Source organism: Burkholderia anthina (assembly GCF_902498995.1).
Lineage (GTDB): Bacteria > Pseudomonadota > Gammaproteobacteria > Burkholderiales > Burkholderiaceae > Burkholderia > Burkholderia anthina.
In genome coordinates, this window is record NZ_CABVLY010000010.1 from 55,025 (window position 1) to 111,552 (window position 56,528).

Sequence of the window (56,528 nt, forward strand, 5' to 3'; positions counted from 1 at the left end):
GGGCGAGCGCGACGGCGGCGCGTGCGGCGTTGCCGCCTCTGCCGCCGCCCGGGTGGCCGCTTGCATCGATGCATGCGCAGGCCGAGGGCGCGCCGCTGCCGGCAGGCGGTGTGCCCGGCGGCGAGGCCGACGCCGCTTCCGTGCAGGCTGACCGGCCGCCGTTCAGCGACGCGGTGCGCGCGGCGGCTCAGGCAGAACCCGTCGTGCCGGCACCGCTGCTGGAGGGGCCGCCGATTCCATTGCCGCCGCCGGTGCGCATGAGCGATGCCGCGGCACGGCATCCCGGCGATGCCGACGATGCGCGCCGGATCTCGCTGAACCTGCAGGGTGCCGGGCTCGCGGCCGCATTCGATGCGCTCGCGCGGTTCACCGGACTGAACATCATCGTCGGCGAGCAGGTGCGCGGTAGCGTGACGTTACGTCTGAACAATGTCCGCTGGCGCGATGCATTCGATACGTTGCTCGACACGCACGGCCTCGCGATGTCCCGGCGCGGCAACGTGATCTGGGTTACGCCGGCGGCCGAGCTGGCCGCGCGGGAGCGCGAGCGCTTCGAAATGCACGCGCGGGCGGCCGAACTGGAGCCGCTCGCGAGCCGGACCTTCGCGTTGCACTATCCGCGTGCGCAGGACGTACAGCGGCTGCTCGCCGGTGCGACCGGCCAGCGCCTGCTGTCGAAACGCGGCGCGGCGGCGGCCGATCCGCGCACGAACCTGCTGTTCGTCACCGATCTCGCGCCGCGCATCGCGCAGATCGCGGGCCTGATCGACGCGATCGACCGGCCGTCGCGGCAGGTCCGGATCGAGGCGCGTATCGTCGAGGGCGAGCAGGGTTTCTCGCGCAACCTCGGCGCACGCGTCGCATTGCGCGCGCAGGGGCGGTCGCCCGCGGCCGACGGTGCAGCGTTCGCGGCGGATGCGCGCAATGCATTCGATCTTGCCGCGCGGCCGCTGGGCGGCTTCGAGGCGGCGACGGCCGGTTTCACGCTGTTCGCCGCGCCGCTCAGCCGTGTACTCGACGTCGAGCTGAGCGCGCTCGAGGCGCAAGGGCGGGGCCAGATCGTCTCCGGGCCGCGCGTGGTCACGGCCGACCGCGTGAAGGCGATCGTCGAGCAGGGCTCGGAGCTGCCGTATCAGGCTAAGGTGGGCAACGGCGTGAGCGGCGTGCAGTTCCGCCGCGCGACGCTGAAGCTCGAGGTCGAGCCGCAGATCACGCCGGACGGGCGCGTCGTGCTTGATCTGGACGTGACGAAGGACAGCATCGGCGAGCCGACGGCGGCCGGGCCGGCCATTCATACCAAGCACGTGCAGACGCGCGTCGAGGTCGAGGACGGCGGGACGGTCGCGATCGGCGGGATTTACGAGCAGTTGAACCGGGACGATGTGACGCGCGTGCCGCTCTTGGGCAAAATACCGGTACTGGGCGCGCTTTTCCGGCATCGCGCACGGCGCGACCAGCGCAACGAACTGGTCGTCTTCATCACGCCGACGGTCGTGGGCGCGCGTTGCGAGACGGCCGGCGCAGGTGGCGCGGATGCGGAAAAATCGGGGCCGGAAGGCGGCGGAGCAGGCTCGACAAGGCAGCCGCTTTGCCAGTAAGCTGCGCCACACACCAGCAAGATTCAAGCAGAGGAAGCCGTTGCAAGCGCGGGACCCACATGCAAACGTATTTTTCGTCGGCCTTATGGGAGCGGGTAAGACCACCGTGGGCCGTGCGGTCGCGCGCCGGCTCGACAGGACGTTCTTCGACTCCGACCACGAAATCGAAGCCCGCACGGGTGCGCGCATTCCGGTGATTTTCGAGATGGAGGGCGAGGCCGGGTTTCGCGACCGCGAATCGCAGGTGATCGCCGATCTCACGCAGCGCGAGAACATCGTGCTCGCGACGGGCGGCGGCGCGGTGCTGCGGCCCGAAAATCGCGATTGCCTGAAAAGCAGCGGCATCGTCATCTATCTGCGCGCCAATCCGCACGATCTCTGGCTGCGCACGCGCAAGGACAAGAACCGCCCGCTGTTGCAGACCGAAGATCCGAAGGCGCGTCTCGAGGCACTCTACGAAGTGCGCGACCCGTTGTACCGCGAATGCGCGGACTTCGTCATCGAGACCGGCCGTCCGTCGGTCAACGGTCTCGTCAACATGGTGCTGATGCAACTCGAACTGGCAGGCGTCATCGCCAAGCCGCTACAAGCATGATTACCGTCAACGTCGATCTGGGCGAGCGCGCCTACCCGATTCACATTGGTGCCGGCCTGATCGGCCGCACCGAGCTGTTCGCCCCTCACATCACCGGTTCGTCGGTCACGATCGTCACGAACACGACTGTCGATCCGCTGTACGGCGACGCGCTGCGCGCGGCGCTCGCGCCGCTCGGCAAGCGTGTGTCGACGGTCGTGCTGCCGGACGGCGAGGCATACAAGAACTGGGAAACGCTGAACCTGATCTTCGACGGCCTGCTGACCGACCGCGCGGATCGCAAGACGACGCTCGTCGCGCTCGGCGGCGGCGTGATCGGCGACATGACGGGCTTTGCCGCCGCATGCTACATGCGCGGCGTGCCGTTCATCCAGGTGCCGACGACGCTGCTGTCGCAAGTCGATTCATCGGTCGGCGGCAAGACGGGCATCAACCACCCGCTCGGCAAGAACATGATCGGCGCGTTCTACCAGCCGCAGGCCGTGATCGCCGATATCGGCGCGTTGACGACGCTGCCCGATCGCGAACTGGCGGCGGGCGTCGCCGAAGTCATCAAGACGGGCGCGATCGCCGATGCCGAATTCTTCGACTGGATCGAGGCGAACGTCGACGCGCTGAACCGACGCGAGCCGGCCGCGCTCGCGCATGCAGTGAAGCGCTCGTGCGAAATCAAGGCGAGCGTGGTCGCGGCCGACGAACGCGAAGGCGGCTTGCGCGCGATCCTGAACTTCGGCCATACGTTCGGCCATGCGATCGAGGCCGGGCTCGGCTACGGCGAATGGCTGCACGGCGAAGCGGTCGGCTGCGGGATGGTGATGGCAGGCGACCTGTCGGTGCGGCTCGGCCTCTTCGACGAAGCGTCGCGGCAGCGGCTCGATGCGGTGATTGCCGCCGCGCACCTGCCGACTCGCGGGCCCGCGCTCGGCGACGCGCGCTACATGGATCTCATGCGCGTCGACAAGAAAGCCGAAGCCGGTGCGATCAAGTTCATCCTGCTGAAGCGATTCGGCGATACGCTGATCACGCAGGCGCCCGACGAAGCCGTGTTCGCCACACTGGCGCAGACGACCCGGTAACGGCGGCCCGGATGCCCCGGCGCCCCTGACATGGAGGAGACGTGAGCGAGACATCCAGCAGCACACTGCCCGAGTCCGGCCGCGCATCCGTCGCGGTGCTGGCCGAGCCGCCGACGCTGGCGGCGCTGGAAGCCCATCTCGCTCCGTATGCCGCGCACGCGTCGCAGTCGCGCGGCCGCCGCCATCCGGAAACGCCGCCGGCCGCGCGCACCGAATTCCAGCGCGACCGCGACCGCATCGTTCATTCGACCGCGTTCCGCCGGCTCGAATACAAGACGCAGGTCTTCGTCAATCACGAAGGCGACCTGTTCCGCACCCGCCTCACGCACAGCCTCGAAGTCGCGCAGATCGCGCGTTCGATCGCACGCAACCTGCGGCTCAACGAGGATCTCGTCGAGGCGATTTCGCTCGCGCACGATCTCGGCCATACGCCGTTCGGCCATGCCGGGCAGGATGCGCTGAACGCATGCATGCGCGAGCACGGCGGCTTCGAGCACAACCTGCAGAGCCTGGCCGTCGTCGACGAACTCGAGGAGCACTACGGCGCGTTCAACGGCCTGAACCTGTGCTTCGAGACGCGAGAAGGGATCCTCAAGCACTGCTCGCGCGAGAACGCGCGCAAGCTCGGCGCGCTCGGCGAGCGCTTCCTGCAGGGCCGCCAGCCGTCGCTCGAAGCGCAGCTCGCGAACATCGCGGACGAAATCGCGTACAACAACCATGACGTCGACGACGGGCTGCGCTCCGGCCTGATCACGATCGAGCAGCTCGCCGAAGTCGAGCTGTGGCAACGCCACTACGACGCGGCGCTCGCCGAGTTTCCGCATCTCGAAGGCCGCCGCCTCGTGCACGAGACGGTGCGCCGCATCATCAACACGCTGATCGTCGACCTGATCGACGAGACCACGCGCAATCTCGTGCGCGTCGCACCCGCGTCGCTCGACGACGTGCGTGCCGCGCCGCCGCTCGTGGCACACAGCGCGACGGTCGCCGCGCAGGCGGCCGCGCTCAAGCGCTTCCTGTTCAAGAACCTGTACCGCCACTACAAGGTGATGCGCATGGCGAACAAGGCGCAGCGCGTCGTCACGGGGCTGTTCGACGCGTTCATCGACGATCCGCGCCTCTTGCCGCCGCCATACCAGTCGGACGACGCAGCGCAGCAGCCGCGCCTCGTCGCGCACTACATCGCCGGCATGACCGACCGCTTCGCGCTGAAGGAATACCAGCGCCTGTTCGTCATCAACGACAACTGACTGTCACAAACGATCACTAGACTTCGCCGGTTCAATGGCGACGGGAATGTTGCACACGCTGTTGGTAACGTTTTCATAGGAGAAAGGTCGATGAAGAAGAAGCCTGCGGGGACCCTGGTTCGTTCGATCGCGCTCGGCGGCGCGCTGATGTTCGGTGTGCAGCACGCGGCGTTCGCCGTGACGGAGATCCAGTTCTGGCATGCGATGGAGTCGGCGCTTGGCGACCGCGTCAACGAGATCGCCGCGCAGTTCAACGCATCGCAGAGCGACTACAAGATCGTGCCGGTCTTCAAGGGCACTTACGACCAGGCGCTCGCGGCGGGCATCGCCGCGTATCGCAGCGGCAACGCGCCGGCGATCCTGCAGGTCTATGAAGTCGGCACCGCGACGATGATGCAGGCGAAGAAGGCCGTCGTGCCCGTCTACGACGTGTTCAAGCAGGCCGGCGTGCCGCTCGACGAAAAGGCGTTCGTGCCGACCATCGCGAGCTACTACAGCGATGCGAAGACGGGCCATCTGGTATCGATGCCGTTCAACAGCTCGACGCCGGTGCTGTACTACAACAAGGATGCCTTCAAGAAGGCCGGGCTCGACCCGAACCAGCCGCCGAAGACGTGGGCCGACGTGAAGGCCGACGCGGAGAAGCTGCGCAAGTCCGGGATGGCCTGCGGCTTCACGACCGGCTGGCAGGGCTGGATCCAGCTCGAGAACTACAGCGCGTGGCATGCGCTGCCGTTCGCGAGCCGTAACAACGGCTTCGACGGCACCGACGCGGTGCTCGAATTCAACAAGCCGCAGCAGATCGCGCACATCGCGTTCCTGCAGCAGATGGTGAAGGACGGCACGTTCACGTACGCGGGCCGCAAGGATGAGGCGTCGGCGAAGTTCTACAGCGGCGATTGCGGGATCCTGACGACGTCGTCGGGCGCGCTCGCCAACGTGCAGAAGTTCGCGAAGTTCAGCTACGGCACCGGGATGATGCCGTACGACGCGAACGTGAAGGGCGCACCGCAGAACGCGATCATCGGCGGCGCGAGCCTGTGGGTGCTGGCGGGCAAGGATCCGGCCACCTACAAGGGCGTCGCGAAATTCCTCGCGTTCCTGGCCTCGCCGGCCGTGGCCGCGAAGTGGCACCAGGACACGGGCTACCTGCCGGTCACGACGGCCGCGTATGACCTCACGCGCCAGCAGGGCTTCTACGCGAAGAACCCGAGCGCGGAAACCGCGATCAAGCAGATGATGAACAAGCCGCCGCTGCCTTATACGAAGGGGCTGCGTCTGGGCAACATGCCGCAGATCCGCACGGTGGTCGACGAAGAGCTGGAGCAGGTCTGGGCGCAGAAGAAGTCGCCGAAGGACGCGCTCGATTCGGCCGCGTCGCGCGGCAACGAACTGCTGCGCCGCTTCGAGAAGTCGGGTAGCTGAGCGCACATCGCGTTCGTGCCGCCGGCCGCCGCGTCGCACATGCGGGCGGGCCGGCGGCGCGGTTCCCTTTCCGTTTCGCCTGACCGGATGCCCGCGATGCAATCCCGTTCCCGTTTCGGCGCGAGCCTGCTGCCGTACCTGCTGATCGCGCCGCAGCTCGCGATCACCGCCGTGTTCTTCCTGTGGCCGGCCGGCGTCGCGCTGTGGCAGTCGACGCAGATGCAGGACGCGTTCGGCACGTCGAGCGAATTCGTCGGCCTCGCGAACTTCACGCACCTGTTCGCCGATCCGCTGTATCTCGACTCGTTCCGCACGACGCTGGTGTTCAGTTCGCTCGTCACGGTGAGCGGGCTCGTCGTGTCGCTGCTGCTCGCCGCGTGCGCCGATCGCGTGATCCGCGGGGCGCGCGCGTATCGCACGCTGCTGATCTGGCCGTACGCGGTCGCGCCGACGATCGCGGCCGTGCTGTGGGCGTTCCTGTTCAACCCGAGCATTGGTCTGGTCACCTATGCGCTCGCGAAGAGCGGCATCGTGTGGAACCACGCGCTGAACGGCGGCCAGGCGATGTTCCTCGTCGTGCTCGCGTCGGTGTGGAAGCAGGTGAGCTACAACTTCCTGTTCTTCTACGCGGGCCTGCAGGCGATTCCGCGCTCGCTGATCGAAGCGGCGGCGATCGACGGTGCGGGCCCGGTGCGGCGCTTCTTCAACATCGTGCTGCCGCTGCTGTCGCCGACGAGCTTCTTCCTGCTGGTCGTGAACCTCGTGTACGCGTTCTTCGACACGTTCCCGGTGATCGACGCGGCCACCGCGGGCGGCCCCGCGCAAAGCACCAAGACGCTGATCTACAAGATCTTCACGGAAGGCTTCCAGGGGCTCGACATCGGCAGTTCGGGCGCACAGTCGGTCGTCCTGATGATCATCGTCGTCGGGCTCACGGTGATCCAGTTCCGCTTCGTCGAACGCAGGGTGCAATACGCATGATCGAAAATCGCAAGGGCTTCGACCTGTTCTGCCACGCGGTGCTGATCGCGGGCGTCGTGGTGATCGTGTTCCCGGTCTACGTCGCGTTCTGCGCGGCGACGATGAACGCGCAGGAAGTGTTCACGATCCCGCTGTCGCTGGTGCCGAGCACGCACCTGCTGGAGAACATCGCGTACATCTGGGGGCACGGCAGCGGCGGCACGACGGCGCCGTTCGGCCGGCTGCTCGTCAACAGCTTCGTGATGGCGCTCGGCATCGCGGTCGGCAAGATCGCGATGTCGATCCTGTCCGCGTACGCGATCGTCTACTTCCGCTTCCCGTTCCGCAACACGGCGTTCTGGCTGATCTTCATCACGCTGATGCTGCCGGTCGAGGTGCGGATCTTCCCGACGGTGCAGGTCGTGTCGACGCTGCATCTGACGAACACCTACGCAGGGCTCACGCTGCCGCTGATCGCGTCGGCGACCGCGACGTTCCTGTTCCGCCAGTTCTTCATGACGCTGCCCGACGAGCTGATGGATGCCGCGCGCATCGACGGCGCGGGGCCGCTGCGCTTCTTCTGGGACGTCGTGCTGCCGCTGTCGAAGACGAGCATCGCGGCGCTGTTCGTGATCACGTTCATCTATGGCTGGAACCAGTATCTGTGGCCGATCCTGATCACGACGGAAGCGTCGCTGTCGACGGCGGTGGTGGGCATCAAGACGATGATCGCGAGCGGCGACGCCGCGACCGAATGGCAATACGTGATGGCGGCGACGCTGCTGGCGATGATTCCGCCGCTCGTCGTCGTGCTGGCGATGCAGCGCTGGTTCGTGCGCGGCCTCGTCGATTCCGAGAAATAGGCAACGGACGGCAACCGGGAGAAGGGACCAAGTATGGCTGCGCTGAGCTTGAAGGGCGTCAGGAAATCCTACGACGGCAAGCAGCACGTGCTGCACGGCATCGACGTGGAGATCGCCGACGGTGAATTCATCGTGCTGGTCGGCCCGTCGGGCTGCGGCAAGTCGACGTTGCTGCGGATGATCGCGGGGCTGGAGACGGTGACGGACGGCGAGATCGCGATCGGCGATCGCGTGGTCAACGCGCTGGAGCCGAAGGATCGCGACATCGCGATGGTGTTCCAGAACTACGCGCTGTATCCGCACATGACGGTCGCGCAGAACATGGGCTACGGCCTGAAGATCCGGGGCCTCGAGCGCGCGACGATCGACGCGCGGGTGGCCGCGGCCGCGAAGATCCTCGAGCTGGAGCCGCTGCTCGCGCGGCGGCCGCGCGAGCTGTCGGGCGGTCAGCGGCAGCGCGTCGCGATGGGGCGCGCGATCGTGCGCGAGCCGTCGGTGTTCCTGTTCGACGAACCGCTGTCGAACCTCGACGCGAAGTTGCGCGTGCAGATGCGGCTCGAGATCCAGCGGCTGCATGCGCGGCTCGCGACGACGAGCGTGTACGTGACGCACGACCAGATCGAGGCGATGACGCTCGCGCAGCGCGTGATCGTGATGAACCGCGGCTACGCCGAGCAGATCGGCGCGCCGGTGGACGTGTACGAGAAGCCGGCGACGGTGTTCGTCGCGGGCTTCATCGGATCGCCGGCGATGAACCTGATGCACGGCCGGCTGTCCGAGGATGGCGCGACGTTCACGGTCGCGGGCGGCGGCCCGGCGCTGCCGGTCGCCGGCGCGCCCGGCATCGGCGCCGAGATCGCCACCGGGCGCGACTGGGTGCTCGGCGTGCGGCCCGAGCACATGACGCCGCAGCCAGGCGTTGCGCAGGCGGCGCTGCCGGTCGATTCCTGCGAACTGCTCGGCGCGGACAATCTCGCGCACGGCCGCTGGGGCAATCACGATATCGCGGTGCGGCTGCCGCATGCGGATCGTCCCGCGCGCGGCACGGCGCTGGCTGCCGCGCTGCCGGCGCACCGGCTGCATTTCTTCGATCCCGAGACCGGCCGGCGTGCCGGCTGACCCGACGAACCTGTTGCGAGGCTGACGATGACTTCCCGTACCGACTGGCCCTATCCGCGCGTCGTCGCCCATCGCGGCGGCGGCACGCTCGCGCCGGAGAACACGCTCGCCGCGTTCGACGAGGGCGCGCGGCGCGGTCACCGGATGGTCGAGTTCGACGCGAAACTGTCGGCCGACGGCGTGACGTTCCTGCTGCACGACGACACGGTCGACCGCACGTCGAACGGTAGCGGAGCCGCGGCGGGCATGCGTTATGCGGCGCTCGCCGCGCTCGATGCGGGCGCGTGGCGGGATGCGCGCTTTGCCGGCGAGCGGATGCCGACGCTCGAGGCGGCGGCGGCGCGCTGCCTCGCGCACGGGCTGGCCGCGAACGTCGAGATCAAGCCGTGCCCGGGACGCGAGCGCGAGACGGGGCAGCGGGTGGCCGCCGATGCGGCCGCGTACTGGCGCGACGCGGCGGTGCCGCCGCTGCTGTCGTCGTTCTCGTTCGATGCGCTGCAGCAGGCGCGCGCGAGCGCGCCGCAGCTGCCGCGCGGAATGTTGTACGAGGCGGTGCCGGACGACTGGCACGCGCAGGTCGTCGGCGCGCTCGGTTGCGTATCGTTGCATGCAGACCACAATCGGCTGAACGAATCGCTCGTGCACGCGATCAAGGCGGCCGGGCTGCGCATCCTCGTCTACACGGTCAACGACCTCGAACGGGCGCGCGAACTGGTGCGCTGGGGCGTGGATGCGGTCTGCACCGACCGGATCGACCTGATCGGCCCCACGGCGCTCGACGACATCGTGTAACGCCGCCGGCTCGCCAAAACCCGGCACGGGAACGTGCCTGACGCGAAAAAACGACGCCCCGGCGGGATTCCGACCGGGGCGTTTCGCATGGCGGGGCCGTTACGCAAGGAAAATTCCGCTACAAATTGCAGCAGGATTAACCATTCCCCAAATATTCGACTACGCTTAGAAGCGGTAACCGACGTTCAGGTACGTGACGATCGGGTTGAGCGAGATGTGCGCCTTCGACGTCTCGGTCAGCGTGCCGACCTGGGTGCGCTTGGCCGTCGTGAAGGTCGCGGTGACGCTGACCGGGATGTACGACAGCGACAGGCCGGCGAACCAGTGCTTGTCGAAGTTGTACGTGAAGCCGGCGTTGAAGACAGGCGCCCACTGGTTGCTGGTGGTCGCGCTGGTCGGCCCGCCGAGCACGCCGTTCTCGAACGCGCTGTTGGTGATCTTCGCGCCGGTAAACCAGACATACGTCGCGCCGACGCCCAGGTACGGACGGAATTTCGCGTTCGCGTCGTTGAAGTAATACTTGAGGAGCAGCGCAGGGCTCCACTGGTATGCACGACCGAGCGTGCCGAAACTTGAGAACTGGCCTTTGCCTGTGATGTCGAACTTCGGCGGAATGCCTGCGATGAACTCGGTGGCGATATGGTCGGTCACGAAGTAACCGGTCGCCAGTGCGAGCGTGTCGGCATCGCTGATGCCGGCGCCCGTGTTGGGAACCGACTGGTTGATGGGCGTGCCGCCGACGCCGTACAGAAACAACGGGTCGCTGCTGTCTTGCGGCGAAAGGTGCAGCCAGCCGGTGCTGACGTAAAAGCTACCTGCGGATTGTGCGTGTGCCGTACCGCCCGCGAATGCGAATGCGAGCGCTGCGGCCCCCGTAATGGCCAGTTTTCGTTTCATTGTGTCTCCTCCGATCAAAGGCGTGCTCATTATGACGACTGCGTTTAAAACCAAACAAGCTCGCAAGTTAGAGCTTTTTCACTAGGATTCGCACGACCGTACGCTTCCGCGCCCCGTAGGGACAGGCATTCTACGCAGGTGCGCACTTTCGGACCTCCGGGTATTTCCTAACGCGTTCAAACGGACATTCAGCATGGCACGGTTAGCACGACTCTACGTTCCCGACCAGCCGCAGCACGTGATACTGCGCGGCCTGGATCAGCAACCCGCGTTCGTCGACGACCAGGACTACGAACTCTTCATCGATTGTCTGAAGGCCGCGGCACGCGATCACCATCTTTCGGTGCATGCCTATGTGCTGCTCCCGCGTCAGGTGCAGCTCCTGGTGACGCCGAGCGACGAGGCGAGCCTGCCGAAGGCGATGCAGGCGGTCGGCCGCCGCTACGTCGCGCATTTCAACCGGCGTTATTCCCGGCGCGGCACCCTGTGGGAAGGCCGCTATCGCGCGACGGTGATCGAAGGCGAGCGCTATTTCCTGCTCGCGAGCCGGGTGGTCGAGATGAGCCCGGTGCGCTCGCAGCTCGTCGCGACGCCCGAGGCGTATCGCTGGTCGAGCTACCGGCATCACGTCGGGCTCACCGTCGACAGCCTGATCACCGACCATCCGCTCTACTGGGCGCTCGGCAACACGCCGTTCGACCGGCAGCGCGCGTACAAGGAGCTCTGCGAGCAGCCGCTCGACGAACGGCAGGCCGATCAGCTCCAGCAGGCGACGTTGAAGGGCTGGGTGCTCGGCGGCGAGCACTACCGCGAGTGGGCGGCGCGCACGGCGAACCGGCGCGTGTCGCCGCTGCCGCGCGGACGCCCCAGAAAGGTGCGTGAAAACACGCCGCCGATCCAGCAGTAGCACGGGAAAGGCGGGCCACGAGGCGGCGCTGCGGGTGCCGCCTCTTTTTGCACCAAAATGATACGACCCCAGTAAATCAGCACCACATCGGGGCGCGCCTTTAATTGGGGTTCGATCAAGCGGTTTTTGTTGCTATTCCTTTGATTCGTCGCGTATATTCCGAATTCCGGTGGCCCGGGCAGAGCTTGCCCAACCACTGTCGGCCGTGCCGTCTCCCGTCGGGAGCGGGAGCGACGGCAACAAAAAAATGGTTCAACGGCCCTCGAGGCCCCCTTTACGACGGTGTCCCCATGAACGACCACCAGCAGCCGCTCGCCGCGGTGCCCGCCGCACAAGGTCTGTACGACCCGCAAAACGAACACGACGCCTGTGGCGTCGGCTTCGTCGCTCACATCAAGGGCAAGAAGAGCCACGAGATCATCCAGCAGGGTCTGAAGATCCTCGAAAACCTCGATCACCGCGGCGCGGTCGGCGCCGATCCGCTGATGGGCGACGGCGCGGGCATCCTGATCCAGATTCCGGACGCGTTCTATCGCGAGGAAATGGCGAAGCAGGGCGTGAATCTGCCGCCCGCCGGCGAATACGGGGTCGGGATGATCTTCCTGCCGAAGGAAAACGCGTCGCGTCTCGCGTGCGAGCAGGAGCTCGAGCGCACGGTGAAGGCCGAGGGGCAGGTCGTGCTCGGCTGGCGCGACGTGCCGGTCGATCATGCAATGCCGATTTCGCCGACCGTGAAGGCGAGCGAGCCGCTGATCCGCCAGATCTTCATCGGCCGCGGCAAGGACATCATGGTGACGGACGCGCTCGAGCGGAAGCTGTACGTGATCCGCAAGACGGCGAGCCACCGCATCCAGGCGCTCAAGCTCAAGCACGGCAAGGAATACTTCGTGCCGTCGATGTCGGCGCGCACGGTCGTCTACAAGGGGCTGCTGCTGGCGGGCCAGGTCGGCGTGTACTACCGCGACCTGCAGGACTCGCGCGTCGTGTCGGCGCTCGCGCTCGTGCACCAGCGCTTCTCGACCAACACGTTCCCGGCCTGGGAACTGGCTCACCCGTACCGGATGATCGCGCACAACGGCGAGATCAACACCGTGAAGGGCAACGTGAACTGGCTGAACGCGCGTACCGGCGCGATCGCGTCGCACGTGCTCGCCGACGACCTGCCGAAGCTGTGGCCGCTGATCTACCCGGGCCAGTCCGACACCGCATCGTTCGACAACTGTCTCGAACTGCTGGTGATGGCCGGCTATCCGCTCGTGCACGCGGTGATGATGATGATCCCGGAAGCGTGGGAACAGCACACGCTGATGGACGAGAACCGCCGCGCGTTCTACGAATACCACGCTGCCATGATGGAGCCGTGGGACGGCCCGGCCGCGATCGCGTTCACCGACGGCCGCCAGATCGGCGCGACGCTCGACCGTAACGGCCTGCGTCCGGCGCGCTACCTCGTGACCGACGACGACCTCGTCATCATGGCGTCGGAAGCCGGCACGCTGCCGATCCCCGAATCGAAGATCGTCAAGAAGTGGCGCCTGCAGCCGGGCAAGATGTTCCTGATCGACATGGAACACGGCCGCATCATCGACGACAAGGAACTCAAGGACAACCTCGCGAACGCGAAGCCGTACAAGAGCTGGATCGACGCCGTGCGCATCAAGCTCGACGAGATCGAGCCGAAGGCCGAGCAAGTCGCGGCCGGCCGCACGGCGGGCGCCGCGCTGCTCGACCGCCAGCAGGCGTTCGGCTATACGCAGGAAGACCTGAAGTTCCTGATGGCGCCGATGGCGCAGCAGGGCGAAGAGGCCGTCGGTTCGATGGGCAACGACTCGCCGCTCGCGGTGATGTCGAACAAGAACAAGACGCTCTATCACTACTTCAAGCAGCTGTTCGCGCAGGTCACGAACCCGCCGATCGACCCGATCCGCGAGAACATGGTGATGTCGCTCGTGTCGTTCATCGGCCCGAAGCCGAACCTGCTCGACACGAACAACATCAACCCGCCGATGCGGCTCGAAGTGTCGCAGCCGGTGCTCGACTTCAAGGACATCGCGAAGATCCGCGCGATCGACCAGTACACAGGCGGCAAGTTCAGCGCATACGAGCTGAACATCTGCTATCCGGTCGCATGGGGCAAGGAGGGCATCGAGGCACGCCTCGCGTCGCTGTGCGCGGAAGCCGTTGACGCGGTGAAGTCCGGCTACAACATGCTGATCGTGTCGGACCGCAAGACGGACGCCGAGCACGTCGCGATTCCGGCGCTGCTCGCCACGTCGGCGATCCACACGCACCTCGTCCAGCAAGGGCTGCGCACGAGCACGGGCCTCGTCGTCGAGACGGGCTCCGCGCGTGAGACGCACCACTTCGCGCTGCTCGCGGGCTACGGCGCGGAAGCCGTGCACCCGTACCTCGCGATGGAAACGCTCGCGAAGATGGCCGAAGGCCTGTCGGGCGACCTGTCGCCGGAGAAGGCCGTCTACAACTTCACGAAGGCGGTCGGCAAGGGCCTGCAGAAGGTGATGTCGAAGATGGGCATCTCGACGTACATGTCGTACACGGGCGCGCAGATCTTCGAAGCGCTCGGCCTGTCGAGCGATCTCGTCGAGAAGTATTTCAAGGGCACGGCATCGAAGGTCGGCGGCATCGGCCTGTTCGAAGTCGCTGAAGAAGCGATCCGCCTGCACCGCGACGCATTCGGCGACAACCCGGTCCTGCGCGACATGCTCGACGCGGGCGGCGAGTACGCGTACCGCGTGCGTGGCGAAGACCACATGTGGACGCCGGATTCGATCGCGAAGCTCCAGCACGCGACGCGCAGCAACTCGTACCAGACGTACAAGGAATACGCGCACCTGATCAACGACCAGACCAAGCGTCACATGACGTTCCGCGGCCTGTTCGAGTTCAAGGTCGAGCCGACCAAGGCGATCCCGATCGACGACGTCGAATCGGCGAAGGACATCGTGAAGCGCTTTGCGACGGGCGCGATGTCGCTCGGCTCGATCAGCACCGAAGCGCACGCGACGCTCGCGGTCGCGATGAACCGGATCGGCGGCAAGTCGAACACCGGCGAAGGCGGCGAGGACCAGAAGCGTTATCGCAACGAGCTGCGCGGCATTCCGATCAAGGCGGGCGAGACGCTGAAGTCGGTGATCGGCGACGAGATCGTCACCGACATTCCGCTGAAGGACGGCGATTCGCTGCGCTCGAAGATCAAGCAGGTCGCGTCGGGCCGCTTCGGCGTCACCGCCGAGTACCTGGCATCGGCCGACCAGATCCAGATCAAGATGGCGCAGGGCGCGAAGCCGGGCGAAGGCGGCCAGCTGCCGGGCCACAAGGTGTCCGAATACATCGGCAAGCTGCGTTACTCGGTGCCGGGCGTCGGCCTGATCTCGCCGCCGCCGCACCACGACATCTACTCGATCGAGGATCTGGCGCAGCTGATCCACGACCTGAAGAACGTGAACCCGAGCTCGAGCATCTCGGTGAAGCTGGTGTCGGAAGTGGGCGTCGGCACGGTCGCGGCCGGTGTCGCGAAGGCGAAGGCCGATCACGTCGTGATCGCGGGCCACGATGGCGGCACGGGCGCTTCACCGCTGTCGTCGGTCAAGCATGCGGGCACGCCGTGGGAGCTCGGCCTTGCCGAAACGCAGCAGACGCTGGTGCTGAACCGCCTGCGCGGCCGGATCCGCGTGCAGGCCGACGGCCAGATGAAGACGGGCCGCGACGTCGTGATCGGCGCGCTGCTCGGCGCGGACGAATTCGGCTTTGCGACGGCGCCGCTCGTCGTCGAGGGCTGCATCATGATGCGCAAGTGCCATCTGAACACGTGCCCGGTCGGCGTCGCGACGCAGGATCCGGTGCTGCGTGCGAAGTTCAAGGGCCAGCCCGAGCACGTCGTGAACTACTTCTTCTTCGTCGCCGAGGAAGTGCGTGAAATCATGGCGCAGCTCGGCATCGCGAAGTTCGACGACCTGATCGGCCGCGCCGACCTGCTCGACACGCGCAAGGGCGTCGAGCACTGGAAGGCGAAGGGCCTCGACTTCTCGCGCGTGTTCTACCAGCCGGAAGAGTGTGAGGACGTCGCGCCGCGTCACGTCGACGTGCAGGATCACGGCCTCGAGCGTGCGCTCGACCACGTGCTGATCGAGAAGGCGAAGGCCGCGATCGAGAGCGGCGAGCATGTGTCGTTCATCCAGCCGGTGCGCAACGTGAACCGTACCGTCGGCGCGATGCTGTCGGGCGTGATCGCGAAGAAGCACGGCCATGACGGCCTGGCCGACGACGCGGTGCACATCCAGCTGAAGGGCACGGCCGGCCAGAGCTTCGGCGCGTTCCTCGCGAAGGGCGTGACGCTCGACCTCGTCGGCGACGGCAACGACTACGTCGGCAAGGGCCTGTCGGGCGGCCGGATCATCATCCGTCCGACCAACGACTTCCGCGGCAAGTCCGAGGAAAACATCATCTGCGGCAACACGGTGATGTACGGCGCGATCGAAGGCGAAGCCTTCTTCCGCGGCGTGGCGGGCGAGCGCTTCTGCGTGCGCAACTCGGGTGCGACGGCGGTCGTCGAAGGCACGGGCGACCACGGTTGCGAATACATGACGGGCGGCACGGTCGTCGTGCTCGGCGAAACCGGGCGCAACTTCGCGGCCGGCATGTCGGGCGGTCTCGCGTACATCTACGATCCGGAAGGCATGTTCGCGGCGAAGTGCAACAAGTCGATGGTCGCGCTGGATCCGGTGCTGCAGCAGGCCGAACAGGAGCGCACGGTCGATCGCGCACTCTGGCACGCGGGCACGACGGACGAAGCGCTGCTCAAGGGGCTCGTCGAGCGTCATTTCCAGTTCACGGGTTCGCCGCGCGCGAAGTCGCTGCTGGAAAACTGGGACGCGGCGCGCCGCCAGTTCGTGAAGGTGTTCCCGAACGAATACAAGCGCGCGCTGGGCGAGATCGGTGCGAAGAAGGCGGCGAAGGAAGTGCTGGCCGCCTGAGCGACGAACGACATAGCGAATGCCGCGCGCGCATGATTGCCGCGCGCGGCTCCCCCACCCGATACACCGAACAGAAGAGCACCTTATGGGCAAGGCAACCGGTTTTCTGGAGTTCGAACGCCGCCACGAGGCGTACGAAGCACCGCTCACGCGCGTGAAGCATTACAAGGAATTCGTCGCGGCACTGGCCGACGCGGACGCGAAGGTCCAGGGCGCCCGCTGCATGGATTGCGGCATCCCGTTCTGCAACAACGGCTGCCCGGTCAACAACGTCATTCCGGACTTCAACGATCTCGTCTACCGCCAGGACTGGCAGCAGGCGATCGAAGTCCTGCATTCGACCAACAACTTCCCCGAGTTCACGGGCCGCATCTGCCCGGCGCCGTGCGAGGCGGCGTGCACGCTCGGGATCAACGACGATCCGGTCGGCATCAAGTCGATCGAGCACGCGATCATCGACAAGGCGTGGGCGGAAGGCTGGGTGAAGCCGCTGCCGGCCGAGCACAAGACCGGCAAGAAGGTCGCCGTGGTCGGTTCGGGCCCCGCGGGGCTCGCCGTCGCGCAGCAACTCGCGCGCGCCGGTCACGACGTGACGGTGTTCGAGAAGAACGATCGCGTCGGCGGCCTGCTGCGCTACGGGATCCCCGACTTCAAGCTCGAGAAGTGGCTGATCGATCGCCGCATGCGCCAGATGGAAGCGGAAGGCGTGACGTTCCGTACCAGCGTGTTCATCGGCAAGGATCCGCTGCCCGAGTCGATCGGCAACCTCGCGAAGGAAACCATTTCGCCGGAGACGCTGAAGGAAGCGTTCGACGCGGTCGTGATCGCGGGCGGCTCGGAAACGCCGCGCGATCTGCCGGTGCCGGGCCGCGAGCTCGCCGGCGTGCATTTCGCGATGGACTTCCTGCCGCAGCAGAACCGCGTGAACGCGGGCGACAAGCTGGTCGACCAGCTCGTCGCGAAGGGCAAGCACGTGATCGTGATCGGCGGCGGCGATACGGGTTCGGACTGCGTCGGCACGTCCAATCGCCACGGCGCGAAGCACGTCACGCAGTTCGAGCTGCTGCCGCAGCCGCCGGAAGAGGAAAACAAGGCGCTCGTGTGGCCGTACTGGCCGATCAAGCTGCGCACGTCGTCGTCGCACGAAGAAGGCTGCGAGCGCGACTGGGCGGTCGCGACGAAGCGTCTCGAAGGCAAGAACGGCAAGGTCGAGAAGCTGATCGCCGTGCGCGTCGAGTGGAAGGACGGCAAGATGCAGGAAGTGCCGGGCTCCGAATTCGAGCTGAAGGCCGACCTCGTGCTGCTCGCGATGGGCTTCACGCAACCGGCCGCCACCGTGCTCGAGGCATTCGGCGTCGCGAAGGATGCGCGCGGCAATGCGCGTGCGGCGACCGAAGGCGATCGCTCGTACTACACGTCGGTGGACAAGGTGTTCGCCGCAGGCGACATGCGTCGCGGCCAGTCGCTCGTCGTCTGGGCGATCCGCGAAGGCCGCCAGTGCGCGCGTTCGGTCGATGCATACCTGATGGGGCATTCGGAACTGCCGCGCTAAGCTGCATCGCGCGAGCGGGTTTCGACGAAAGCCGGGCGTCCGAAAGGGCGCCCGGTTTTTTTATGCCAGGGGCTGCCGCCTGCTGCCGCAGACCCTCGTCATTTCCGCCGAGCGTCGCCTAACCTGATCACATCAGGTGTTGATTTTCCGTGATCCCGTTTCCTTTCGTTTTGTAATGATCCTTGGAAACTGTCATATCATGTCACCCCTCCGGCCGCGTTCGCGCGGCGGCTGCATATGACTGACCCCACTACAAGGACTCTGGATGGAAGCATTCGTGCATGGGCTGATCGACGCCGTCAACGGCGTGCTGTGGAACTACGTGCTGATCGCGCTGCTGCTCGGCGCCGGCGCGTGGTTCACGTTGCGGTTCCGGATGATCCAGCTGAAGGCGCTGTTCCTCAGCATGAAACTGGTCGGCAGCAAGGGCGAGCCGGGTAGCATCTCGTCGTTCCAGGCGTTCGCGACGGGTCTCGCGAGCCGCGTCGGCACCGGCAACATCGCCGGCGTCGCGGTCGCGCTGACGGTCGGCGGCCCGGGCGCGATCTTCTGGATGTGGATGACGGCGCTCGTCGGAATGTCGTCCGCATTCGTCGAGGCGACGCTCGCGCAGATCTTCAAGGTGTCGCACCCGGACGGCAGCTATCGCGGCGGCCCCGCGTACTACATCCAGACGGGCCTGCGTTCGCGCGCGTTCGGCGTGCTGTTCTCGCTGTCGCTGATCCTCGCGTTCGGCTTCGTGTTCAACGCGGTGCAGGCCAATGCGATCGCCGACGCGTTCCACACGTCGTTCGGCTGGCGCCGCGAGACGGTCGGCCTCGGGCTCGTGCTGCTGAGCGCGCCGATCATCTTCGGCGGCATCCGCCGGATCGCGACGGTCGCGCAGGTGATCGTGCCGCTGATGGCGATCGGCTATCTCGCGCTTGCGGTCTATGCGGTCGCGACGCACATCGCCCTGGTGCCGGACGTGATCGCGCTGATCGTGAAGAGCGCGTTCGGCGTCGAGCAGGCGGCCGGCGGCCTGACCGGCTATGCGGTCAGCCAGGCGATCGCGATCGGCGTGAAGCGCGGGCTGTTCTCGAACGAAGCGGGGATGGGCAGCGCGCCGAACGCGGCCGCGACCGCGAGCACGCGGCACCCGGTTACGCAGGGGCTGATCCAGATGCTCGGCGTGTTCGTCGACACGATCGTGATCTGCAGCGCGACCGCGTTCGTGATCCTGCTGTCGGGCCAGTACGAACTCGGCACCGGCATGGAAGGCGCGGCGCTCACGCAGCGCGCGATCTCGAGCCACGTCGGCGACTGGGGCGGCATCTACATGGCCGTCGCGATCTTCTTCCTCGCGTTTTCGTCGGTGATCGGCAACTACGCGTATGCGGAAGGCAACGTCGAGTTCATCACGAAGCGGCGCGGCGTGCTGCCGCTGTTCCGTATCGCGGTGCTCGGCATGGTGATGTTCGGCAGCGTCGGGCAACTGCCGCTCGTGTGGGCGATGGCCGATACGAGCATGGGGCTGATGGCGATCATCAACCTGATCGCGATCCTCGCGCTCGGCAAGTATGCGCATGCGGCATGGTGCGACTATCGTCGCCAGCGTGCGGAAGGTGTTGCCGATCCGGTGTTTACGCGCAACACGATTCCCGAGCTTGCCCGCGTGCTGCCTGCCGACGTGTGGGGCGAGCACGGTCCGCTGCCGCGGCGTCCGGTGCCTGCCGAGGCCGTGCGCGCAACACCCGTGGCGGTGCGCGGGTCATGAACGGCGACCGGCTCCGTGCGTTCGTCGCGCTGATGCCCGACACGGCATCGCGCGACGCGCTGCACGCGTTGCCGGTCACCCGCGGCGCGCGGCGCACGCAGCCCGCCCAGTTGCACGTGACGCTCGCGTTCATCGGCGCGATCGAACGCGCACGGTGCGATGCGCTGGCCGGGCGGCTGCCGGCGCTCGCGGCCGGGCACGCGCTGCCGTTGCAGCCGGTCGAGCGGATCGCGTGGTGGCCGAGCCTGCCGCGCGCGAGGCTGATCGTCGCGGAGCTCGCGGCCGATCCGGCCTGTGCGGCGTTGAATGCCGATATGTGCGCGCTGCTGCGCGAACTGGGCGTGCCGGCCGACCGCCGGCCGTTCCGGCCGCACGTGACGCTCGCGCGGTTGCCGCGCGATGCGCACGGGCAGCCCGCGCACGGCGGCGCGACGGGCCGGCCCGTCGCGTTGCGTTTCGTCGCGCTGACGCTGTTCGAAAGCCGGTTGTCGCGCGAAGGCGTGTCGCACCTGCCGATCGTATCGGTGCCGGTCGTGCCGGCGCCGGGCGACGTCGGCGCCTAGCGGCCGTAGCGCGCGAGCGTCAGGCCCGACAGGTCGATCTCCGGCGCGCGCCCCGTGACGAGATCGGCCAGCACCTTTCCCGAACCCATCGACATCGCCCATCCCGTCGAGCCGTGCCCGACGTTCAGCCACAAGCCGTCGATCCCGCTCGCGCCGAGGAGCGGCGGCCCGTCGGGCGTCATCGGCCGGCGGCCGACCCAGAAGCGCGCGGATGCGCGATCGGCCGCGTGCGGGAACCAGTCGTCGAGCACCTTCATCAGCGTATCGAGCGCCTGCTGGCGCAGCGCCGCATGCCGGTTGCCGAGCTCGGCGGTGCCCGCGACGCGCAGCGTCGGGCCGAAGCGCGTGATCGCCGTCTTTAGCGATTCGTCCATCAGCGCCGCGCGGGGCGCCTTTTCATCGTCGACGACGGCGAGCGTCGCCGAATAGCCCTTCACCGGATACAGCGGCACGCCGATGCCGTGCGGCTGAAGCAGGCCGGCACTGTCGACGCCGAGTGCGACGACGATCGCGTCGGCGGCGAGCGCCGTATCGCGTGCGGTGCCGTCGCTTCCGGCTCGCTCGTTCGTCGCGGCAATCCGCACGCCATGTACCTTGCCGCCCGCGACTTCGAGTGCGCGAATCTCGGTGCGAAAGCGGAACGTCACGCCGTTCGCTTCGCACAGTGCCCGCAATTCGCGCGCGAAGCGTGCGCAGTCGCCGGCTTCGTCGTCGGGCAGGTAGATGCCGCCGACGGGCGCCTGCCGTGCCCAGCGCAGGCCCGGTTCGATCGCGGTGCAGCCGGCCGCGTCGAGTTCGCGGAACGCGATGCCGGCATCGCGCAGCACCTTCAGCGCGGGCTGCACCATCTCGACGTCGAACGCGCCGCGCAGCAACTGCAGATAGCCGCGGCTCGCGCCATAGTCGAACGGATGGCGCTCGCGAAACGCATGCAGGCACGCGCGGCTGTAGTACGCGATGCGCTGCATCCGCTGCTTGTTCACGCGGAACCGTTCGAACTCGCATTCGCGCAGCCAGCGCGCGATCCAGCGCCACTGCGCGGCATCGAGCGTCGGCCGGAAAATCAGCGGCGACGCGGGCTTGAACAGATACTTGAGGATCTTGCCGGGCATCCCGGGCGCGGCCCACGGCGTCACGTAGCCGGGCGCGATCACGCCGGCGTTGCCGAGGCTCGTCGCCTGCGCGACATCGGCCTCGCGTTCGATCACGGTGACGTCGCAGCCTGCTTCGCGCAGGTGCCAGGCAGTGGCGACGCCGATCACGCCGGCGCCGAGAACGATCGCATGCATGCGGTTTCCGGTGCGAGTGCGTTTACGACGCGACGGCCGGATCGTCGGCGAGCGACTTGCCGCGCGTTTCCGGCAGCACGAGCGCGGCGACGATCACGAGCAGATAGCCGGCGCCCGCGACGAGGCCGATCGCCTTCACGAGCGACATCGTCTGCGACAGCGAGCCGACGAGGATCGGGAAGAACGACCCGAGCCCGCGGCCGAGGTTGTAGCAGAAGCCCTGGCCCGAGCCGCGGATCGCGCCCGGATACAGCTCGGACAGGTACGCGCCGACGCCCGCGAAGATGCCTTGCACGACGATGCCGAGCGGGAAGCCGAGGATCAGCATCGCGGTGTCGGTGATCGGCAGCATCGTGTACGCCATGCCGAGCGCGAACGAGCCGACCGCGAACAGGACGAACGACGCGCGGCGGCCGAGCCGGTCGGACAGGATCGCACCGACCACGTAGCCGACGAACGAGCCGACGATCAGCACGACCAGATAGCCGCTCGTATTGAACACGGACAGGTGGCGGACGGTTTTCAGGTAGGTGGGCAGCCACGTCGTGATCGCGTAGTAGCCGCCGAGCATGCCGGTGCACAGCACGCTGCCGAACAGCGTCGCGCGCAGGTGGGGCGGCGAGAAGATCTCGAGGAAGTGGCCCGTTACGCGGCCTTCGTCGCGGGCGCGGCGCGTGGCCGTATAGATGTCGGGATCGCTCACGTTGCGGCGGATGTAGAGGATCCACAGCGCGGGCACGATGCCGATCCAGAAGCACGCGCGCCACGCGAGCGGCTCGGGCAGCAGCGCGAAGAACGCCCAGTAGAGGATGGCGGCCGCGGCCCAGCCGAACGACCAGCTGCTCTGCACGGTGCCGACCGCCTTCGCGCGGTGCTCGGGCGAGCGGATCGTCTCGGCCATCATGATCGTCACGACCGACCACTCGCCGCCGAAGCCGAAGCCTTGCAAGGTGCGCGTCGCGAGCAACTGCCAGAACGAATGCGTGAAGCCGGACAGGCACGTGAACAGCGCGAACGTCGCGATCGTCCACTGCAGCACGCGCACGCGGCCGTAGCGATCGGCCAAGATGCCGGCGACCCAGCCGCCGATCGCCGACGAGATCAGCGAGCTCGTCGCGATCATCCCGGCCTCGCTCTTCGTCATCCCCCACGACGCGATCAGTGTGGGGATCAGGAACGAGTAGATCATGAAGTCGAACGCATCGACCGCATAGCCGCCGAAGCCCGCATACAGCGTCCTGCGCTCGCGCGTCGACAGTTCGTGAAACCACTGGATTGCCTGCATCTCGCCGTCTCCGTGTCGATTCGTGGCGTGCTGCCTGTCGTGCCGCCCGTTGTGCGGCAGTGTGGCGGCTATTTTACGGGCGCGATACGGGATGCCAAAAAGGTCGACGCGGGCTCGGGCGGCGGAGGGCGGTGCTCGACGACGGCGGTGCGTCGCGATGTGGACGGCGGCGCCGCCGCGGGAAGGGCGTGTTGCCGCGTCAGAGCATCAGGCCGCCGTCGACATGCACGACCTGGCCGGTGATCTGCCGCGCCGCGTCCGACAGCAGGAACGCGATCAGCGCGGCGACGTCGTCGGGTTCGGCGATCCGTCCGAGCGGCGTCGCCTGTTCGGCCCGCGCCCACGCGGCGGCATTGCCCGCGCTCGGGCCGTGGTCCTTGCGCGTGAAGCCCGGCGCGACCGCGTTGACGGTGATGCCGTGCGCGGCGAATTCGGCCGCGGCGGTGCGCACGAGCGATTCGAGCGCGGCCTTCGCGGCGGCGGTTGCCGCGAACGGCGCATCGGCGCGGTAACGGTGCGCGACGAACGAGCTGACTGCGACGATGCGCGGTGCGGCCGACGCCTCGAGCAGCGGCCGCGCGCGACCCACGAGCGCGGAGAACGCGCCGGGCATCGCCGCGAAGGCGGCCGCGAGCGCGTCCGGCGAGAGATCGGAAAATGCCTGCCGCGCGGCGAAACCGGCGTTCGCGACCAGCTGATCGAGCCCGCCGAAACGCGCGACGGTCGCATCGACGAGCGCCGTTGCGACGCCCGGCTCGGCGAGATCGCCGGTGAGCGTCGCGCATTCGGCGCCCGCCGCGGTGCAGCCTGCAGCGACTTCGGCAAGCCGTGCACGCGCTGCTTCGTCGGCGCCGCACGCATGCAGCGCGAGCGCGATGCCCGGCGCCGCGAGCCGCCGCGCCAGTGCCGCGCCGATCCCCGAACCGGCGCCGGTGATCAGCGCGATCCGGGCGAGGTGCGCGGCGCGTGCGCTCATGCAGCGACCTTGTCGTCGTCGTTCAGGCGCTCGACGTTGATCGTGCCGGCGTGGAACGCGGCCAGCGACTCGCGGTGCGCGATGCTGACGATCGCGGCCTTCGGCAACTGCTCGGCGAACAGGTGATAGAGCCGCGCTTCGTTGTCGGCGTCGAGCGCGCTCGTGGCTTCGTCGAGGAACAGGAAGTCCGGCTTGTGCAGCAGCACGCGCGCGCCGGCCAGACGCTGCTGTTCGCCCGGCGACAGCACGCGCGTCCAGTGCCCGCTTTCGTCGAGGCGCTCGGCGTAGTCTTCCAGGCGGCACGCGCGCAGCGCGTCGCGGCATGCGTCGTCGGTGAACGCGTCGGGCGCGGACGGATACGTGAGCGCGGCCTTCAGCGTGCCGATCGGCAGGTAGCTGGTTTGCGGCACGAACATCATTCGCGCGCCGACCGGCGCGTCGATCGCGCCGTCGCCGAACGGCCACAGGCCCGCGATCGCGCGCATGAACGTGCTCTTGCCGGAACCCGACTTGCCGATCACGAGCCAGCGCGAGCCGGGCTCGATCGTCACGTTGCCGATGTTCGCGAGCGCGTTGCCGTTCGGCAGCGCGAGCTTCAGCGACGACGTCGACAGCTTCGCGGCATCGACGTAGTGCAGGTTGATGCCGCCGTGTTCGGTCGCGGGCGACAGGCTTTCCTTCAGGTGCGACGTGCCCATCACGCGCTTGAATTCACGCAGACGGTTGACGGTGGCACGCCATTCGACGAGGGTCGAGTAACTGTTGATGAACCACGAGAACGAATCGCTGACGGTGCCGAACGCGGACGAGATCTGCATCAGCACGCCGAACGAGAACGCGCCCGCGAAATAGCGCGGCGCGGCGACGACGAGCGGGAAGATGATCGCGATCTGCCCGTAGAAGCTCAGCACGAACGTGAGGCGCTTCGTGTACTTCATCACGCGCCACCAGTTGTCTCGGATGCGCATGAAGAGGCTTTGCGCATTGCTCGTCTCGGTTTTCTCGCCGTCGTAGAACGCGATCTGCTCGGCGTTTTCGCGCACGCGAATCAGCCCGAAGCGGAAGTCGGCTTCGACGCGCTGCTGCTGGTAGTTGATCGACACGAGCGGATGGCCGACCTTCTGGATGATCAGCGAACCGATCACCGCGTACAGCGCGGCCGCCCACACCATGTAGCCGGGAATCGTGATCGGCGTCGCGCCGAGCGAGAGCGTCAGCGCGCCGGCGAGCGACCACAGGATCGTGATGAACGACACCAGCGTGACGACAGTCGACAGCAGGTCGAGCGACAGCGCGAGCGTCGTCGTCGCGAACGACTGGAGGTCGTCGGTGATCCGCTGGTCGGGGTTGTCGGCGAGGCGGTCGCGTTCGATCCGGTAGAACGCGCGATCGCCGAGCCACTGGCCGAGGAAGCGATCGGTGAGCCACTGGCGCCAGCGGAAGCCCAGCATCTGCCGCAGGTAGCGGCCGTACACCGCGAGGATGATGAAGCCGAACGCGAGCGCCGAGAACTGCATCAGCAGGTTCGGGAAGTCGTGGACGTCCTTCGACTGCAGCGCGTTGTAGAACTGCGCGTTCCACTTGTTCAGCTTGACGTTGATCCAGACCACGCAGAGGTTGATCGCGATGATCGTGATCAGCAAGCCCCACGCGATTTTCCATTCGGATGACACCCAGTAGGGCTTGATGAGGCTCCACGCGGATATCGGGCGCTCGTCCTGCGGCGCGTCGGAGGCGGAGCGGACGGGATCGATCGATTGGGTCATGTGCTTCCTGATGAGTAGCCGGCGCGCGGGCCGGGCGAAGCCGGGCGCGCGCCGCGATACGGCATGCCGGACGAGATGCCGACTGACGGCGGGCGCCCGGATGTTCGCCCGCGCGTCTTAAACGGCACTTAAGGCCGGCGGTGACGCGGCAACCGGCCGCTTGCGCGGCCGGCCTGCAGGCATTGTGCCAGAGCGGCCCGGCACGACGGCGAATTTGCCGCAAGGGGGACAGTTTGCGGCGCTTTCCGCTTTTATGGTCTAATGACCGACGACGAAACAGGGGTGCTTCGAGCGCGGCCGACGGGTAGTTCCGGGCAACGCGGCGAGGCTGAGAAAGACCCTTCGCACCCGATCCGGGTAATACCGGCGAGGGAAGTTTCTGATCCCGCCGGGCCGCGCTGGCCGCCATCCCACATGGTCAGCGCCCGAGTCCCGCCCGGCCGGCCTTTGCTGCCGGTTTCGTCCTTTTGGGTAGCGCATCGCGCGTTACGGAAGGAATGATGACCGCTCAATCTTCAGTCTTTTGCGCTGTTCCTGATTCACCGTCGTGTGCGTTGGCACGGGACGGTGCGTGTGCATTGGCGCTCGTTTCGCGCACCCGCGCGGAGGGCGCACGATGAACACCGGCGCTTCGAACGTTCACGATCGCCGGCCGGATTTCGCCGTGCTCGGCGGCGGCCTGGTCGGCCGCCTGATCGCATGGCGGCTCGCGGGCGACGGGCATCGCGTCGCGCTGTACGAGCGCGGCGGCCCGGACGGCGAGCAGTCGGCCGCGTGGATCGCGGCCGCGATGCTTGCGCCACTCGCCGAGGCGGCGAGCGCCGAACTGCTGATCACCGAGCTCGGCGCCGCGTCGCTCGCCCGCTGGCCGCGGTGGCTCGCGGAACTGCCCGAACCCGTGTTCTTCCAGCATCACGGCACGCTCGTCGTCTGGCACCACGCGGATCGCGCGGAGGCGCCGCTGTTCGAACGGCGCGTGCGCGCGAATGCGCCGGCCGAACTGTTCGACGGCGGCTTCGTCGCGCTGGCGGGGGCGCAGGTGGACGCGGCCGAACCCGCGCTGGCGGGCCGCTTCGCGCGCGGGCTGATGCTGCCGCGCGAAGGGCAGCTCGACAACCGGCAGGCGCTGCGCGCGCTGGCGGGGGGCCTCGCGCAGCGCGGCGTCGAGCTGCACTGGTACGCCGCGATTGACGACGCGAACCGGCCCGACGCGCATTTCACGATCGATTGCCGCGGGCTCGGCGCGAAGCCGGTGCTGCCCGCGCTGCGCGGCATCCGCGGCGAAGTCGCGCGCGTGCGTGCGCCCGGCATCGGGCTCACGCGGCCGGTGCGGCTGCTGCATCCGCGCTATCCGCTGTACATCGCGCCGAAGCAGGACGACCTGTACGTGATCGGCGCGACCGAAGTGGAGGGCGAGGACATGTCGCCCGTCAGCGTGCGCTCCGCGCTCGAACTGCTGAGCGCGGCATTCTCCGTGCACCCGGCGTTCGGCGAGGCGCGCATCCTCGAACTGAATGCGCAATGCCGTCCGACGCTGCCCGATCACCGCCCGGCGGTGATCTGGGACGGCGCGACGACGCTCGCCGTCAACGGCCTGTACCGGCACGGCTTCATGATCGCGCCGGAAGTCGCGCACGCGGCCGCCGGGTTCGCGCAAGCCGCGCTGGGCGGCGCGTTCGGCGGTGCCGACGCGTTTGCCGCGTGGCGCGACGCCGCGCGCTGGCCGACGCTCCTTCATCACCGCGACGACGTGCGCCAGCCGGCCTGACGCGCATCGTTCACCGAATTCGACCCGAGTCTCATGGATATCCAGATCAACCAACAGACGCTGACGCTGCCCGACGGCGCGACGGTGGCCGACGCGCTCGCCGCATTCGGCGCACGTCCGCCGTACGCGGTCGCGCTGAACGGCAATTTCGTCGCGCGCACGCAGCATGCGGCGCGTGCGCTCGCGGCGGGCGACAAGCTCGACGTGGTGCATCCCGTCGCGGGCGGCTGAGCGCCGCCGGTCCGTTCCCGCTCTTCCAGGAAAACGACATGACGTCCCACACTTCCGCCGACGCGCTGACGCTGTACGGCGAAACTTTCGCAAGCCGCGTGCTGCTCGGCACGTCGCGCTATCCGTCGCTGCAGTCGCTGTCCGATTCGATCGCCGCGTCGCGGCCCGGGATGGTGACGGTCGCGCTGCGCCGCCAGATGACGGGCGGTACGGCCGAGGCCGGCTTCTTCGACCTGCTCAAGCGCCACGCGGTGCCGCTGCTGCCGAACACGGCCGGCTGCCAGACCGTTGCCGAGGCGGTGACGACCGCGCACATGGCGCGCGAGGTGTTCGACACCGACTGGATCAAGCTCGAGCTGATCGGCGACGACTACACGCTGCAGCCCGACCCGGTCGGGCTGATCGAGGCGGCCGCGCAACTGGTCAAGGACGGTTTCAAGGTGCTGCCGTACTGTACCGAGGATCTCGTGATCGGCCGGCGCCTGCTCGACGTCGGCTGCGAGGCGCTGATGCCGTGGGGCGCGCCGATCGGCACGGGCAAGGGCGTCGTGAACCCGTACGGGCTGCGCGTGCTGCGCGAGCGGCTGCCTGACGTGCCGCTGATCGTCGACGCCGGGCTCGGCGTGCCGTCGCACGCGTGCCAGGTGATGGAGTGGGGCTTCGACGGCGTACTGCTGAACACGGCCGTGTCGCAGGCCACGCACCCGGAAATCATGGCGCGCGCGTTCGCGCAGGGCGTCGAGGCCGGCCGTGCCGCTTACCTTGCCGGCCCGATGGATGCGCGCGAGACCGCGCACGCGAGCACGCCGGTCGTCGGGATGCCGTTCTGGCACCAGGACGGAGGCGGCGCATGAGCGCGCGATTCGCCGATGCGTTCTGGCCGCCGGCCGACGAGCTGGCCGAAGCGGCCGAACGGATTCGCGCCCGGCTCGGCGAGTGGCCGGGCGCCGCAGCGCCGTGGCGGCTTTGCGTGGCGATGCCCGACGTGCCGGCCGACGGCGACGTGCTGATCGTGTCGGCCGGCGATCGTACCGCGCAGTCGCGCGCGTCGGCCGCGTCGCGCCCGGCGTCGCCGGACGCGGTCGCGATCGAATTCGACGAACGCGGCGCGGCGCTGCACGCCGCGGGCGTGCGCCACGCGCTCGACGCCGCGCATCCGCTCGCGGACGACTGGATCGCGGCGCTCGCCGCCTTCCTCGATTGCGGTTTCGCGCCGATCGACGCGCTGGTGCTCGCGCTGGCGTGGCGCGACGGCGACGAGGCGCGCGACGCGGACGCGTGGCCGGTCGACACCGCGCGGTTCCCGCGCGTCGCCGGTCTGGCCGCCGCGCCGGAGCCGGCGTTCCCGCCATGCCCGCCGCAACTCGGCCTCTATCCGGTCGTACCGGATGCAGAATGGGTCGAGCGCGTGCTCGATTGCGGCGCGCGGACCGTGCAACTGCGCGTGAAAGACGCGAACCTCGATGCGTTGCGCCGGGAGATCGCGCGGGCGGTCGCCGCGGGGCGCCGTTACCCCGATGCGCGCGTGTTCATCAACGATCACTGGCAGATCGCGGTAGAAGAGGGGGCGTACGGCGTACATCTGGGTCAGGAAGACCTCGAGACGGCCGATCTCGCCGCGATCGCGCGCGCCGGCCTGCGGCTCGGGCTGTCGAGCCACGGGTACTACGAAATGTTGCGGGCATTGCACGAGCGCCCGAGCTATCTCGCGCTCGGCCCGGTGTACGCGACCGCGACCAAGGCGGTCGCCGCACCGCCGCAGGGCCTGGCGCGGATTGCCCGCTACGCGCGCTTCGCGGGCGCGCGGGCGCCGCTCGTCGCGATCGGCGGCGTGGGGCTCGACGCGTTGCCGGACGTACTCGCGACGGGCGTCGGCAGCGTGGCGGTGGTCAGTGCGGTGACGGGCGCGATCGATTATCGGGCGGCGATTGTTGCGTTGCAGCAATGTTTTGCCCGACAATTTGACAATCATTGACCGCGGGGCTTGGAGCGGCTTCACGACATCATTCCGAGGCAGGCCCTATAATTCGGCGTTCTGCGTAAAAGGACTGTCAGCTCCGTGAGCCCCACTCCTACCGAGACACTGCTGGAACTTCGCGACGTCGACTTTGGCTACGGCGACCGCCTCGTCCTGTCGAACCTGAACATGCGCTTCGGGCGCGGCCGGGTCGTCGCTGTCATGGGCGGGTCGGGTTGCGGCAAGACGACCGTGCTGCGCCTGATCGGCGGCCTGGTGCGCGCGCGCCGCGGCCAGGTGCTGTTCGGCGGCGCCGACGTCGGCGCGCAGACCCGCGAGGGCCTGTATGCGCTGCGCCGCAAGATGGGCATGCTGTTCCAGTTCGGTGCACTGTTTACCGACATGTCGGTGTTCGAGAACGTCGCGTTCGCGCTGCGCGAACACACCGATCTTCCCGAAGACCTGATCCGCGACCTCGTGCTGATGAAGCTGAACGCGGTCGGCCTGCGCGGCGCGCGCGACCTGATGCCGTCCGAGGTATCGGGCGGGATGGCGCGCCGCATCGCGCTCGCCCGCGCGATCGCGCTGGACCCGCAGCTCATCATGTACGACGAGCCGTTCGCCGGCCTCGACCCGATTTCGCTCGGCATCACCGCGAACCTGATCCGCACGCTGAACCAGGCGCTCGGCGCGACGTCGATCCTCGTCACGCACGACGTGCCGGAGTCGTTCGCGATCGCCGATTACGTGTACTTTCTCGCCAACGGCGGCGTGCTCGCGCAGGGCACGCCTGACGAGCTGCGCGCATCGACCGATCCGAGCGTGCGCCAGTTCATCGACGGCGCGCCGGACGGCCCGTACAAATTTCACTACACGAGCCCGCCGCTGGCAGCGGATTTCGGGCTCGGCGGAGGGCGCGCATGATCAGCGCGATCGGACGTTACGTCATCGGCGGCCTCGAGCGCGCGGGCTACGGCACGCGCCTGTTCGTGCGCCTCGTGCTGGAATTCTTCCCGCTGCTGCGCCGGCCGCGGCTCGTCACGAAGCAGATCCACTTTCTCGGCAACTATTCGTTCGTGATCATCGCCGTGTCGGGCCTGTTCGTCGGCTTCGTGCTCGGCCTGCAGGGCTACTACACGCTGAACCGCTACGGATCCGAGCAGGCGCTCGGCCTGCTGGTCGCGCTGTCGCTCGTGCGCGAGCTCGGCCCGGTCGTCACGGCGCTGCTGTTCGCCGGGCGCGCGGGCACGTCGCTCACCGCCGAGATCGGCCTGATGAAGGCCGGCGAGCAACTCACCGCGCTCGAGATGATGGCGGTGGACCCGATCAAGACGGTGATCGCGCCGCGCATGTGGGCCGGGATCATCGCGATGCCGCTGCTCGCGGCGATCTTCAACGCGGTCGGCGTGCTCGGCGGCTATTTCGTCGGGGTCGTGCTGATCGGCGTCGATCCGGGCGCGTTCTGGTCGCAGATGCAGGGCGGGGTCCAGGTCTGGGCCGACGTCGGCAACGGCGTGCTCAAGAGCATCGTGTTCGGGTTCGCCGTGACCTTCGTTGCGCTGTATCAAGGGTATGAAGCGAAGCCCACGCCCGAAGGCGTGTCGCGCGCGACGACCAAGACGGTCGTGTTCGCGTCGCTCGCCGTACTCGGCCTCGATTTCCTGCTGACCGCGCTGATGTTCAGCTAAGCCTCAGCCAAGCCAAATTTTGGGATGACGATGAAAAAGACTGCTCTCGACTTCTGGGTCGGCCTGTTCGTGGTGGTGGGCTTCCTTGCGGTGCTGTTCCTGGCGCTGAAGGTCGGCAACATGAGCTCGCTGTCGTTTCAGCCGACCTATTCGGTGAAGATGAAATTCGACAATATCGGCGGGCTGAAGCCGCGCGCGGCCGTGAAGAGCGCGGGCGTCGTGGTCGGCCGCGTGAAGACGATCGGCTTCGACACCAATACCTATCAGGCGCTGGTGACGATCGATATCGACGGCCAGTATCCGTTCCCGAAGGATTCGTCGGCGAAGATCCTGACGTCGGGCCTGCTCGGCGAGCAGTACATCGGCCTCGAGCCGGGCGGCGACACCGAAATGCTGAAGGCGGGCGATACGATCACGATGACGCAGTCGGCGATCGTGCTCGAGAACCTGATCGGCCAGTTCCTGTACAGCAAGGCAGCCGACGCGGGCGGCGCGAAGCCGGCGGCCGGCGCATCGGCCGCTCCGGCCGAGCCCGCACCGGTGGCGGTGCCGGCGTCCGCGGTGTCCGCTTCGGGCGCTCAATAACCACACGAGAGAAAGACAAGAGGGTAATGACCATGCAGACGATCCGCATCAGGCACGCCGCGCTTGCGGTTGCGGCAGTCGCCGCGTTGAGCGGCTGCGCGACCGTGCAGACGCCGACCAAGGGCGATCCGCTCGAAGGCTTCAACCGGACGATGTACAAGTTCAACGATACGGTCGACACGTACGCGTTGAAGCCGGTCGCGAAGGGCTATCAATACGTGGTGCCGCAGCCGGTGCGCGAGAGCGTGACGAACTTCTTCTCGAACATCGGCGACGTCTACATCGCGGCGAACAACATCGTGCAGCTGCGGATCGCGGACGGCGTCGGCGACATCATGCGCGTCGTGATCAATACGGTGTTCGGCGTCGGCGGCCTGTTCGACGTCGCGACGATCGCGAAGCTGCCGAAGCACACGGCCGACTTCGGGATCACGATGGGCCGCTACGGCATGCCGTCGGGTCCGTATCTCGTGCTGCCGCTGCTCGGCCCGAGCACGCTGCGCGACACGGCGGGCCTCGGCGTCGACTACGTCGGCAACCCGCTGACCTACGTGAAGCCGGACGGCCTGAGCTGGGGCCTGTTCGGCGTGAACCTCGTCAACGCGCGCGCGAACCTGCTCGGTGCGGGCGATGTGCTGGATGCCGCGGCGCTCGACAAGTATTCGTTCGTGCGCAACGCGTACCTGCAGCGCCGCCAGATGCTGATCGACAACGCACGCGGCGAGGCCGCCACGACGTCGGGCAACGATGCGCTGCCGAAGTACGACCTGCCGGACGACGGCGCGACACCGGCGGCCGGTACCGCGGGCGCGGCGGCAGTGAGCGGCGCGACCGCGCCGGCCGGCGCATCGGGCGCGGCGGTTGCGGCACCGGCTTCGGGTCCGGCCGTGGCGCCGAACCCGGCCAGCGCGACGACCGTGCCGCCGATGCAGGTGGCGCCGCCGTCGCCGGGCGGCCTGCATCTGCCGAACATCCGGTTCTGAGCGGATACATTCGTTACAGCCGGAAACGATTCAGTCGGTGGCGCGCGCGAACTTGCGCGTAAGCTACCGGCTCCAACCTCCGCATCGACTCATTCATGCAGGTCACTATGATGAAAAAACTGTTCCTGATCCCCGTTTTCGCGGCGCTGTTCTCGTTCGGCAGCGCAGCTCACGCGCAAGTCGACCAGTCGAACCCGCAGGCGCTGATCAAGACGGCGACGCAGCAAGTGCTCGACGAAGTCAAGCAGCAGACGATCAAGCAGGGCGATACGAACCGCATCATCACGATCGTCAACAAGGACATCCTGCCGTACACCGATTTCCGCCGCACCACGCAGCTTGCGATGGGCCGCAACTGGCGCACGGCGTCGGCCGAACAGCAGCAGCAGATTCAGGAGCAGTTCAAGCTGCTGCTGATCCGCACGTATTCGGGCGCGCTCGCGCAGCTGAAGCCGGACCAGCAGATCCAGTACCCGCCGTTCCGTGCCGATCCGGCCGATACCGACGTCGTGGTGAAGACGGTCGCGATGAACAACGGTCAGCCGGTGCAGATCGACTACCGCCTGTACAAGTCGACCAGCGGCTGGAAGGTCTATGACCTGAACGTGCTCGGCGCGTGGCTGATCCAGACGTACCAGCAGCAGTTCAACGAGAAGATCCAGCAAAGCGGCGTGGATGGCCTGATCAAGTTCCTGACGCAGCGCAACCAGGAGCTTGCCGCCGGCAAGCAGGCGTCGTGAGCGGCTTCGCAGCCGGCTCCTCGCTGACCGTCGCGAGCGCGAAGTCCGCGCTCGCGGACGGTCTCGCGCGCATCGGCGCGGGCGCAACCGCCGTCGATTGCGCGGCGCTGACGCAGTTCGATTCGTCCGCGCTCGCCGTGCTGCTCGCATGGCAACGCGCCGCCAAAGCGCGCGGCGCGACCCTCGACATCCTCAATCTCCCCCCGACGCTCGCCAGCCTCGCGCGCGCCTACGGCGTCGACGCGCTCATCGAAGGCACCGGGCGACATTGACCCTGTCCGACCGAAGCCTGCCGCGCCGCCCGGCGCGCAAGCTTCAGGCCGCGTGCCGCCGGCACCGGCTCCGCTAGCCGGTTTGCCCTATAATCAAGCGTTTTGCGGGGCAGCCAATCGGCGTCCGGCCCCCATTTTCTTTCGCAGCAAGCACCAGAATAGGCGTCGCGGCCATTGCGCCGCGCACAGTCATGTCAGCCATAGAAATCCGTCACGTCAAGAAGCGCTACAAATCGCTTCAGGCGCTCAAGGGCGTCAGTCTGTCGGTCGAGGAAGGCGAGTTTTTCGGCCTGCTCGGCCCGAACGGCGCAGGCAAGACCACGCTCATCAGTATCCTCGCCGGGCTCGCCCGGGCCGATGAAGGCAGCATCTCGGTGCGCGGCCACGATGTCGTCAAGGACTTCCGCGGCGCGCGCCGCGCGCTCGGCGTCGTGCCGCAGGAACTCGTTTTCGATCCGTTCTTCACCGTCCGCGAGACGCTGCGGCTCCAGTCCGGCTATTTCGGGCTGCACCGCAACGACGACTGGATCGACGAAGTGATGGCCAATCTCGATCTCACCGAGAAGGCCGACGCGAACATGCGCGCGCTGTCGGGCGGGATGAAGCGCCGCGTGCTGGTCGCGCAGGCGCTCGTGCACCGGCCGCCCGTGATCGTGCTCGACGAGCCGACCGCCGGTGTCGACGTCGAACTGCGCCAGACGCTGTGGAAATTCATCTCGCGACTGAACCGCGAGGGCCACACGATCGTCCTGACCACCCATTACCTCGAGGAAGCCGAGGCGCTGTGCGACCGCATCGCGATGCTGCGTCGCGGTGAAGTCGTCGCGCTCGACCGCACCGACGCGCTGCTGCGTCGTTTCGCGGGGCTGCAGCTGTATCTGCGCCTGGCGACGGGCGCGCTGCCCGCCGAGTTGCGCGGGCTGGAGACCGATCCGGCCGCACGCGCGCCGGGCGAGCACCTGCTGCGTCTCACGAGCTACGACGATGTCGAACGCATCCTCGCGCAGTGCCGCGCGGCGGGCTGCACGTTCGACGAGATCGAGGTCCGCAAGGCGGACCTCGAAGATGTGTTCGTCCAGGTGATGAACGGGGCCGAGGTGATCGAGGGACTGGCATGAATCAACAACCCCCACGCGAACTTCGTTCGCTCGGGGGGGCGCAGCCCCCCCGTTCCCGCCAAACGCCAGAGCCCGGCGCTGTCGGGCGAGTAGCGGGAAGCGGTTTTCGTACGCTGTTCTACAAGGAACTCCTGCGTTTCTGGAAGGTGTCGTTCCAGACGGTGTGTGCGCCGATCGTGACGGCGCTGCTGTATCTGACGATCTTCGGCCACGCGCTGTCGGGCCGCGTCGAGGTGTATCCGGGCGTCGAGTACGTGAGCTTTCTCGTTCCCGGCCTCGTGATGATGAGCGTGCTGCAGAACGCGTTCGCGAACAGCTCGTCGTCGCTGATCCAGTCGAAGATCACCGGCAACCTCGTGTTCGTGCTGCTGCCGCCGCTGTCCTACAAGGACATCTTCGGCGCGTACGTGCTCGCGTCCGTGGTGCGCGGGCTCGCGGTCGGCACGGGCGTGTTCGTCGTGACGATCTGGTTTATCCCGATGCATTTCGCGGCGCCGTTGTTCATCATCGCGTTCGCGCTGCTCGGCTCGGCGATCCTCGGCACGCTCGGGCTGATCGCCGGGATCTGGGCCGAGAAGTTCGACCAGCTCGCCGCATTCCAGAACTTCCTGATCATGCCGCTGACGTTCCTGTCCGGCGTGTTCTATTCGACGCACTCGCTGCCGCCCGTGTGGCGCGAGATTTCGCGTCTCAACCCGTTTTTCTACATGATCGACGGTTTCCGCTACGGGTTCTTCGGCGCGTCCGATATCAACCCGCTCGCGAGCCTCGCCATCGTCACCGGTTTCTTCGTGCTGCTCGCGATATTCGCGATGCGGCTGCTTGCGACCGGCTACAAACTGCGTCATTGATATCGACGGCAGCGGCCGCCACAGGCGGCGCGCGCCGACAGGAGCCCCTCATGTTGCCGACGCCCGAACAGGTCAAGCAATACATCGCCGGCGGTCTCGCCTGCACTCATCTGGAAGTCGAAGGCGACGGCCAGCATTTCTTCGCGACGATCGTGTCGGCGGCCTTCGAAGGCAAGCGGCCGATCCAGCGGCACCAGCTCGTCTATGCGGCGCTCGGCGATCGCATGAAGCAGGAAATCCACGCGCTCAGCATGAAGACGCTGACGCCCGCCGAATGGCAGAACGCATAACCGGAACCACTGAGTGCAAGTCACCGTCAACGAGCGCGACGCCGTCCAGAGCGTCGCCACGGCACACCCGGCCGCCAACGGGGAATCGCAGGGACAGGGGATGGACAAGCTCGTGATCGAAGGCGGTCGCCGGCTGTCCGGCGAGATCGTCGTGTCCGGCGCGAAGAACGCCGCGCTGCCGATCCTGTGCGCGGGGCTGCTGAGCGCCGATCCGGTCGAGCTCGACAACGTGCCGAACCTGAAGGACGTGCGTACCACGCTGAAGGTGCTGAACCAGATGGGCGTGAAGAGCGAAACGGACGGCTGCCGCGTGCAGCTCGACGCGTCGCGCGTCGACAACCTCGTCGCGCCGTACGAGCTCGTGAAGACGATGCGCGCATCGATCCTCGTGCTCGGGCCGCTGCTCGCGCGCTTCGGCGAAGCGAAAGTGTCGCTGCCGGGCGGCTGCGCGATCGGCGCGCGTCCGGTGGATCAGCACATCAAGGGCCTGCAGGCGATGGGCGCCGAGATCAGCATCGAGCACGGCTTCATCGAAGCCCGCGCGAAGCGCCTGAAGGGCGCGCGCATCGTGACCGACATGATCACGGTGACGGGCACCGAAAACCTGCTGATGGCCGCGACGCTGGCCGACGGCGAGACGGTGATCGAAAACGCGGCGCGCGAGCCGGAAGTGAGCGATCTCGCACACTTGCTGGTCGCGATGGGCGCGAAAATCGACGGCATCGGCACCGACCGCCTCGTGATCCAGGGCGTCGAGCGCCTGCATGGCGCGCGCCATTCGGTGATTCCCGACCGTATCGAGGCCGGCACGTTCCTGTGCGCGGTCGCGGCGGCCGGCGGCGACGTGATGCTGACGGGCATGCGCCCGCAGATCCTCGACGCGGTGGTCGACAAGCTGCGCGAAGCCGGCGTGTCGATCGAGGAAGGCGACAACTGGCTGCGCGTGAAGATGGACCGCCGCCCGTCGGCGGTGACGATCCGCACGTCGGAATACCCGGCGTTCCCGACCGACATGCAGGCGCAGTTCATGGCCCTGAATTCGATCGCGACGGGCACCGCGCAGGTCGTCGAGACCATTTTCGAGAATCGCTTCATGCATGTGCAGGAGCTGAACCGGCTCGGCGCGAACATCACGGTCGACGGCAACACGGCGCTCGTGACCGGCGTCGACAAGCTGTCCGGCGCAACCGTGATGGCGACCGACCTGCGCGCGTCGGCGAGCCTCGTGATCGCCGGGCTGCGTGCCGAAGGCGAAACGCTCGTCGACCGCATCTACCATCTGGACCGCGGCTACGACCGCATGGAAGCCAAACTGACCGCTGTCGGCGCGAACGTGCGCCGTCTTTCCGGGAGCCAAGCATGACCGCGCCGCTGACCCTCGCCCTGTCGAAGGGCCGGATTTTCGAGGAAACCCTGCCGCTGCTGGCGGCTGCCGGCGTGCAGGTGGCGGAGGATCCGGAAACGTCGCGCAAGCTGATCCTGCCGACGACCGATCCGAACCTGCGCGTGATCATCGTGCGCGCGAGCGACGTGCCGACCTATGTCGAATACGGCGCGGCCGATTTCGGCGTGGCCGGCAAGGACGTGCTGGTCGAGCACGGCGGCTCGGGCCTGTACCAGCCGATCGATCTGAACATTGCACGCTGCCGGATGTCGGTGGCCGTGCCGGCCGGTTTCGACTACGCGAACGCGGTGCGCCAGGGCGCGCGCCTGCGGGTCGCGACCAAGTACGTCGAAACGGCGCGCGAACACTTTGCCGCGAAGGGCGTGCACGTCGACCTGATCAAGCTGTACGGTTCGATGGAACTGGCGCCGCTGGTCGGGCTGGCCGACGCGATCGTCGACCTCGTCAGCTCGGGCGGCACGCTGAAGGCGAACAATCTGGTCGAGGTCGAGGAGATCATGGCGATCTCGTCGCGCCTCGTCGTGAACCAGGCTGCGCTGAAGTTGAAGCGCGCGGCGCTCAAGCCGATTCTCGACGCGTTCGAACGCGCGTCGCAGAATGGCAATTGAGCGCATCACCGTAACGGAACTCCCATGGCCATCACCATCCGCAAACTCGATTCGACGAGCGAAGGCTTCGATGCCGCGCTGCGTGCGGTGCTCGCATTCGAGGCGAGCGAGGACGAGGCGATCGAGCAATCGGTCGCGCAGATTCTCGCCGACGTGAAGTCGCGCGGCGACGCCGCGGTGCTCGAGTACACGAACCGCTTCGACCGGCTGAACGCGCACAGCGTCGCCGCGCTCGAACTGCCGCAGGATGCGTTGCAGACGGCGCTCGACGGCCTCGCGCCGAAGGCGCGCGCGGCACTGGAAGCCGCGGCTGCGCGCGTGCGTGCGTACCACGAGAAGCAGAAGATCGAGTGCGGCACGCATAGCTGGCAGTACACGGAAAGCGACGGCACGGTGCTCGGCCAGAAGGTCACGCCGCTCGACCGCGTCGGCCTGTACGTGCCGGGCGGCAAGGCGGCCTATCCGTCGTCGGTGCTGATGAACGCGATTCCCGCGCGGGTCGCGGGCGTCGGCGAGATCGTGATGGTCGTGCCGACCCCGGACGGCGTGAAGAACGACCTCGTGCTCGCCGCGGCGCTGCTCGGCGGCGTCGATCGCGTGTTCACGATCGGCGGCGCGCAGGCGGTCGGCGCGCTGGCATACGGCACGGCCACGGTGCCGGCGGTCGACAAGATCTGCGGGCCGGGCAACGCGTACGTCGCGTCCGCAAAGCGCCGCGTGTTCGGCACGGTCGGCATCGACATGATCGCCGGCCCGTCGGAAATCCTCGTGCTGTGCGACGGCACGACCGATCCGAGCTGGGTCGCGATGGACCTGTTCTCGCAGGCCGAACACGACGAGCTCGCGCAGTCGATCCTGCTGTGCCCGGACGCCGCGTTCCTCGAGCGCGTCGGGAAGGCGATCGACGAGCTGCTGCCGACGATGCCGCGCCAGGACGTGATCCGCGCATCGCTCGAAGGCCGCGGCGCGCTGATCAAGGTGCGCGACATGGCCGAAGCGTGCCGGATCGCGAACGAGATCGCGCCCGAGCACCTCGAGATTTCCGCGCTGGAGCCGCAGCAATGGGGCCAGCAGATCCGCCACGCGGGCGCGATCTTCCTCGGCCGCTACACGAGCGAAAGCCTCGGCGACTACTGCGCCGGCCCGAACCACGTGCTGCCGACGTCGCGCACGGCGCGCTTCTCGTCGCCGCTCGGCGTGTACGACTTCATCAAGCGCTCGAGCCTGATCGAAGTCAGCGCCGAAGGTGCGCAGACGCTGGGTGAAATCGCCTCCGAGCTCGCGTACGGCGAGGGCCTGCAGGCGCACGCGCGCAGCGCCGAACTCCGGATGAAGGGGTGACACGCGCGCCGGAGCCGATGCCGAAGCATCGGTTCCGGTCGGCCAGGAGACCCGTGCAAGGCGGCAGCCGCCGCCTTGCCGACCATTTGACGCCGGCGCGACGCACGCCGGCTTGAGACCATGACGACGCCACAAGACATCATCCGCCGCGACGTGCTCGCAATGACGAGCTACCCGGTGCCGGACGCGAGCGGGTTCGTGAAGCTCGACGCGATGGAGAACCCGTATTCGCTGCCCGCACCGCTCGCCGCGGCGCTCGGCGAGCGCCTCGCGCAGGTCGCGCTGAACCGCTACCCGGCGCCGCGCCCGGGCGCGCTGCTCGACAAGCTGCGCCACGCGATGGGCGTGCCGGCCGCATGCGACGTGCTGCTCGGCAACGGGTCGGACGAAATCATCAGCATGATGTCGGTGGCGTGCGCGAAGCCGGGCGCGAAGGTGCTCGCGCCGGTGCCGGGCTTCGTGATGTACGAACTGTCCGCGAAGTTCGCGCAGCTCGAATTCGTCGGCGTGCCGCTGAAGGCCGACCTGACGCTCGACGCCGACGCGATGATCGCGGCAATCGACGCGCACCGGCCCGCGCTCGTCTATCTCGCGTACCCGAACAACCCGACCGGCACGCTGTACGACGAAGCCGACGTCGAGCGCATCATCGCGGCCGCGCGCCACAGCCTGATCGTGATCGACGAGGCGTACCAGCCGTTCGCGGAGCGTTCGTGGCTGCCGCGCGCCGCCGAATTCGACAACGTCGTCGTGATGCGCACGGTGTCGAAGCTCGGCCTCGCGGGCATCCGCCTCGGCTATCTCGCCGGGCTGCCGGCCTGGCTGACCGAGTTCGACAAGGTGCGTCCGCCGTACAACATCAACGTGCTGACCCAGGCGACCGCCGATTTCCTGCTCGATCACCTCGACGTGCTCGATGCGCAGGCGGCCGAACTGCGCGCGGAACGCGCGCGCCTCGCGCAGGCCGTGGCCGCGCTGCCGGGCACGACGGTGTATCCGAGCGCCGGCAACTTCCTGCTGGTGCGCGTGCCGGACGCGGCGACCGTGTTCGATGCGCTGCTCACCGAGCGGGTGTTGATCAAAAACGTGAGTAAAATGCATCCGTTGCTGGCCGAATGCGTGCGGCTGACCGTCGGTTCTCCCGACGAAAATGCACGCTTGCTGGCGGCTTTGAAACTCGCGCTGCCCGGTTGAGCCCAGGGCGCGGCGGCGCGCGATGATCAATCCCCATTTACATCAGACTCATTCAAGGAATTGCCATGCGTGTGGCGGAAGTCGTTCGCAATACCAGCGAAACGCAGATCCGTGTGAAGCTCGATCTCGACGGCACGGGCCAGCAGAAGCTGGCTACCGGCGTGCCGTTTCTCGACCATATGCTCGACCAGATCGCGCGACACGGTCTGGTCGATCTCGAGGTTGAAGCGCATGGCGACACGCACATCGACGATCACCATACGGTCGAGGACGTCGGCATCACGCTCGGTCAGGCCGTCGCGAAGGCGATCGGCGACCGGAAGGGCATCCGCCGTTACGGCCATTCGTACGTGCCGCTCGACGAGGCGCTGTCGCGCGTCGTGATCGACTTCTCGGGTCGCCCGGGTCTCGAATTCCACGTGCCGTTCACGCGCGCGCGGATCGGCACGTTCGACGTCGACCTGTCGATCGAGTTCTTCCGCGGGTTCGTGAACCACGCGGGCGTCACGCTGCACATCGACAACCTGCGCGGGATCAACGCGCACCATCAGCTCGAAACGGTGTTCAAGGCCTTCGGCCGGGCGCTGCGCGCGGCGGTGGAGCTCGACGAGCGTGCGGCGGGGCAGATTCCGTCGACGAAGGGCAGCCTCTGATTTCGTGACGGGCCGCGCCCGGGACAACCTCACGGCTTCGGCGCGCCGCGCCGGCTTGCGATGGATCTGCTCAAATCGTTCATTTCGCTGCTTGCGCTGATCAACCCGGTCGGCGCGGTGCCGTTCTTCCTGAGCCTGACGGCGCAGCAGACGGACGACGAGCGGCGCCGCACGATCCGGATCGCATCGGTGTCGGTGTTCTGCGTGATGACGGTGACGGCGCTGCTCGGGCAGCAGATCATCAACTTCTTCGGCATTTCGGTCGGCTCGCTCGAAGTGGGCGGCGGGATCATCATGTTGCTGATGGCGATCAACATGCTGAACGCGCAGATCGGCAACACGCGATCGACGCCGGAGGAGCGCCACGAAGCCGAGATGAAGGACAACATCGCGGTCGTGCCGCTGGCGATTCCGCTGCTCACGGGCCCCGGCTCGATCAGCACGGTGATCATCTACGCGGCGAACTCGCATCACTGGTATGAGCGAGCCGGGCTCGTCGCGATTGGCGCGATCCTGGCTTTGCTGTGTTTCATCGCGATGCGGCTCGCCGAGCCGATCGCGAACTGGATCGGCCGCACCGGCATCAACATCGCCACGCGGCTGATGGGTCTGATGCTGTCGGCGCTGGCGGTGGAATTCATCGTCAATGGACTGAGGGCGCTACTGCCTGCACTGAGATGAAAACTTCGATTGCGATTGTGGATTATGGGATGGGCAACCTGCGCTCGGTCGCGCAGGCGCTCAAGAAGGCCGAACCGGCCGCCGACGTGGCGATCGTCGACACGCCGGCCGCGATTCGCGCGGCCGACCGCGTCGTGCTGCCCGGCCAGGGCGCGATGCCGGACTGCATGCGCTGCCTCGGCGAATCGGGGCTGCAGGAAGCGGTGATCGAGGCGTCGCGCACGAAGCCGCTGCTCGGCGTGTGCGTCGGCGAGCAGATGCTGTTCGACTGGAGTGCCGAAGGCGACACGAAGGGCCTCGGCCTGTTGCCCGGCAAGGTCGTGCGGTTCGAGCTCGACGGCCGGCTGCAGGACGACGGCTCGCGCTTCAAGGTGCCGCAGATGGGCTGGAACCGCGTGCATCAATCGCAGCCGCACCCGCTGTGGGACGGCGTGCCCGACGACGCCTATTTCTACTTCGTACACAGCTACTACGTGAGCCCGGAGAACCCGGCGCACACGGTCGGCGAAACGGCGTACGGTGCGCCGTTTACGTCCGCGGTCGCGCGGGACAACCTCTTCGCGACCCAATTCCACCCCGAGAAAAGCGCGGAGGTCGGGTTGCGTCTGTATCGCAACTTCGTACACTGGAAACCGTAAGCGTCGCATGCGTGCCACAATTCGCGGGCCTGGAAGGCCCGTGTTGCGGCCGTCACGCGCATGATTTGTTAGCTTGGGGGGGCGTGTCTTTCCCGCCGTGTTACGGCGTCGAGCGTTGCTGGCCAGGTTCGGCCAAACGGCGCTCCTCGCGCCTGGCAGGGGGACCGGAAAGGCACGTTCGCGAGCCCGTTATTGGCGGGAACAGGCCCTAAGCGCTGAAAGAGTTGTACTAAACTAGCGAGACGGCGCGGCACCGGTTTGGCCGGTGCGCGCCGGATTCTTTTCTTTTTCCACGACGACACCCGATTGCTATGTTGCTGATTCCGGCCATCGATCTCAAAGACGGTCAGTGTGTGCGCCTCAAACAGGGCGATATGGACCAGGCCACGATTTTCTCCGAGGACCCGGCGGCGATGGCCCGCAAGTGGGTCGATCTCGGCGCCCGGCGGCTGCATCTGGTCGACCTGAACGGCGCTTTTGCCGGCAAGCCGAAGAATCTCGAAGCGATCGAAGCGATCCTCGACGAAGTCGGCGACGAAATCCCCGTGCAGCTCGGCGGCGGCATTCGCAGCCTCGAGACGATCGAGAAGTATCTCGACGCAGGCCTTTCCTACGTGATCATCGGCACCGCGGCCGTGAAGGATCCGGGCTTCCTGCAGGACGCATGCACCGCGTTCGCGGGCAGCATCATCGTCGGTCTCGACGCGAAGGACGGCAAGGTCGCGACCGACGGCTGGAGCAAGCTGACCGGCCACGAAGTGATCGATCTCGCGCGCAAGTTCGAGGACTACGGCGTCGAATCGATCGTCTACACGGACATCGGCCGCGACGGGATGCTGCAGGGTATCAACATCGAGGCGACGGTGAAGCTCGCACAGGCGGTCGGCATTCCGGTCATCGCAAGCGGCGGCCTGTCGAACCTCACCGACATCGAGAACCTCTGCGAAGTGGAAGAACACGGCGTCGAAGGCGTGATCTGCGGCCGTGCGATCTACTCCGGCGACCTCGATTTCTCGGCCGCGCAAAAGCGCGCGGACGAACTGAACGGCGAACTCGACGACGCGTAAGCGCGGTCGTTCCGTTCGCCGGGGGCTGCCTGCCGCAGCCCCGACCGGGCGCCTCGCGCGAGGCGTCCGAAACCGGCCGCCCGCAACCGGCCATCCCATCGCGGCATTTGGCGCAACATCATGGCTCTAGCTAAACGCATCATCCCCTGCCTGGACGTGACTGCCGGGCGTGTCGTCAAGGGCGTCAACTTCGTCGAACTGCGCGATGCCGGCGACCCCGTCGAAATCGCTCGCCGCTATGACGATCAGGGTGCCGACGAACTCACGTTCCTCGACATCACCGCGACCTCCGACCAGCGCGACCTGATCCTGCCGATCATCGAGGCCGTCGCATCGCAGGTCTTCATTCCGCTGACCGTCGGCGGCGGCGTGCGCGCCGTCGAAGACGTGCGGCGCCTCCTGAACGCGGGCGCGGACAAGGTCAGCATGAACTCGTCGGCGGTCGCGAACCCGCAACTCGTGCGCGACGCGGCCGACAAGTACGGCTCGCAGTGCATCGTCGTCGCGATCGACGCGAAGCGCGTGTCGGCCGACGGCGAGACGCCGCGCTGGGAAGTGTTCACGCACGGCGGCCGCAAGGGCACGGGCCTCGACGCGATCGAATGGGCGCGCAAGATGGCCGAGCTCGGCGCGGGCGAGATCCTGCTCACGAGCATGGACCGCGACGGCACGAAGTCGGGCTTCGACCTCGCGCTCACGCGCGGCGTGTCGGACGCGGTGCCGGTGCCGGTGATCGCATCGGGCGGCGTCGGTTCGCTGCAGCATCTGGCGGACGGCATCAAGGACGGCCGCGCCGACGCGGTGCTGGCCGCAAGCATCTTCCACTACGGCGAGCACACGGTCGGCGAGGCGAAACGCTTCATGTCCGACCAGGGCATCCCGGTGAGGCTGTGATGAATACGGAAACGAAATCCCTGCCCGCGTGGCTCGACAAGGTCCGCTGGGACGACAACGGCCTCGTGCCGGTGATCGCGCAGGAAGCGTCGACGAACGACGTGCTGATGTTCGCGTGGATGAACCGCGAGGCGTTGGCGAAGACGATCGAGACGCAGCGCGCGGTCTACTATTCGCGCTCGCGCAAGCGCCTGTGGTTCAAGGGCGAGGAGTCGGGCCACGTGCAGCACGTGCACGAGGTGCGGCTCGACTGCGACGAGGACGTCGTGCTGCTGAAGGTCGAGCAGGTGTCGGGCATCGCATGCCACACCGGCCGGCATTCGTGCTTCTTCCAGAAATTCGAAGGCAACGTGGACAGCGGCGACTGGGTCGCGGTCGATCCGGTGCTGAAAGATCCCGAACACATCTACAAATGACGCAATCGACCGAAGACACGCTGCTGCGCCTCGCCGCCGTGATCGATAGCCGCAAGGGCGGTGACCCCGAGCAATCGTACGTATCGCGCCTGTTCCACAAGGGCGACGACGCGGTGCTGAAGAAGATCGGCGAAGAGGCGACCGAAGTCGTGCTGGCCGCGAAGGACGTGCGCCAGGGCGGCGCGCCGACGGCGCTGGTCGGCGAAGTGGCCGATCTGTGGTTCCACTGCCTCGTGATGCTGTCGCATTTCGACCTGAGCCCGGCCGACGTGATCGCCGAGCTCGAGCGCCGCGAAGGGTTGTCGGGCATCGAGGAAAAGGCGCTGCGCAAGCGCCGCGAGCGCGAGGAAAACGGCGGGTGACAGCCGACGGCCTGCCGCACCGGCAACAGTGCGGTAAGCTGTAAGAATTGTCATCTTACGAGGGTAGCATCATGACCGATACGCCGAGCCAGTTTCCGACGCCGTCGGTGCAGGGCGCCGCGGAGGCCGAGCGGCTGAACGGATTGCGCACGCTGACGCACGTGTTGTACGGCCTCTACGCGATTCATTGGCTGACGGGCGGCGTCACCGGCATCATCGCGATCATCATCAACTACGTGAAGCGCGGCGATGTGGCCGGCACGCCGTACGCCGACCATTTCGAGTGGCAGATCCGCACGTTCTGGCGCGCGCTGATCGCGTACGTGATCGGCTTCGCGCTGATGTTCGTGGTGGTCGGGTTCGTCATCATGTTTGTCACATGGATCTGGACGCTGTACCGTATCATCAAAGGTTGGCTGTACCTGAACGACAACAAGACGCTCGATCCGCAGGCCTGGTTCTGACCGGCGAGCGGGCGTTTCGCAGGAGCAACATGAGTCACGATCCGAATTGCCTGTTCTGCAAGATCGCGGCGGGCGAGATCCCGAGCACGAAGGTGCACGAGGACGACGAATTCGTCGCGTTCCGCGACATCCGCCCGGCGGCCGAGACACACGTGCTCGTGATTCCGCGCCGGCACCTGCCGACGCTGTCGGCGGCGACCGACGCCGATGCGCCGATGCTCGGCCGGCTGATGCTGCTCGTCGCGCGTCTGGCCGACCAGCTCGGCGTCGCGTATACGGGCGGCGAAACCGGGTTTCGCACGGTGATCAACACGGGCCCCGGCGGCGGGCAGGAGGTCTACCACCTGCACGCGCACATCCTGGCCGGCCCGCGCCCGTGGCAGCGGATGGGTTGACGCAGCGGGGCGTTTTCCCCGCATCGATAGTCGAAGCCGGCGTGCCGCCGGCGATTTACGCCGCGACGCGGCGTGGTTGAGGAGAGGTTTCATCATGGGTGGATTGAGCATTTGGCACTGGCTGATCGTGCTGCTGATCGTCGCGCTGGTTTTCGGTACGAAGAAGCTGCGCAATATCGGCAACGATCTCGGCAGCGCCGTGAAGGGTTTCAAGGACGGCATGAAGGAAGGCGAAACGCCGGCGGACGCGCAGCAACTGCCGCGCTCGGGCTCGGTCGACGTCAACGCGAAGGAAACGACGCGTTCCGACTCGAACAAGGCTTGACGCCGGCACGCTGACAGGCATTCGCGATGCTGGATCTCGGTCTTTCGAAGATGGCGCTGATCGGCGTCGTCGCGCTCGTGGTGCTCGGCCCCGAGCGCCTGCCGCGCGTCGCGCGTACGGCGGGCGCATTGTTCGGCCGCGCGCAGCGGTACATCAACGACGTGAAGGCCGAGGTCTCGCGCGAAATCGAGCTCGACGCGTTGCGCACGATGAAGACCGATTTCGAGGCGGCCGCGCGCAATGTCGAGACGACGATTCACGACAACCTGCGCGAGCACGAAAAGGAACTGAACGACACGTGGCATTCCGCGGTCGGCGGTCTCAATGATGGCTCGGTCGATGCCGACTCGTACGGCTCCGACACGCCCGCAGCGCCGTCGTCGTGGCGCGGCAGCGCGGCAGCGATCGCGTCGAAGCGTCGCAACTGGCGCGTGAAACAGGCGGCGACGCCTGTCTGGTACAAGCGCGCGACCACCCGCCGCACGCACGTGCAGTCGGGCGCCGCGCGTGTCGCGCGCCACCAGCCGGCCAGCCTGCGCCGGCCGACGCGCTTCTTCTGAGCCGAGCGCATGCTCGCTCGTCAATCCTACCGAGGGCCGGTGTGAGCGACCCCCAGCAGAATCCGGGCGATGCCCCGGAAGAAACCTTTATTTCCCATCTCGTCGAGCTTCGCGATCGCATCATTCGCGCGGGGCTGGCCGTGATCGTCGTGTTTCTCGGGCTCGTCTACTGGGCGCCCGACATCTTCCGGCTGCTCGCGCGGCCGCTGATGGAGAACCTGCCGAAGGGCGGCAGGATGATCGTGACCGACGTCACCGGCTCGTTCTTCGTGCCGATGAAGGTCACGATGCTCGTCGCGCTCGTGATCGCGCTGCCGGTCGTGCTGTACCAGATCTGGGCGTTCGTCGCGCCGGGGCTGTACCAGCACGAGAAGAAGCTCGTCGTGCCGCTCGTCGGCAGCAGCTACTTCCTGTTCCTGTGCGGGATGGCGTTCGCGTACTTCCTCGTCTTCCCGACGATCTTCCGCGTGATGGCGCACTACAACGCGCCGCTCGGTGCGGAGATGTCGACCGACATCGACAACTACCTGAGCTTCGTGCTCGGGATGTTCATCGCATTCGGGGTCACGTTCGAGGTGCCGATCATCGTCGTGTTGCTCGTACGCATGGGCGTGCTGACGGTGAAGAAGCTGAAGGAGATCCGGCCGTACGTGATCGTCGGCGCCTTCATCGTCGCGGCGGTCGTCACGCCGCCGGACGTGTTCTCGCAACTGATGCTCGCGCTGCCGCTCATCGTGCTGTTCGAGATCGGGCTGCTGGCCGCACGGTTCTTCGTGCCGAAGCCGACGGAAGAGACCGAAGCGGAGAATGGCGCCGCGGGGTGACGAAGGCGCTGCACGCGGCGGCCCGGCGATGTTTCAAAAGCCGAGCGTTGCGCGGATGGTGCGGAGCGGTTGACCGCCGCCGGGCAAGACAAGCGATGCAAAGCAAAAGGGCAGCCGGATCGGCTGCCCTTTTTTTCATGTCCGGCTACCGCTCGCAGGCGGCGCGGCCGCGCCGCCCGGCGGGCGTCATTCGGAGTCGCTGTCCTGATCGTCGAGCGTCTGTTTCGGCGGCGGCGGGCGCTTGCCGATCACGACGTTCACGTCGAACTCCTTGCCCTTGCGCACGACGTGCACCTTGGTCGGCGTGCCCGGCTTGATCTGCGCGACGGTGTTCAGCAGCTTCGTCGTGTCGGTGATTTCGTCGCCGTTCACGCTGACGAGGATGTCGCCCGGCTTGATGCCGGCCTTGTCGGCCGGGCCGCCCTGCAGCACGCCCGCGACGATCGCGCCCGATTTCTGCGACAGCCCGAACGACTCGGCGATCTCCGGCGTGACGTCCTGCGGCTCGACGCCGATCCAGCCGCGCGTGACCGAGCCGTTCGTGATGATGCTTTCGAGCACGGTGCGTGCGGTCGACACGGGGATCGCGAAGCCGATGCCGAGCGAGCCGCCCGAGCGCGAGTAGATCGCGGTGTTGATGCCGAGCAGGTTGCCGTTCACGTCGACCAGCGCGCCGCCCGAGTTGCCGGGGTTGATCGGCGCGTCGGTCTGGATGAAGTTCTCGAACGTGTTGATGCCGAGGTGATTGCGGCCGAGCGCGCTGATGATCCCCATCGTGACCGTCTGGCCGACGCCGAACGGGTTGCCGATCGCGAGCACGACGTCGCCCACGCGAGCCTGGTCGGAGCGGCCGAGCGTGATCGTCGGCAGATTCGTCACGTTGATCTTCAGCACCGCCAGATCGGTTTCCGGGTCGCTGCCGATCACCTTCGCGGTGGCCGTGCGGCCGTCGGCGAGCGCGACTTCGATCTGGTCGGCGCCGTCCACGACGTGCTGGTTCGTTAGAATGTAACCTTCCGGGCTCACGATAACGCCCGAGCCGAGGTTGGCGGCCGGTTCGTCCTGCTGCTTGCGGGCGTTGCGGTCGCCGAAGAAGTAGCGGAACAGCGGGTCTTTCGCGCGCGGATCGGGCGGCAAAGAGCCGTCCTTGCTGGAGAATACGTTGACGACGGCCGGCATCGCCTTTTGCGCCGCCTCGGCGTACGACGTGGTCGCCGGTGCGCCGCCGATGCCCGGCGCGACCTCCCGCAGTGCAACGATCGGCGTGGCGAGCTGCTTGCCGAGCTGTCCTTGCCGTTGCAGCCATTGCGGCTTGAGCGTCACGACGATGAACATCAGCGCGAGCAGTACGGTTACCGCCTGCGCGAAGAACAGCCAGAAGCGTCTAAGCATCTGAATGGATTAGAGGTTTATATGGATCGGATCGAACTTGAATTGTACTTGAACAATACCCTTGAAATCGCGCGCTTCAAGGACTATTGCCCGAACGGCCTCCAGGTCGAGGGGCGCCGCAAGATCGAGAAGATCGCCACCGGCGTCACGGCATCGGTCGCCTTCCTCGAGGCGGCGCTCGAATGGGGGGCGGATGCGGTGCTCGTCCATCACGGCTATTTCTGGCGCAACGAGGCGCCGCAGATCACCGGTCGCAAGTACCAGCGCCTGAAGCTGCTCCTCGCGAACGACCTGAACCTGTTCGCGTACCACCTGCCGCTCGACGCGCACCCGGAATTCGGCAACAACGCGCAGCTCGGCGAGAAGCTCGGGCTGATCGGCGAGCAGCGTTTCGGCGACGGCGATCTCGGCTGGATGGCGACGCTGCCGATGCCCGTCTCGCTCGAGCACTTCGTCGCGAAGATCGAGCGCACGCTCGGTCGCACGCCGCTCGTGCTCGGCGACCTCGACATGCAACTGCGCCGCATCGCGTGGTGCACGGGCGCCGCGCAGAGCTATTTCGACGCGGCGATCGATGCCGGCGCCGATGTGTTCCTCACCGGCGAGGTATCCGAATCCGTCACGCATGCGGCGGCCGAAAGCGGCGTCGCATTCGTTGCGGCGGGGCACCATGCGACCGAACGCTACGGAATCCAGGCGCTCGGGGCGCACTTGTCCGAAGAATTCGATATCGAACACCTTTTTATCGATATTCATAATCCGGTCTGAAGGCCGGATTTGCGGCGGCGCATCGAAATTTCGCTATGTAGCGGATGCTTAAAAGTGAAATGATTTAATCGCTTCTATAGTGGGGGAAAACCCTTAACTATCAACCACTTCGAACGGATTTTCATCTCCGGGCCTTGTAAATGGCGACTCCATTCGAGCAAACTAGCGACGGAATGGAAAGTCGTGACGGAAAATCCAACTCAGAAGTGGGGCGTGTGATGCGAGACAAGGAAGAGAAACGCGTCGACAGCGGCCGCCGTACCTGGCTGATTGCGACATCCGTAGCAGGTGGCGTAGGAGGCGTAGCCACCGTCATACCTTTCGCGGCGTCGCTGGCGCCGTCCGCAAAAGCAAAAGCGGCCGGCGCGCCGGTCGAGGTCGACATCAGCAGCCTGAAACCCGGCGAGATGGTTACCGTGCCGTGGCGCGGCAAGCCGGTCTGGATCCTGAACCGCACCGACGACATGCTGGCCGACGTGGTCAAGGCCGACAAGGAAGTGGCCGATCCGACCACGAAATCCCCGTATTCGATGCCGTTGCCCGCGTATTGCGCGAACGAGTACCGTTCGCGCACCGATCGCAAGAACATTCTCGTCGTGATGGCCGTGTGTACGCACCTCGGCTGCACGCCAAGCCAACGCTTCACGCCGGGTCCGCAGCCGAACCTGCCGGACGACTGGCCGGGCGGTTTCCTGTGCCCGTGTCACGGTTCGACCTACGACCTCGCCGGCCGTGTGTTCAAGAACAAGCCGGCGCCTCAGAATCTCGACATCCCGCCCTACATGTTCACGTCGGCGACGACCCTCGTGATCGGCAAGGACGAGAAAGGAGAAGCGTGATGGCCGACAACAAGGAAGTCTCCACGACAGGTCTCACCGGCTGGATCGATCAGCGCTTCCCGCTCACGTCCACCTGGAAAAAGCACGTTTCCGAGTACTACGCGCCGAAGAACTTCAACTTCTGGTACTTCTTCGGCTCCCTCGCGCTGCTCGTGCTCGTCAACCAGATCGTCACGGGCATTTTCCTGACGATGAACTACAAGCCCGACTCGACGCTGGCGTTCTCGTCGGTCGAGTACATCATGCGCGAGGTGCCATGGGGCTGGCTGATCCGCTACATGCACTCGACCGGCGCATCGATGTTCTTCGTCGTCGTGTATCTGCACATGTTCCGCGGGCTGATGTACGGGTCGTACCGCAAGCCGCGCGAACTCGTGTGGATCTTCGGCTGCGCGATCTTCCTGTGCCTGATGGCCGAGGCGTTCTTCGGCTACCTGCTGCCGTGGGGCCAGATGTCGTTCTGGGGCGCGCAGGTGATCGTGAACCTGTTCTCGGCGATCCCGTTCGTCGGCCCGGACCTGTCGCTGTGGATTCGCGGCGACTACGTCGTGTCCGACGTCACGCTGAACCGGTTCTTCGCGTTCCACGTGATCGCGATTCCGCTCGTGCTGGTCGGCCTCGTGATCGCGCACCTGGTCGCACTTCACGAAGTGGGGTCAAATAACCCGGACGGCATCGAGATCAAGGCGAAGAAGGACGAGAACGGCATCCCGCTCGACGGCATCCCGTTCCATCCGTACTACTCGGTGCACGATTTCTTCGGCGTCTGCGTGTTCCTGATGGTGTTTGCGTTGATCGTGTTCTTCGCGCCGGAGATGGGCGGCTACTTCCTGGAGTCGAACAACTTCGTGCCGGCGAACCCGCTGCAGACGCCGCCCGAGATCGCGCCGGTCTGGTATTTCACTGCGTTCTACGCGATGCTGCGCGCCACCACCGATCCGTTCAAGATCGTGCTGATGATCGTGATCGCGCTGCTCGGCGTGCTGGCGCTGATCCGTGCGCGCGGCAAGTGGAAGGCCGGGCTGCCGGTGCTGGCCGCGGCGATCGTCGTGTTCATGTTCCTGACGGAGTCGAAGTTCTGGGGTGTCGTCGTGATGGGCTCGGCGGTGATCACGCTGTTCTTCCTGCCGTGGCTCGACCGCAGCCCGGTGAAGTCGATCCGCTACCGGCCGCTGTTCCACAAGGTGTTCCTCGGGATCTTCGTCGCGGCGTTCCTGACCCTCGCGTTCCTCGGCACACGGCCGCCATCGCCGGCCGCGACGCTGATTGCGCAGGGCTGCGCGCTGATCTACTTCGCGTTCTTCCTCGGCATGCCCGTCTGGACGCCGCTTGGCACGTTCAAGCAGCCGCCGGAGCGGGTGCGCTTCAAGCCCCATTAACGTGAGCGAGGAGAGAACGACATGAAGAAACTGCTTTCGACGCTCGCGCTGATCGGGGTGACGGCCGTTGCGCTGCTCGTGGCGCCCGCCGCACGTGCGGAAGGTAATTTTCCGCTCGACCGGGCGCCCGATAACACGGAAAATCTCGTTTCGCTTCAACACGGCGCGCAATTGTTTGTAAACTATTGCCTGAACTGCCACAGCGCGAACCTGATGCGCTACAACCGTCTGACGGATCTGGGCATATCCCAGAAGGAGATCGAAACGAATCTCCTGTTCACGACCGATAAGGTCGGGAACACGATGTCCGTTGCGATGCGGCCCGAAGACGCGAAGAACTGGCTCGGCACCACGCCGCCCGACCTGTCGGTCGAGGAGCGGGCGCGCGGCCGCGACTGGCTGTATACGTATCTGCGCGGTTTCTACCGCGACGATACGCGGCCGACCGGCTGGAACAACGCGGTGTTCGAGAACGTCGGCATGCCCAACGTATTGTGGCAACTGCAGGGGCAGCGCACGGCCAAATTCGAAGACAAGACGGACGAGGAGACGGGCGAGAAGGTCCACACGCTCGTCGGCTTCCAGCAGGTCACGCCGGGGACGTTGTCGTCGGCGGATTATGATGCTGCGGTAGCCGACCTGGTGGCCTATATGACATGGATGGCCGAGCCGGCCCAGCAGACCCGCAAACGCCTCGGCGTGTGGGTGCTGATCTTTCTCGGTGTCCTGACTTTCCTGGCCTGGCGGCTCAATGCCGCGTACTGGAAAGATATCAAGTAAACACGCCTGACCGGCGTGGGGCCGGCGCAAGGCGGAACCCGTGAAAGGGGTTGCGCCGCGTGCCGGCCCTCGGCTTTTTTGAGGAAACGCAAATATGATGGTTCTGTATTCCGGCACAACTTGCCCGTTCTCCCAGCGTTGCCGGCTGGTGTTGTTCGAGAAGGGCATGGACTTCGAAATCCGTGACGTCGACCTGTTCAACAAGCCGGAAGACATTTCGGTGATGAACCCGTACGGTCAGGTGCCGATTCTGGTCGAGCGCGACCTGATCCTGTACGAATCGAACATCATCAACGAATACATCGACGAGCGCTTCCCGCATCCGCAGCTGATGCCGGCGGATCCGGTGCAGCGCGCGCGCGCGCGCCTGTTCCTGCTCAACTTCGAGAAGGAGCTGTTCGTTCACGTCAGCACGCTCGAGAACGAGAAGGGCAAGGCTGCGGAGAAGAACCACGAGAAGGCACGCCTCGCGATCCGCGATCGCCTGACGCAGCTCGCGCCGATCTTCGTGAAGAACAAGTACATGCTCGGCGAAGAGTTCTCGATGCTCGACGTTGCGATCGCGCCGCTGCTGTGGCGTCTGGATCACTACGGTATCGAGCTGTCGAAGAATGCCGCGCCGCTGATGAAGTACGCGGAACGGATCTTCAGCCGTCCGGCCTATATCGAAGCACTGACGCCGTCCGAAAAGGTCATGCGTCGTTGATGATGCAATGAGTGCATGACGGAGCGGGCGGCGCGGCGTGCCGCGTGCCCGCTCCGGGTTCGAGGATTGTGATGCAAGAGATTTCAACGAAGCCTTATCTGCTGCGCGCGCTGTACGAGTGGTGCACCGATAACGGTTACACGCCGCATATCGCGGTGAGGGTCGACAACTCGACGCGCGTGCCGCGTCAGTTCGTGCGTGACGGCGAGATCGTGCTCAACATCAGCTTCGAGGCGACGAGCCAGTTGCAGATGGGTAACGAGTGGATCGAGTTCACTGCCCGGTTCTCCGGGAAGGCGCACAAGATCGAGATTCCGGTGGCCAACGTGCTTGCGATCTACGCGCGGGAGAACGGTCAGGGGATGGCGTTCCAGGTCGATGCGGTGGCCGGCGAGGCCGAGGATTCGGGTGCATTCGAAGACGATGCCGCGCAGGCCGACGACGGTGCGTCGCGCGACGCGCCTTCGTCCACACTGACGCCCGTCGCCGACAGCGGCGCGAACGAGGAACCCTCCGAAGGCGCCGACGAACCGCCGAAATCCGATGGAGACGGGTCGAAAGGCAGCAGCAGACCTCGCCTCAAGATCGTGAAATGAGGTAGAATCTCGCGCTTACGCCGGCTTAGCTCATCTGGTAGAGCAGTTGATTTGTAATCATCAGGTGGCGGGTTCGAGTCCTGCAGCCGGCACCAAATCCGAAAAGGGGTTACGCGATGTTTGCGTAGCCCCTTTTTTCGTTTCGGCTCTCGCTTTGCGAGACGTTGAATTCGCGACGGGCTGGAGGCAAAGCTGCTTGGTGTGCGGTAAGCGCTCAAGCAGCGCGGCGAGAGCCGGAATCGACGCACATGTTTCCCGCTCGTCGGGATAAACATCCGTCACATCTGCCTGAACAACCCCGCATACGCGCGACTGACCGGCAATACTCCCGCTGCCCGCGCACGCGAATCCGCAGCCTTCCCGGCAAGTCGCGTTCGACGCGGTCGATCGCTGCGTATGCAACGATCACCCGCGATGCACCTGCGCGAATCGTTCCGAATCGAGCTGCGGCATCAGTTCCGTCAACAGCGTGCGAATCACAAGCCGCTGGTCGGCCGTCACCACTTCGGTGTATTTGTCCGCCGCCTGAAAATACAGCACGTCGTCGACTGCAACGAATCGCGTTGCATCCTTCACGCCCACCGTCGTGGGCCGCGACGCCCGGCTTCGTGATGCTGGCGTTCGCGGTACGAGGCGTGCTCGTCGGGATGCCGCTCGGGCGTGCGGTCAGCGTGGTCGTGCGCAGCATGCGCGAGGCCGGTGTAATGCATCGAAACGGCATTGCTCATCCGGTCGATTCTCGATGAGTCGATGAGGCCGAAAATGGTCGCCGAGGGCCGCAACGACGACGGCGCTGACGAACCCGAAACCCGGGCAGAATCGAACGAAAACGGGCATGCGGCGCGCGCCGTTGCGCCCCTGTTTTCCTGTCACGCCCGCGTCATGGTGTGCCCCTAAGGTTGCACGTTCCCGTCGCGGCGGCAGCGCCGCGAACGGGCATGCGCATCCCGCCCACGACGCCGTGCCCGCGTCGCCCAAGCGGCCAACCGGGATCTCGCTCCCGGCGGCGCATCGACCCTATACCGCACCATTCCATTCGAAAACACGATCGACGTCGGTTCGAATTGAATCGCACACCCGATCAGGAGACAGGGACCATGCTGAGTCCGCATGAATTTTCGATGCTGCTGCGCATTGCGCGCTCGCCGGACGGCGTCGACCCGACGAACCCGGCCTTCGCCGTGCTCGTCGAAAAGCGGCTGGTCGACGATACGCAGGTGCGTGTGAATGCCGTCGCCGTGCGTCCGGCGCTGACGCCGATCGGACAACGGTTGCTTGCCCGCTTCGACGAAGCGGCTTGAGGGAAGGAAACGGAACCGCGGACGAGCGTCACGCCTTCCCCGCAGCGAAGGACGTGACGCCTTGAAAGCGCGGAAACCCGCTTACTGCGCGACCGGCACGGTCACGTCGCTGCCGAACCAGTGCATCGAGATCTTCTTCAACGTGCCGTCCTTGCGCAGCGAATCCAGTGCATCGTTGATCGCCTTCTCGAACTTCGGATTGCCCTTGCGGAACGGAATCGCCATCTCCTGCTTGCCGCCGTTCAGCACCGCGCCCGCGCGCAGCGGCAGGTTCGACGTCTTGATCATGTACGGCAGCATCAGGCGGTCGTCGAGCGTCGCTTCGATCCGGCCGGCGGCGAGGTCGCGCAGCTTTTCCGGCGCGCCCGGATACGTCTGCACCTCGATGCCCGGCACGCTGCGCGCCATCTGGTCGTAGTTGGTACCGAGCGTCACGCCGAGCTTCTTGCCCTTGAAATCGTCGAGCGACTTGAAGCTGCGCGTGTCGTCCTTGCGCTGGATCAACTGCGCGGCCGAGTACGTGTACGGCTCGCTGAAGTCGAGCGCTTCCTTGCGCTGCGGCGTGATCGTGACCTGATTCACGATCACGTCGAACTTGCCGGCCTGCAGCCCGGCGATGATGCCGCTCCATTCGGTCGGGACGAACTGCGTCTTCACGCCGAGCTTGCCGGCGACCGCATTCGCGACGTCGACGTCGAAGCCCTCGAGTTGCCCCGACGTGCCGCGCGAGTTGAACGGCGGATACGTACCTTCGAGGCCGACCCGCAGCACGCCGGCTTTCTTCACCGAGTCGA

At 66.6% G+C, this 56,528-nt stretch carries 57 protein-coding genes, 1 tRNA gene, 1 pseudogene and 1 riboswitch (2 of these 60 running past the window's edge); of the genes and pseudogenes, 51 read left to right on the forward strand and 8 right to left on the reverse strand.

What is annotated here, in order from left to right; translation table 11 throughout:
* The 9 genes from BME24068_RS15035 to ugpQ form a co-directional block, all read left to right on the forward strand.
* Positions 1-1,598 carry the 3' portion of a type IV pilus secretin PilQ gene (locus tag BME24068_RS15035; RefSeq protein WP_174926532.1) on the forward strand. Its footprint begins 40 nt before the window's first position, so 1,598 of the gene's 1,638 nt are visible here — the last part of the coding sequence; its start codon lies off the left edge, out of view; it ends in the stop codon at positions 1,596-1,598.
* A gap of 40 nt (positions 1,599-1,638) precedes the next feature.
* Positions 1,639-2,193 carry a shikimate kinase gene (locus BME24068_RS15040; protein ID WP_124828714.1) on the forward strand — a complete coding sequence of 185 codons (555 nt, stop codon included), beginning with the start codon at positions 1,639-1,641 and terminating at the stop codon, positions 2,191-2,193.
* Positions 2,190-3,269, forward strand: coding sequence for a 3-dehydroquinate synthase (gene aroB, locus BME24068_RS15045; RefSeq protein ID WP_096504192.1), 1,080 nt, complete (start codon positions 2,190-2,192; stop codon positions 3,267-3,269). Before BME24068_RS15040 ends, aroB begins: the two co-directional genes overlap by 4 nt.
* 41 nt (positions 3,270-3,310) lie before the next feature.
* On the forward strand, positions 3,311-4,519 hold the full coding sequence (locus BME24068_RS15050) for a deoxyguanosinetriphosphate triphosphohydrolase (protein ID WP_174926533.1): 1,209 nt from the start codon (positions 3,311-3,313) through the stop codon (positions 4,517-4,519).
* A gap of 90 nt (positions 4,520-4,609) precedes the next feature.
* Complete coding sequence (ugpB, locus tag BME24068_RS15055; protein WP_096504196.1) at positions 4,610-5,944, forward strand: sn-glycerol-3-phosphate ABC transporter substrate-binding protein UgpB; 1,335 nt, start codon at positions 4,610-4,612, stop codon at positions 5,942-5,944.
* A 96-nt stretch (positions 5,945-6,040) separates the two neighbouring features.
* Positions 6,041-6,925, forward strand: coding sequence for a sn-glycerol-3-phosphate ABC transporter permease UgpA (ugpA, locus tag BME24068_RS15060; protein WP_096504198.1), 885 nt, complete (start codon positions 6,041-6,043; stop codon positions 6,923-6,925).
* A complete protein-coding gene (gene ugpE, locus BME24068_RS15065) occupies positions 6,922-7,767 on the forward strand; it encodes a sn-glycerol-3-phosphate ABC transporter permease UgpE (protein ID WP_096504200.1) in 846 nt (281 codons plus the stop codon). Before ugpA ends, ugpE begins: the two co-directional genes overlap by 4 nt.
* A 33-nt stretch (positions 7,768-7,800) precedes the next feature.
* On the forward strand, positions 7,801-8,886 hold the full coding sequence (locus BME24068_RS15070; RefSeq protein ID WP_096504203.1) for a sn-glycerol-3-phosphate import ATP-binding protein UgpC: 1,086 nt from the start codon (positions 7,801-7,803) through the stop codon (positions 8,884-8,886).
* A 27-nt stretch (positions 8,887-8,913) separates the two neighbouring features.
* On the forward strand, positions 8,914-9,678 hold the full coding sequence (gene ugpQ, locus BME24068_RS15075; protein WP_174926534.1) for a glycerophosphodiester phosphodiesterase: 765 nt from the start codon (positions 8,914-8,916) through the stop codon (positions 9,676-9,678).
* Between the two features lie 165 nt (positions 9,679-9,843).
* Here ugpQ and BME24068_RS15080 read toward each other — a convergent pair whose 3' ends face one another.
* Positions 9,844-10,575, reverse strand: a complete 732-nt coding sequence (locus BME24068_RS15080; RefSeq protein ID WP_096504207.1) for an OmpW/AlkL family protein — start codon at positions 10,573-10,575, stop codon at positions 9,844-9,846.
* 193 nt (positions 10,576-10,768) lie between these two features.
* Here BME24068_RS15080 and BME24068_RS15085 point away from each other — a divergent pair, with 193 nt between their 5' ends.
* From BME24068_RS15085 to thpR, 5 genes are all read left to right on the forward strand, one after another.
* Positions 10,769-11,482, forward strand: coding sequence for a transposase (locus BME24068_RS15085; RefSeq protein ID WP_034189835.1), 714 nt, complete (start codon positions 10,769-10,771; stop codon positions 11,480-11,482).
* 290 nt (positions 11,483-11,772) lie between these two features.
* Positions 11,773-16,476 (forward strand): glutamate synthase-related protein, encoded by a 4,704-nt coding sequence (locus BME24068_RS15090; protein ID WP_174926535.1) that lies wholly within the window; start codon positions 11,773-11,775, stop codon positions 16,474-16,476.
* An 85-nt stretch (positions 16,477-16,561) separates the two neighbouring features.
* Positions 16,562-18,028, forward strand: a complete 1,467-nt coding sequence (locus tag BME24068_RS15095; RefSeq protein ID WP_174926536.1) for a glutamate synthase subunit beta — start codon at positions 16,562-16,564, stop codon at positions 18,026-18,028.
* A gap of 265 nt (positions 18,029-18,293) precedes the next feature.
* A complete protein-coding gene (locus tag BME24068_RS15100) occupies positions 18,294-19,784 on the forward strand; it encodes an alanine/glycine:cation symporter family protein (protein WP_174926537.1) in 1,491 nt (496 codons plus the stop codon).
* A complete protein-coding gene (gene thpR / locus BME24068_RS15105) occupies positions 19,781-20,347 on the forward strand; it encodes an RNA 2',3'-cyclic phosphodiesterase (protein ID WP_174926538.1) in 567 nt (188 codons plus the stop codon). The genes BME24068_RS15100 and thpR overlap by 4 nt, the downstream gene beginning before the upstream one ends.
* On the opposite strand, the gene BME24068_RS15110 is transcribed toward thpR, so the two are convergent.
* The 4 genes from BME24068_RS15110 to BME24068_RS15125 form a co-directional block, all read right to left on the reverse strand.
* A complete protein-coding gene (locus BME24068_RS15110; protein WP_174926539.1) occupies positions 20,344-21,636 on the reverse strand; it encodes a D-amino acid dehydrogenase in 1,293 nt (430 codons plus the stop codon). The two genes, thpR and BME24068_RS15110, sit on opposite strands and share 4 nt — an antisense overlap.
* A gap of 22 nt (positions 21,637-21,658) precedes the next feature.
* A complete protein-coding gene (locus BME24068_RS15115; RefSeq protein ID WP_174926540.1) occupies positions 21,659-22,921 on the reverse strand; it encodes an MFS transporter in 1,263 nt (420 codons plus the stop codon).
* Positions 22,922-23,120: 199 nt separating this feature from the next.
* A complete protein-coding gene (locus BME24068_RS15120) occupies positions 23,121-23,897 on the reverse strand; it encodes an SDR family NAD(P)-dependent oxidoreductase (RefSeq protein ID WP_174926541.1) in 777 nt (258 codons plus the stop codon).
* Complete coding sequence (locus tag BME24068_RS15125) at positions 23,894-25,663, reverse strand: ABC transporter ATP-binding protein/permease (RefSeq protein ID WP_174926542.1); 1,770 nt, start codon at positions 25,661-25,663, stop codon at positions 23,894-23,896. Before BME24068_RS15125 ends, BME24068_RS15120 begins: the two co-directional genes overlap by 4 nt.
* A 268-nt stretch (positions 25,664-25,931) precedes the next feature.
* Positions 25,932-26,055, forward strand: a riboswitch (TPP riboswitch).
* 224 nt (positions 26,056-26,279) lie between these two features.
* On the opposite strand from BME24068_RS15125, the gene BME24068_RS15130 reads away from it, so the two are divergent.
* From BME24068_RS15130 to tatC, 29 genes are all read left to right on the forward strand, one after another.
* A complete protein-coding gene (locus BME24068_RS15130) occupies positions 26,280-27,431 on the forward strand; it encodes an FAD-dependent oxidoreductase (RefSeq protein ID WP_174926543.1) in 1,152 nt (383 codons plus the stop codon).
* A gap of 33 nt (positions 27,432-27,464) precedes the next feature.
* A complete protein-coding gene (thiS, locus tag BME24068_RS15135) occupies positions 27,465-27,662 on the forward strand; it encodes a sulfur carrier protein ThiS (protein ID WP_096504229.1) in 198 nt (65 codons plus the stop codon).
* A gap of 38 nt (positions 27,663-27,700) precedes the next feature.
* Positions 27,701-28,516 (forward strand): thiazole synthase, encoded by an 816-nt coding sequence (locus BME24068_RS15140; protein ID WP_096504231.1) that lies wholly within the window; start codon positions 27,701-27,703, stop codon positions 28,514-28,516.
* Positions 28,513-29,637 (forward strand): thiamine phosphate synthase, encoded by a 1,125-nt coding sequence (gene thiE, locus BME24068_RS15145; protein WP_174926544.1) that lies wholly within the window; start codon positions 28,513-28,515, stop codon positions 29,635-29,637. The genes BME24068_RS15140 and thiE overlap by 4 nt, the downstream gene beginning before the upstream one ends.
* Positions 29,638-29,721: 84 nt before the next feature.
* Positions 29,722-30,543 (forward strand): ABC transporter ATP-binding protein, encoded by an 822-nt coding sequence (locus BME24068_RS15150; protein ID WP_096504235.1) that lies wholly within the window; start codon positions 29,722-29,724, stop codon positions 30,541-30,543.
* Positions 30,540-31,307 (forward strand): lipid asymmetry maintenance ABC transporter permease subunit MlaE, encoded by a 768-nt coding sequence (gene mlaE / locus BME24068_RS15155; protein ID WP_096504237.1) that lies wholly within the window; start codon positions 30,540-30,542, stop codon positions 31,305-31,307. Before BME24068_RS15150 ends, mlaE begins: the two co-directional genes overlap by 4 nt.
* Positions 31,308-31,331: 24 nt before the next feature.
* The gene (gene mlaD, locus BME24068_RS15160; protein ID WP_096504239.1) at positions 31,332-31,892 is read left to right on the forward strand and encodes an outer membrane lipid asymmetry maintenance protein MlaD; all 561 of its coding nucleotides are present in this window, start codon (positions 31,332-31,334) and stop codon (positions 31,890-31,892) included.
* A gap of 32 nt (positions 31,893-31,924) precedes the next feature.
* Positions 31,925-32,875, forward strand: a complete 951-nt coding sequence (locus BME24068_RS15165) for an MlaA family lipoprotein (protein ID WP_174926590.1) — start codon at positions 31,925-31,927, stop codon at positions 32,873-32,875.
* 110 nt (positions 32,876-32,985) lie between these two features.
* Entirely contained in the window at positions 32,986-33,615 is a 630-nt protein-coding gene (locus BME24068_RS15170; protein WP_174926545.1) for an MlaC/ttg2D family ABC transporter substrate-binding protein, read from the forward strand.
* Positions 33,612-33,887 (forward strand): STAS domain-containing protein, encoded by a 276-nt coding sequence (locus BME24068_RS15175; protein WP_096504241.1) that lies wholly within the window; start codon positions 33,612-33,614, stop codon positions 33,885-33,887. Before BME24068_RS15170 ends, BME24068_RS15175 begins: the two co-directional genes overlap by 4 nt.
* 191 nt (positions 33,888-34,078) lie before the next feature.
* A complete protein-coding gene (locus tag BME24068_RS15180; protein WP_096504243.1) occupies positions 34,079-35,005 on the forward strand; it encodes an ABC transporter ATP-binding protein in 927 nt (308 codons plus the stop codon).
* A complete protein-coding gene (locus tag BME24068_RS15185; RefSeq protein WP_239007835.1) occupies positions 35,002-35,856 on the forward strand; it encodes an ABC transporter permease in 855 nt (284 codons plus the stop codon). The genes BME24068_RS15180 and BME24068_RS15185 overlap by 4 nt, the downstream gene beginning before the upstream one ends.
* Before the next feature lie 50 nt (positions 35,857-35,906).
* Positions 35,907-36,146 carry a BolA family protein gene (locus BME24068_RS15190; protein ID WP_006477131.1) on the forward strand — a complete coding sequence of 80 codons (240 nt, stop codon included), beginning with the start codon at positions 35,907-35,909 and terminating at the stop codon, positions 36,144-36,146.
* A gap of 13 nt (positions 36,147-36,159) precedes the next feature.
* Entirely contained in the window at positions 36,160-37,509 is a 1,350-nt protein-coding gene (murA, locus tag BME24068_RS15195) for a UDP-N-acetylglucosamine 1-carboxyvinyltransferase (protein ID WP_174926546.1), read from the forward strand.
* Positions 37,506-38,159 (forward strand): ATP phosphoribosyltransferase, encoded by a 654-nt coding sequence (gene hisG / locus BME24068_RS15200; protein ID WP_006751807.1) that lies wholly within the window; start codon positions 37,506-37,508, stop codon positions 38,157-38,159. The genes murA and hisG overlap by 4 nt, the downstream gene beginning before the upstream one ends.
* Positions 38,160-38,183: 24 nt before the next feature.
* On the forward strand, positions 38,184-39,500 hold the full coding sequence (gene hisD, locus BME24068_RS15205) for a histidinol dehydrogenase (protein WP_174926547.1): 1,317 nt from the start codon (positions 38,184-38,186) through the stop codon (positions 39,498-39,500).
* 120 nt (positions 39,501-39,620) lie between these two features.
* Positions 39,621-40,694, forward strand: a complete 1,074-nt coding sequence (hisC, locus tag BME24068_RS15210; protein WP_096504251.1) for a histidinol-phosphate transaminase — start codon at positions 39,621-39,623, stop codon at positions 40,692-40,694.
* A 65-nt stretch (positions 40,695-40,759) separates the two neighbouring features.
* A complete protein-coding gene (hisB, locus tag BME24068_RS15215; protein WP_006477126.1) occupies positions 40,760-41,347 on the forward strand; it encodes an imidazoleglycerol-phosphate dehydratase HisB in 588 nt (195 codons plus the stop codon).
* Between the two features lie 60 nt (positions 41,348-41,407).
* Positions 41,408-42,028: a YchE family NAAT transporter gene (locus tag BME24068_RS15220; protein WP_096504253.1), complete on the forward strand. Its 621-nt coding sequence runs from the start codon at positions 41,408-41,410 to the stop codon at positions 42,026-42,028.
* Positions 42,025-42,666: an imidazole glycerol phosphate synthase subunit HisH gene (gene hisH, locus BME24068_RS15225; protein ID WP_096504255.1), complete on the forward strand. Its 642-nt coding sequence runs from the start codon at positions 42,025-42,027 to the stop codon at positions 42,664-42,666. Before BME24068_RS15220 ends, hisH begins: the two co-directional genes overlap by 4 nt.
* 311 nt (positions 42,667-42,977) lie before the next feature.
* Positions 42,978-43,733 (forward strand): 1-(5-phosphoribosyl)-5-[(5-phosphoribosylamino)methylideneamino]imidazole-4-carboxamide isomerase, encoded by a 756-nt coding sequence (hisA, locus tag BME24068_RS15230; RefSeq protein WP_096504257.1) that lies wholly within the window; start codon positions 42,978-42,980, stop codon positions 43,731-43,733.
* A gap of 120 nt (positions 43,734-43,853) precedes the next feature.
* Positions 43,854-44,627, forward strand: a complete 774-nt coding sequence (gene hisF / locus BME24068_RS15235) for an imidazole glycerol phosphate synthase subunit HisF (RefSeq protein WP_096504259.1) — start codon at positions 43,854-43,856, stop codon at positions 44,625-44,627.
* Entirely contained in the window at positions 44,627-45,043 is a 417-nt protein-coding gene (gene hisI / locus BME24068_RS15240) for a phosphoribosyl-AMP cyclohydrolase (protein ID WP_048251404.1), read from the forward strand. The genes hisF and hisI overlap by 1 nt, the downstream gene beginning before the upstream one ends.
* Positions 45,040-45,405 (forward strand): phosphoribosyl-ATP diphosphatase, encoded by a 366-nt coding sequence (locus BME24068_RS15245; RefSeq protein ID WP_044845953.1) that lies wholly within the window; start codon positions 45,040-45,042, stop codon positions 45,403-45,405. Before hisI ends, BME24068_RS15245 begins: the two co-directional genes overlap by 4 nt.
* A 71-nt stretch (positions 45,406-45,476) precedes the next feature.
* On the forward strand, positions 45,477-45,869 hold the full coding sequence (locus BME24068_RS15250) for a DUF4870 family protein (RefSeq protein ID WP_096504261.1): 393 nt from the start codon (positions 45,477-45,479) through the stop codon (positions 45,867-45,869).
* A gap of 29 nt (positions 45,870-45,898) precedes the next feature.
* On the forward strand, positions 45,899-46,264 hold the full coding sequence (locus BME24068_RS15255; protein ID WP_096504263.1) for a histidine triad nucleotide-binding protein: 366 nt from the start codon (positions 45,899-45,901) through the stop codon (positions 46,262-46,264).
* 94 nt (positions 46,265-46,358) lie between these two features.
* Entirely contained in the window at positions 46,359-46,589 is a 231-nt protein-coding gene (gene tatA / locus BME24068_RS15260) for a Sec-independent protein translocase subunit TatA (RefSeq protein ID WP_034183658.1), read from the forward strand.
* 26 nt (positions 46,590-46,615) lie between these two features.
* Positions 46,616-47,149, forward strand: a complete 534-nt coding sequence (gene tatB, locus BME24068_RS15265) for a Sec-independent protein translocase protein TatB (RefSeq protein ID WP_096504265.1) — start codon at positions 46,616-46,618, stop codon at positions 47,147-47,149.
* Positions 47,150-47,190: 41 nt separating this feature from the next.
* Positions 47,191-47,973, forward strand: a complete 783-nt coding sequence (tatC, locus tag BME24068_RS15270) for a twin-arginine translocase subunit TatC (RefSeq protein WP_096504267.1) — start codon at positions 47,191-47,193, stop codon at positions 47,971-47,973.
* Between the two features lie 186 nt (positions 47,974-48,159).
* On the opposite strand, the gene BME24068_RS15275 is transcribed toward tatC, so the two are convergent.
* Positions 48,160-49,365, reverse strand: a complete 1,206-nt coding sequence (locus tag BME24068_RS15275) for a Do family serine endopeptidase (RefSeq protein WP_096504269.1) — start codon at positions 49,363-49,365, stop codon at positions 48,160-48,162.
* Between the two features lie 21 nt (positions 49,366-49,386).
* Between BME24068_RS15275 and BME24068_RS15280 the strand changes: the two genes are divergently transcribed.
* From BME24068_RS15280 to BME24068_RS15310, 7 genes are all read left to right on the forward strand, one after another.
* Positions 49,387-50,133 (forward strand): Nif3-like dinuclear metal center hexameric protein, encoded by a 747-nt coding sequence (locus BME24068_RS15280; protein ID WP_096504271.1) that lies wholly within the window; start codon positions 49,387-49,389, stop codon positions 50,131-50,133.
* Positions 50,134-50,351: 218 nt separating this feature from the next.
* Positions 50,352-50,972, forward strand: a complete 621-nt coding sequence (gene petA / locus BME24068_RS15285) for a ubiquinol-cytochrome c reductase iron-sulfur subunit (RefSeq protein WP_096504273.1) — start codon at positions 50,352-50,354, stop codon at positions 50,970-50,972.
* Complete coding sequence (locus tag BME24068_RS15290) at positions 50,969-52,351, forward strand: cytochrome b (RefSeq protein ID WP_096504275.1); 1,383 nt, start codon at positions 50,969-50,971, stop codon at positions 52,349-52,351. The genes petA and BME24068_RS15290 overlap by 4 nt, the downstream gene beginning before the upstream one ends.
* Before the next feature lie 21 nt (positions 52,352-52,372).
* A complete protein-coding gene (locus BME24068_RS15295) occupies positions 52,373-53,131 on the forward strand; it encodes a cytochrome c1 (RefSeq protein ID WP_174926548.1) in 759 nt (252 codons plus the stop codon).
* Between the two features lie 94 nt (positions 53,132-53,225).
* Positions 53,226-53,837 (forward strand): glutathione S-transferase N-terminal domain-containing protein, encoded by a 612-nt coding sequence (locus tag BME24068_RS15300; protein WP_006400565.1) that lies wholly within the window; start codon positions 53,226-53,228, stop codon positions 53,835-53,837.
* A gap of 71 nt (positions 53,838-53,908) precedes the next feature.
* Entirely contained in the window at positions 53,909-54,433 is a 525-nt protein-coding gene (locus BME24068_RS15305) for a ClpXP protease specificity-enhancing factor (protein ID WP_174926549.1), read from the forward strand.
* 19 nt (positions 54,434-54,452) lie between these two features.
* A tRNA-Thr gene (locus BME24068_RS15310) sits at positions 54,453-54,528 on the forward strand.
* A gap of 183 nt (positions 54,529-54,711) precedes the next feature.
* On the opposite strand, the pseudogene BME24068_RS35380 reads toward BME24068_RS15310, so the two are convergent.
* Positions 54,712-55,018 (reverse strand): annotated as a pseudogene (locus tag BME24068_RS35380) (LytTR family DNA-binding domain-containing protein); the annotation flags it as partial.
* 512 nt (positions 55,019-55,530) lie between these two features.
* Here BME24068_RS35380 and BME24068_RS15320 point away from each other — a divergent pair.
* The gene (locus tag BME24068_RS15320; protein WP_096504303.1) at positions 55,531-55,734 is read left to right on the forward strand and encodes a hypothetical protein; all 204 of its coding nucleotides are present in this window, start codon (positions 55,531-55,533) and stop codon (positions 55,732-55,734) included.
* Positions 55,735-55,815: 81 nt separating this feature from the next.
* On the opposite strand, the gene BME24068_RS15325 is transcribed toward BME24068_RS15320, so the two are convergent.
* Positions 55,816-56,528 carry the 3' portion of a transporter substrate-binding domain-containing protein gene (locus BME24068_RS15325; RefSeq protein WP_096504305.1) on the reverse strand. Its footprint extends 88 nt past the window's final position, so the window shows 713 of its 801 coding nt (coding positions 89-801); the start codon falls outside the window, past its right edge; its stop codon occupies positions 55,816-55,818.

Coding starts and splice junctions, on each gene's coding strand:
- BME24068_RS15320 (WP_096504303.1), top strand. CDS start 55,531: ATGCTGAGTCCGCATGAATTTTCGATGCTGCTGCGCATTGCGCGCTCG.
- hisG (WP_006751807.1), top strand. CDS start 37,506: ATGACCGCGCCGCTGACCCTCGCCCTGTCGAAGGGCCGGATTTTCGAG.
- tatA (WP_034183658.1), top strand. CDS start 46,359: ATGGGTGGATTGAGCATTTGGCACTGGCTGATCGTGCTGCTGATCGTC.
- petA (WP_096504273.1), top strand. CDS start 50,352: ATGCGAGACAAGGAAGAGAAACGCGTCGACAGCGGCCGCCGTACCTGG.
- BME24068_RS15180 (WP_096504243.1), top strand. CDS start 34,079: ATGTCAGCCATAGAAATCCGTCACGTCAAGAAGCGCTACAAATCGCTT.
- ugpB (WP_096504196.1), top strand. CDS start 4,610: ATGAAGAAGAAGCCTGCGGGGACCCTGGTTCGTTCGATCGCGCTCGGC.
- hisI (WP_048251404.1), top strand. CDS start 44,627: ATGAATACGGAAACGAAATCCCTGCCCGCGTGGCTCGACAAGGTCCGC.
- thiS (WP_096504229.1), top strand. CDS start 27,465: ATGGATATCCAGATCAACCAACAGACGCTGACGCTGCCCGACGGCGCG.
- mlaD (WP_096504239.1), top strand. CDS start 31,332: ATGACGATGAAAAAGACTGCTCTCGACTTCTGGGTCGGCCTGTTCGTG.
- ugpQ (WP_174926534.1), top strand. CDS start 8,914: ATGACTTCCCGTACCGACTGGCCCTATCCGCGCGTCGTCGCCCATCGC.
- BME24068_RS15275 (WP_096504269.1), bottom strand. CDS start 49,365: ATGCTTAGACGCTTCTGGCTGTTCTTCGCGCAGGCGGTAACCGTACTG.
- BME24068_RS15090 (WP_174926535.1), top strand. CDS start 11,773: ATGAACGACCACCAGCAGCCGCTCGCCGCGGTGCCCGCCGCACAAGGT.
- BME24068_RS15295 (WP_174926548.1), top strand. CDS start 52,373: ATGAAGAAACTGCTTTCGACGCTCGCGCTGATCGGGGTGACGGCCGTT.
- BME24068_RS15220 (WP_096504253.1), top strand. CDS start 41,408: ATGGATCTGCTCAAATCGTTCATTTCGCTGCTTGCGCTGATCAACCCG.
- BME24068_RS15255 (WP_096504263.1), top strand. CDS start 45,899: ATGAGTCACGATCCGAATTGCCTGTTCTGCAAGATCGCGGCGGGCGAG.
- BME24068_RS15125 (WP_174926542.1), bottom strand. CDS start 25,663: ATGACCCAATCGATCGATCCCGTCCGCTCCGCCTCCGACGCGCCGCAG.
- BME24068_RS15085 (WP_034189835.1), top strand. CDS start 10,769: ATGGCACGGTTAGCACGACTCTACGTTCCCGACCAGCCGCAGCACGTG.
- BME24068_RS15185 (WP_239007835.1), top strand. CDS start 35,002: ATGAATCAACAACCCCCACGCGAACTTCGTTCGCTCGGGGGGGCGCAG.
- BME24068_RS15110 (WP_174926539.1), bottom strand. CDS start 21,636: ATGCATGCGATCGTTCTCGGCGCCGGCGTGATCGGCGTCGCCACTGCC.
- ugpA (WP_096504198.1), top strand. CDS start 6,041: ATGCAATCCCGTTCCCGTTTCGGCGCGAGCCTGCTGCCGTACCTGCTG.
- BME24068_RS15080 (WP_096504207.1), bottom strand. CDS start 10,575: ATGAAACGAAAACTGGCCATTACGGGGGCCGCAGCGCTCGCATTCGCA.
- hisC (WP_096504251.1), top strand. CDS start 39,621: ATGACGACGCCACAAGACATCATCCGCCGCGACGTGCTCGCAATGACG.
- BME24068_RS15120 (WP_174926541.1), bottom strand. CDS start 23,897: ATGAGCGCACGCGCCGCGCACCTCGCCCGGATCGCGCTGATCACCGGC.
- mlaE (WP_096504237.1), top strand. CDS start 30,540: ATGATCAGCGCGATCGGACGTTACGTCATCGGCGGCCTCGAGCGCGCG.
- BME24068_RS15280 (WP_096504271.1), top strand. CDS start 49,387: ATGGATCGGATCGAACTTGAATTGTACTTGAACAATACCCTTGAAATC.
- thpR (WP_174926538.1), top strand. CDS start 19,781: ATGAACGGCGACCGGCTCCGTGCGTTCGTCGCGCTGATGCCCGACACG.
- BME24068_RS15130 (WP_174926543.1), top strand. CDS start 26,280: ATGAACACCGGCGCTTCGAACGTTCACGATCGCCGGCCGGATTTCGCC.
- hisB (WP_006477126.1), top strand. CDS start 40,760: ATGCGTGTGGCGGAAGTCGTTCGCAATACCAGCGAAACGCAGATCCGT.
- hisH (WP_096504255.1), top strand. CDS start 42,025: ATGAAAACTTCGATTGCGATTGTGGATTATGGGATGGGCAACCTGCGC.
- hisA (WP_096504257.1), top strand. CDS start 42,978: ATGTTGCTGATTCCGGCCATCGATCTCAAAGACGGTCAGTGTGTGCGC.
- BME24068_RS15190 (WP_006477131.1), top strand. CDS start 35,907: ATGTTGCCGACGCCCGAACAGGTCAAGCAATACATCGCCGGCGGTCTC.
- BME24068_RS15245 (WP_044845953.1), top strand. CDS start 45,040: ATGACGCAATCGACCGAAGACACGCTGCTGCGCCTCGCCGCCGTGATC.
- BME24068_RS15300 (WP_006400565.1), top strand. CDS start 53,226: ATGATGGTTCTGTATTCCGGCACAACTTGCCCGTTCTCCCAGCGTTGC.
- BME24068_RS15250 (WP_096504261.1), top strand. CDS start 45,477: ATGACCGATACGCCGAGCCAGTTTCCGACGCCGTCGGTGCAGGGCGCC.
- BME24068_RS15115 (WP_174926540.1), bottom strand. CDS start 22,921: ATGCAGGCAATCCAGTGGTTTCACGAACTGTCGACGCGCGAGCGCAGG.
- tatB (WP_096504265.1), top strand. CDS start 46,616: ATGCTGGATCTCGGTCTTTCGAAGATGGCGCTGATCGGCGTCGTCGCG.
- BME24068_RS15100 (WP_174926537.1), top strand. CDS start 18,294: ATGGAAGCATTCGTGCATGGGCTGATCGACGCCGTCAACGGCGTGCTG.
- aroB (WP_096504192.1), top strand. CDS start 2,190: ATGATTACCGTCAACGTCGATCTGGGCGAGCGCGCCTACCCGATTCAC.
- thiE (WP_174926544.1), top strand. CDS start 28,513: ATGAGCGCGCGATTCGCCGATGCGTTCTGGCCGCCGGCCGACGAGCTG.
- ugpE (WP_096504200.1), top strand. CDS start 6,922: ATGATCGAAAATCGCAAGGGCTTCGACCTGTTCTGCCACGCGGTGCTG.
- hisD (WP_174926547.1), top strand. CDS start 38,184: ATGGCCATCACCATCCGCAAACTCGATTCGACGAGCGAAGGCTTCGAT.
- BME24068_RS15165 (WP_174926590.1), top strand. CDS start 31,925: ATGCAGACGATCCGCATCAGGCACGCCGCGCTTGCGGTTGCGGCAGTC.
- BME24068_RS15095 (WP_174926536.1), top strand. CDS start 16,562: ATGGGCAAGGCAACCGGTTTTCTGGAGTTCGAACGCCGCCACGAGGCG.
- BME24068_RS15170 (WP_174926545.1), top strand. CDS start 32,986: ATGAAAAAACTGTTCCTGATCCCCGTTTTCGCGGCGCTGTTCTCGTTC.
- BME24068_RS15140 (WP_096504231.1), top strand. CDS start 27,701: ATGACGTCCCACACTTCCGCCGACGCGCTGACGCTGTACGGCGAAACT.
- BME24068_RS15070 (WP_096504203.1), top strand. CDS start 7,801: ATGGCTGCGCTGAGCTTGAAGGGCGTCAGGAAATCCTACGACGGCAAG.
- hisF (WP_096504259.1), top strand. CDS start 43,854: ATGGCTCTAGCTAAACGCATCATCCCCTGCCTGGACGTGACTGCCGGG.
- BME24068_RS15305 (WP_174926549.1), top strand. CDS start 53,909: ATGCAAGAGATTTCAACGAAGCCTTATCTGCTGCGCGCGCTGTACGAG.